The 56,598-nt window shown below is 39.9% G+C and carries 44 protein-coding genes, 2 tRNA genes and 2 other annotated features; of the genes, 8 read left to right on the top strand and 38 right to left on the bottom strand.

All coding sequences use genetic code 11. The features are described from left to right. The 31 genes from PLH43_RS02125 to PLH43_RS01975 form a co-directional block, all read right to left on the bottom strand. Positions 1-490: phosphoadenosine phosphosulfate reductase family protein (locus PLH43_RS02125; protein ID WP_324359587.1), on the bottom strand; the 490-nt coding region annotated here is incomplete at its 3' end. Beyond that, positions 487-1,209 carry a phosphoadenylyl-sulfate reductase gene (locus PLH43_RS02120; RefSeq protein ID WP_324359585.1) on the bottom strand — a complete coding sequence of 241 codons (723 nt, stop codon included), beginning with the start codon at positions 1,207-1,209 and terminating at the stop codon, positions 487-489. The genes PLH43_RS02125 and PLH43_RS02120, both read right to left, overlap by 4 nt. 28 nt (positions 1,210-1,237) lie before the next feature. After that, the gene (locus tag PLH43_RS02115) at positions 1,238-2,302 is read right to left on the bottom strand and encodes a sulfate/molybdate ABC transporter ATP-binding protein (RefSeq protein ID WP_324359583.1); all 1,065 of its coding nucleotides are present in this window, start codon (positions 2,300-2,302) and stop codon (positions 1,238-1,240) included. Positions 2,303-2,340: 38 nt separating this feature from the next. Next, on the bottom strand, positions 2,341-3,225 hold the full coding sequence (cysW, locus tag PLH43_RS02110; RefSeq protein ID WP_324359581.1) for a sulfate ABC transporter permease subunit CysW: 885 nt from the start codon (positions 3,223-3,225) through the stop codon (positions 2,341-2,343). Between the two features lie 76 nt (positions 3,226-3,301). Next, on the bottom strand, positions 3,302-4,150 hold the full coding sequence (gene cysT / locus PLH43_RS02105; protein ID WP_324359579.1) for a sulfate ABC transporter permease subunit CysT: 849 nt from the start codon (positions 4,148-4,150) through the stop codon (positions 3,302-3,304). Positions 4,151-4,174: 24 nt separating this feature from the next. After that, positions 4,175-5,245, bottom strand: a complete 1,071-nt coding sequence (locus tag PLH43_RS02100) for a sulfate ABC transporter substrate-binding protein (protein WP_324359577.1) — start codon at positions 5,243-5,245, stop codon at positions 4,175-4,177. 227 nt (positions 5,246-5,472) lie between these two features. After that, positions 5,473-6,750, bottom strand: coding sequence for a glutamate-1-semialdehyde 2,1-aminomutase (hemL, locus tag PLH43_RS02095; protein WP_324359576.1), 1,278 nt, complete (start codon positions 6,748-6,750; stop codon positions 5,473-5,475). Then, positions 6,750-7,730, bottom strand: coding sequence for a porphobilinogen synthase (gene hemB, locus PLH43_RS02090; protein WP_324359573.1), 981 nt, complete (start codon positions 7,728-7,730; stop codon positions 6,750-6,752). Before hemB ends, hemL begins: the two co-directional genes overlap by 1 nt. Positions 7,731-8,061: 331 nt before the next feature. Further along, positions 8,062-9,543 (bottom strand): uroporphyrinogen-III C-methyltransferase, encoded by a 1,482-nt coding sequence (gene cobA, locus PLH43_RS02085; RefSeq protein ID WP_324359571.1) that lies wholly within the window; start codon positions 9,541-9,543, stop codon positions 8,062-8,064. Beyond that, on the bottom strand, positions 9,536-10,420 hold the full coding sequence (gene hemC / locus PLH43_RS02080; protein ID WP_324359569.1) for a hydroxymethylbilane synthase: 885 nt from the start codon (positions 10,418-10,420) through the stop codon (positions 9,536-9,538). The genes cobA and hemC overlap by 8 nt, the downstream gene beginning before the upstream one ends. Continuing rightward, the gene (locus PLH43_RS02075; protein ID WP_324359567.1) at positions 10,410-10,868 is read right to left on the bottom strand and encodes a bifunctional precorrin-2 dehydrogenase/sirohydrochlorin ferrochelatase; all 459 of its coding nucleotides are present in this window, start codon (positions 10,866-10,868) and stop codon (positions 10,410-10,412) included. Before PLH43_RS02075 ends, hemC begins: the two co-directional genes overlap by 11 nt. Next, entirely contained in the window at positions 10,865-11,860 is a 996-nt protein-coding gene (gene hemA, locus PLH43_RS02070) for a glutamyl-tRNA reductase (protein ID WP_324359565.1), read from the bottom strand. Before hemA ends, PLH43_RS02075 begins: the two co-directional genes overlap by 4 nt. Positions 11,861-12,050: 190 nt before the next feature. Then, positions 12,051-12,494: an Rrf2 family transcriptional regulator gene (locus PLH43_RS02065; protein ID WP_324359563.1), complete on the bottom strand. Its 444-nt coding sequence runs from the start codon at positions 12,492-12,494 to the stop codon at positions 12,051-12,053. A 351-nt stretch (positions 12,495-12,845) separates the two neighbouring features. Beyond that, positions 12,846-14,696 carry a transglutaminase domain-containing protein gene (locus PLH43_RS02060; protein ID WP_324359561.1) on the bottom strand — a complete coding sequence of 617 codons (1,851 nt, stop codon included), beginning with the start codon at positions 14,694-14,696 and terminating at the stop codon, positions 12,846-12,848. A gap of 449 nt (positions 14,697-15,145) precedes the next feature. Beyond that, positions 15,146-16,771, bottom strand: a complete 1,626-nt coding sequence (locus tag PLH43_RS02055) for an anti-sigma factor domain-containing protein (RefSeq protein ID WP_324359560.1) — start codon at positions 16,769-16,771, stop codon at positions 15,146-15,148. Further along, positions 16,771-17,478 (bottom strand): RNA polymerase sigma factor SigI, encoded by a 708-nt coding sequence (gene sigI, locus PLH43_RS02050; RefSeq protein ID WP_324359557.1) that lies wholly within the window; start codon positions 17,476-17,478, stop codon positions 16,771-16,773. Before sigI ends, PLH43_RS02055 begins: the two co-directional genes overlap by 1 nt. A 197-nt stretch (positions 17,479-17,675) precedes the next feature. After that, a complete protein-coding gene (locus PLH43_RS02045) occupies positions 17,676-17,930 on the bottom strand; it encodes a hypothetical protein (protein WP_324359589.1) in 255 nt (84 codons plus the stop codon). 44 nt (positions 17,931-17,974) lie between these two features. Continuing rightward, positions 17,975-19,555 carry a citramalate synthase gene (cimA, locus tag PLH43_RS02040; RefSeq protein WP_324359555.1) on the bottom strand — a complete coding sequence of 527 codons (1,581 nt, stop codon included), beginning with the start codon at positions 19,553-19,555 and terminating at the stop codon, positions 17,975-17,977. Positions 19,556-19,647: 92 nt separating this feature from the next. After that, entirely contained in the window at positions 19,648-20,643 is a 996-nt protein-coding gene (gene ilvC, locus PLH43_RS02035; RefSeq protein ID WP_324359553.1) for a ketol-acid reductoisomerase, read from the bottom strand. 8 nt (positions 20,644-20,651) lie between these two features. After that, entirely contained in the window at positions 20,652-21,164 is a 513-nt protein-coding gene (gene ilvN, locus PLH43_RS02030) for an acetolactate synthase small subunit (RefSeq protein ID WP_324359551.1), read from the bottom strand. 33 nt (positions 21,165-21,197) lie between these two features. Further along, positions 21,198-22,826, bottom strand: a complete 1,629-nt coding sequence (ilvB, locus tag PLH43_RS02025) for a biosynthetic-type acetolactate synthase large subunit (RefSeq protein WP_324359549.1) — start codon at positions 22,824-22,826, stop codon at positions 21,198-21,200. 117 nt (positions 22,827-22,943) lie between these two features. Continuing rightward, positions 22,944-23,184 (bottom strand) — a binding site (T-box leader). Positions 23,185-23,290: 106 nt separating this feature from the next. Next, complete coding sequence (locus tag PLH43_RS02020) at positions 23,291-23,755, bottom strand: nucleoside deaminase (protein ID WP_324359547.1); 465 nt, start codon at positions 23,753-23,755, stop codon at positions 23,291-23,293. A gap of 113 nt (positions 23,756-23,868) precedes the next feature. Beyond that, positions 23,869-24,174: a hypothetical protein gene (locus PLH43_RS02015; protein WP_324359545.1), complete on the bottom strand. Its 306-nt coding sequence runs from the start codon at positions 24,172-24,174 to the stop codon at positions 23,869-23,871. Between the two features lie 115 nt (positions 24,175-24,289). Next, positions 24,290-25,492 carry a trypsin-like peptidase domain-containing protein gene (locus tag PLH43_RS02010; protein ID WP_324359543.1) on the bottom strand — a complete coding sequence of 401 codons (1,203 nt, stop codon included), beginning with the start codon at positions 25,490-25,492 and terminating at the stop codon, positions 24,290-24,292. An 82-nt stretch (positions 25,493-25,574) separates the two neighbouring features. Beyond that, positions 25,575-25,775 (bottom strand): DUF951 domain-containing protein, encoded by a 201-nt coding sequence (locus PLH43_RS02005; RefSeq protein ID WP_324359542.1) that lies wholly within the window; start codon positions 25,773-25,775, stop codon positions 25,575-25,577. Continuing rightward, positions 25,765-26,655 carry a mechanosensitive ion channel family protein gene (locus tag PLH43_RS02000; protein WP_324359539.1) on the bottom strand — a complete coding sequence of 297 codons (891 nt, stop codon included), beginning with the start codon at positions 26,653-26,655 and terminating at the stop codon, positions 25,765-25,767. Before PLH43_RS02000 ends, PLH43_RS02005 begins: the two co-directional genes overlap by 11 nt. Before the next feature lie 404 nt (positions 26,656-27,059). Further along, positions 27,060-27,917 carry a DUF368 domain-containing protein gene (locus PLH43_RS01995; RefSeq protein ID WP_324359538.1) on the bottom strand — a complete coding sequence of 286 codons (858 nt, stop codon included), beginning with the start codon at positions 27,915-27,917 and terminating at the stop codon, positions 27,060-27,062. A 172-nt stretch (positions 27,918-28,089) separates the two neighbouring features. After that, complete coding sequence (locus tag PLH43_RS01990; RefSeq protein WP_324359536.1) at positions 28,090-30,039, bottom strand: DNA topoisomerase 3; 1,950 nt, start codon at positions 30,037-30,039, stop codon at positions 28,090-28,092. A gap of 116 nt (positions 30,040-30,155) precedes the next feature. After that, positions 30,156-30,971, bottom strand: coding sequence for a sporulation peptidase YabG (locus PLH43_RS01985; RefSeq protein ID WP_324359534.1), 816 nt, complete (start codon positions 30,969-30,971; stop codon positions 30,156-30,158). A 157-nt stretch (positions 30,972-31,128) separates the two neighbouring features. Continuing rightward, positions 31,129-34,410, bottom strand: coding sequence for an S-layer homology domain-containing protein (locus PLH43_RS01980; protein ID WP_324359532.1), 3,282 nt, complete (start codon positions 34,408-34,410; stop codon positions 31,129-31,131). A gap of 446 nt (positions 34,411-34,856) precedes the next feature. After that, on the bottom strand, positions 34,857-37,769 hold the full coding sequence (locus PLH43_RS01975; RefSeq protein WP_324359530.1) for a LamG-like jellyroll fold domain-containing protein: 2,913 nt from the start codon (positions 37,767-37,769) through the stop codon (positions 34,857-34,859). Positions 37,770-38,243: 474 nt separating this feature from the next. Between PLH43_RS01975 and PLH43_RS01970 the strand changes: the two genes are divergently transcribed. Then, positions 38,244-39,272 (top strand): LacI family DNA-binding transcriptional regulator, encoded by a 1,029-nt coding sequence (locus PLH43_RS01970; protein ID WP_324359528.1) that lies wholly within the window; start codon positions 38,244-38,246, stop codon positions 39,270-39,272. Here the strand turns inward: PLH43_RS01970 and PLH43_RS01965 are convergent, their stop codons facing one another. Next, positions 39,273-40,085, bottom strand: coding sequence for a hypothetical protein (locus tag PLH43_RS01965; protein WP_324359526.1), 813 nt, complete (start codon positions 40,083-40,085; stop codon positions 39,273-39,275). It lies immediately after the preceding gene. 182 nt (positions 40,086-40,267) lie between these two features. On the opposite strand from PLH43_RS01965, the gene PLH43_RS01960 reads away from it, so the two are divergent. Further along, entirely contained in the window at positions 40,268-41,500 is a 1,233-nt protein-coding gene (locus PLH43_RS01960; protein ID WP_324359524.1) for a 3D domain-containing protein, read from the top strand. Here PLH43_RS01960 and PLH43_RS01955 read toward each other — a convergent pair whose 3' ends face one another. Next, the gene (locus tag PLH43_RS01955; RefSeq protein WP_324359522.1) at positions 41,501-42,097 is read right to left on the bottom strand and encodes a cupin domain-containing protein; all 597 of its coding nucleotides are present in this window, start codon (positions 42,095-42,097) and stop codon (positions 41,501-41,503) included. Positions 42,098-42,365: 268 nt separating this feature from the next. Here PLH43_RS01955 and PLH43_RS01950 point away from each other — a divergent pair, with 268 nt between their 5' ends. Together PLH43_RS01950 and PLH43_RS01945 are read left to right on the top strand one after the other, a co-directional pair. Then, entirely contained in the window at positions 42,366-43,688 is a 1,323-nt protein-coding gene (locus PLH43_RS01950) for an ATP-binding protein (RefSeq protein ID WP_324359520.1), read from the top strand. Between the two features lie 4 nt (positions 43,689-43,692). Next, the gene (locus tag PLH43_RS01945) at positions 43,693-44,346 is read left to right on the top strand and encodes an RloB domain-containing protein (protein WP_324359518.1); all 654 of its coding nucleotides are present in this window, start codon (positions 43,693-43,695) and stop codon (positions 44,344-44,346) included. Between the two features lie 123 nt (positions 44,347-44,469). Continuing rightward, positions 44,470-44,736, bottom strand: a binding site (T-box leader). 211 nt (positions 44,737-44,947) lie between these two features. On the opposite strand, the gene PLH43_RS01940 is transcribed toward PLH43_RS01945, so the two are convergent. From PLH43_RS01940 to PLH43_RS01925, 4 genes are all read right to left on the bottom strand, one after another. Further along, positions 44,948-45,487: a hypothetical protein gene (locus tag PLH43_RS01940; protein WP_324359516.1), complete on the bottom strand. Its 540-nt coding sequence runs from the start codon at positions 45,485-45,487 to the stop codon at positions 44,948-44,950. Positions 45,488-45,556: 69 nt separating this feature from the next. Continuing rightward, a tRNA-Ser gene (locus PLH43_RS01935) sits at positions 45,557-45,647 on the bottom strand. A gap of 84 nt (positions 45,648-45,731) precedes the next feature. Next, on the bottom strand, positions 45,732-46,214 hold the full coding sequence (gene tadA, locus PLH43_RS01930; RefSeq protein WP_324359514.1) for a tRNA adenosine(34) deaminase TadA: 483 nt from the start codon (positions 46,212-46,214) through the stop codon (positions 45,732-45,734). Positions 46,215-46,470: 256 nt separating this feature from the next. Further along, positions 46,471-46,547: transfer RNA gene (locus PLH43_RS01925), tRNA-Arg, on the bottom strand. Between the two features lie 191 nt (positions 46,548-46,738). Here PLH43_RS01925 and PLH43_RS01920 point away from each other — a divergent pair. The 4 genes from PLH43_RS01920 (at position 46,739) to PLH43_RS01905 (ending at position 55,676) form a co-directional block, all read left to right on the top strand. After that, the gene (locus tag PLH43_RS01920) at positions 46,739-49,861 is read left to right on the top strand and encodes a fibronectin type III domain-containing protein (protein ID WP_324359512.1); all 3,123 of its coding nucleotides are present in this window, start codon (positions 46,739-46,741) and stop codon (positions 49,859-49,861) included. A 209-nt stretch (positions 49,862-50,070) separates the two neighbouring features. Next, positions 50,071-50,427: a nucleotide pyrophosphohydrolase gene (locus tag PLH43_RS01915; RefSeq protein ID WP_324359510.1), complete on the top strand. Its 357-nt coding sequence runs from the start codon at positions 50,071-50,073 to the stop codon at positions 50,425-50,427. A 42-nt stretch (positions 50,428-50,469) separates the two neighbouring features. Further along, entirely contained in the window at positions 50,470-52,278 is a 1,809-nt protein-coding gene (gene pepF, locus PLH43_RS01910) for an oligoendopeptidase F (RefSeq protein WP_324359508.1), read from the top strand. A gap of 152 nt (positions 52,279-52,430) precedes the next feature. Next, entirely contained in the window at positions 52,431-55,676 is a 3,246-nt protein-coding gene (locus PLH43_RS01905) for a DEAD/DEAH box helicase (RefSeq protein WP_324359506.1), read from the top strand. 8 nt (positions 55,677-55,684) lie between these two features. On the opposite strand, the gene PLH43_RS01900 is transcribed toward PLH43_RS01905, so the two are convergent. Further along, complete coding sequence (locus PLH43_RS01900; protein ID WP_324359504.1) at positions 55,685-56,059, bottom strand: PH domain-containing protein; 375 nt, start codon at positions 56,057-56,059, stop codon at positions 55,685-55,687. Positions 56,060-56,598 lie beyond the last annotated feature (539 nt).

The raw sequence follows: 56,598 nt of genomic DNA, 5'->3' as shown, positions 1-56,598 counted from the left end.
ATCTTTCCTTTGACCGGCTTCCCTCTTCATCAGCTCTTACGCCCACAATAACTCCTGTGAACTTCTCCCTGTTGGTATCCAAAACGTACTTTCCTGTCTTATGGTCCAGAATATAGCGGTTCCATTCACCGGAAAGGGTATGCTTCAAAGCCTCGGATTTTAACAACTGGCAGCATGCCAAGCGGTCCGCATTACCATCGGGAAAAGTTTTCTTCTGTGCCAGGGCATCGCTGTTTTCCCCGTATATCATGGTCAGCTTCCACTCTAATGCAAGCTCATCCCTGTACTTTATCATTTCAGGAATTTTATAATGGGTGTCTATGTGTACCAAAGGTATCGGCACATGTCCAAAGAAAGCCTTCCTTGCAAGCCACAGAAGTACAGTACTGTCCTTTCCTATGGACCATAGCATGCATATATTTTTAAACTCCCTGTAAGCTTCTCTTAGTATATAAATGCTCTGTGCTTCCAATTTATCCAAGTGATTCATACCGTTCCCCCTATTCTTGCGTGCAACCCGCATTCTTTTTTGTCAGGATCTTCCCACCACCATCTGCCGCTGCGGACATCTTCTCCGGGCTTTACCGCCCTGGTGCACGGCTGGCATCCAATGCTTCGAAAACCTTTGTTGTACAGGTAATTGTACGGAATATTATATTTTTTGATATATTCCCACACCCTGTCTTCAGACCAAAAAGCGATGGGGTTTATTTTATAAATTGAGTGAAGGCCGTCCCATTCAAAAATATTCAATTCCTGGCGGGTCTGAGACTGTTCTCTCCTTAACCCGCAAATCCACGCATCCACTGTGCCCAAGACTCTTTTTAGCGGATTTACCTTTCTTATTTCACAGCACTTTTTTCTAAGTTCAACGCTTTCATAAAAAAAATTGGGACCGTGTTCCGAGACAGCCTGCTCCAATTCTTTACTTTCCGGAGCATAAACTTCATAATGAAACTTATACCTTTGCATGGTTTCGTCCATAAGGTCATAGGTTTGCTGAAAGTGCCTCCCTGTGTCAAGGAAAAACACTCTCGCTTCAGGATTTATTTTAAGCAAAATATCCGTCAGCACTTGATCTTCAATAGAAAGGCTTGATGCCAATGCGACTTTCTCAATACCTACCTGTTCCACAACAAATTCAATGATATCTTCAGGACTTTTGTCCAAATATTCTTTATTTAACTTTTCTAAATCTAGTTGAGCCATTACTTCTTCCCCTTTACATGCATTTCTGTTAAATTACATAATCCTCCGGAATAAAAACTTTAAAGTCCTTGGGTCTTACGTAAACAGTTTGCCTTTCCTTAAGCCCAAGTTTTCTGTAAGTTTCCTTGCTAATCTCTGCTTCAATATACTCCCCGTTGTCCAATCTCACCAATTCAATCTTGACAACAGGCCCCACCGCCCTTATAAAAGTAATCTGGGAGCCGATGAATTCCTTTCCTTCAGGCTCAAGCTTAATCTCTATATCATGGGGACGGGTGTAGCTTACAATATCTTTGCCTTGACCATCCTCCGAATCTACGTTGAATGAACCCAATTCAACCTTTCCGTTATGCACTCTTCCGTGAAATAAGTTCACATTGCCCAGAAAATTGTATACAAAAGGATTGACCGGATTGTCATACACCTCCTCTGGTGTACCTATCTGCTCTATTCTGCCCTGATTTAAAATTACAACCCTGTCGGCCACATCCAGAGCTTCTTCCTGGTCATGGGTCACAAACACACTGGTAATGGGATATTCGTCATGAAGCTTTCTCAGCCATCTCCGCAGGTCTTTTCTTACTTTGGCATCCAAAGCCCCAAAAGGTTCATCCAAAAGCAAAACCTTTGGTTCTACAGCCAAGGCCCTTGCCAGTGCAATTCTCTGGCGCTGTCCACCGGAAAGCTGCGAAGGATAGCGGTTTGCCAGCTCTTCCATCTTTACAAGCTCCAGCAGTTCATATACCTTCTTTTTAACAGCTTCCTTGCCGGGTCTTATTTTTGAGGGCATAACCCTAAGGCCGAAAGCAATATTTTCGAAAACCGTCATGTGTTTAAACAACGCATAATGTTGAAAAACAAATCCAACTTTTCTGTCCTGGGTACTCTTGCCGGTATTATCCTCTCCGTCAAAAATGATGCTTCCCTCATCCGCTGTTTCGAGCCCTGCAATAATTCTTAGCAATGTTGTCTTGCCCGAACCGGACGGGCCCAGCAAGGCAACCAATTCCCCCGTCCGAATGTCAAGGTTTATATCATTTAATGCCTTAAACGAATCAAAGGTCTTTGAAACGTTACGTATCTCAATACTCATAACCAATCCCCCCAAATTTACCACAACATTTTAAGCACCTATACATTGTTCTGCTGCTGTATCTTCCAATGGGCTACGTTCTTTACAATTAAATTTATTAATGCAATGAGAGTTAGCAATGATGCCACCGCGAATGCAGCAGAAAATTTGTACTCGTTGTATAATATTTCAACGTGAAGAGGAACTGTATTGGTAAGACCTCTAATATGTCCCGACACAACAGAAACCGCTCCAAACTCTCCGGCTGCCCTTGCAGTTGTCAGCATAATGCCATACAAAAGCGCCCACTTTATATTGGGAAGTGTAATAAGCCAAAAGGTTTTCCAACCGCTTGCCCCTAAAGTTAGAGCCGCTTCTTCCTCTGTGGTCCCCTGAGCTTCCATCAAAGGTATCAGCTCCCTTGCAACAAAGGGGAGAGTAACAAACAATGTTGCAATAAAAATACCCGGGGGAGCAAAGATAATCTTTATGCCCCATGCATTAAGCAGCGGGGCAAAAAGTCCATGGCTGGTACTAAAGAGCAAAACAAATATCAATCCTGCCACAACCGGCGATATGGAAAAAGGCAAATCAATAAAAGTAATCAATATATTCTTGCCTTTAAATCTAAATTTCGCAATCGCCCAGGCAGCTGCAAGGCCAAATACGGTATTGATCGGAACGGTGATTGCTACGGTTATGAGCGTAAGCTTTATAGCTTTTAATGCTATAGGGTCGGTAATTGAAGCGAAATACAAGCTGGCTCCTTGCTCAAAAGCTTTTACAAATACCGATATTAGTGGAATTATGAGCATTAATACAAAGAACAGTATCGCAATAGTGGTTAAAATCACCGAAACCGCTTTTGAGCCTTTTACTGCCCTCTTTTCCGCATACCCAGCTCTTTTGGCTGTTTTTACTTGAATAGGGACAATCCCCGCCATTTCAAAATCACTCCCAACTTGTCACATGCCTTTAGCTTCAGACTAAGCACTTCTTAAGCTCATTATATTTCAGTGCTCAGTTCGACTTATGCCTACTTGCCCACCACTGAAATGCATTAATCATCAGCAGCAGAATGAAAGAAATAATCAACATAACTGCGGCAACCGCTGTACCGCCTGCATAATCATACTGTTCCAGTTTTGTTCTTATCAAAAGCGGTGTTATTTCTGTTTTCATGGGCATATTTCCCGATATAAAAACCACTGAACCGTATTCGCCCAAGGCCCTTGAAAACGCAAGGGCAAAACCCGTTATCAATGCCGGAAACAGCTCCGGCAAAATGACTCTATAGAAAGTCTGAAATCTGGTAGCTCCAAGACATGCTGCCGCTTCTTCCACCTCAAGGTCAATGCTTTCCAGCACCGGTTGGACAGTTCTTACTACAAAGGGGAAACTTATGAAAACTAATGCAACAACTATACCAACGGGAGTATATGATATTTTAATTCCAAACGGTGCGAAAAGCTTTCCAATCCAACCATTTTGGGAATATAAAGTAGTTAGCGAAATACCTGCAACAGCTGTGGGCAATGCAAAAGGCAAGTCAATCAAGCCATCTATCAGTTTTTTGCCCCAAAAACTGTACCTTTCCAAAACCCATGCCAGAAGGAGGCCAAAAACAACGTTTATTGCCGCCGCCAAAAAGGATGTACCAAAAGATATCTTTAAGGAAGCCAGCACTCTTTCCGAAGAAGCAATTTCCCAAAATTCTTTCAGCCCTATTTTGGCACTGTTTAAGAAAACCATTGACACAGGGATTAAAACCAGCAACGTAAGATATGTAAGAGTAAATCCCATTGTGATGCCAAAGCCCGGTATAACACTTTTCTGTTTTATTTTAAATGGCTTGATTCCAAGATTCATGGCTCCACTCCTAAAACTTAAAGATTATTTATTCTCATATATTTGATCAAAAACACCGCCATCATCGAAATGTTCTTTTTGTGCTTTATCCCATCCGCCAAAGACTTCATCAATGGTAAAAAGTTCAACCTCGGGGAATTGGGAAGCATATTTTTTCTTGATTTCCTCACTTCTAGGCCTGTAATAGTTCTTTGCAGCTATTTCCTGCCCCTCATCACTGTACAGATATTCAAGATAGGCCTCTGCCACCTCACGGGTTCCTTTCTTGTCAACCACCGAATCGACTACAGCCACAGGAGGCTCAGCCAGTATACTTACAGATGGTACAACAATCTCAAACTTATCTTTATCCAGTTCATTCAAAGAAAGGAGCGCTTCATTTTCCCATGCTATAAGTACATCACCCAATCCCCTCTCTACAAAGGTGGTGGTAGAGCCCCTGGCTCCGGAATCAAGAACGGGTACATTGGCAAATATAGCTTTGACAAATTCTTTGGCTTTTTCTTGGTCATTGCCGTACTTTCTTAGGGCATATCCCCATGCCGCAAGGTAATTCCAGCGAGCTCCACCTGAGGTTTTGGGGTTTGGAGTGATAACTTCCACTCCCGGTTTTGCAAGGTCATCCCAGTCTTTTATGTTTTTTGGATTACCTTTTCTCACTAAAAATACAATGGTTGATGTGTATGGAGTTGAATTGTGGGGCAAGCGTTTCTGCCAATCTTTATTCAAAATCTCTTTATTCTTGTTTATTGAATCAATGTCATACGCCAAAGCCAGTGTTACAACATCAGCTTCATTACCGTCAATTACTGTTCTTGCCTGGCTGCCCGAGCCGCCATGGGACTGCTGGACGGTAACATCCTGACCGGTTTTCTCTTTCCAGTATCTTACGAACGCTTCGTTGTATTCCTGATAAAGCTCACGGGTGGGGTCATAGGATACATTAAGAATTGTAATAGGTTCTGTTTTTCCCGAATTTTGCTGATTATTGCTTGTTTCTTTTGCACATCCCGTAAAGGAAAGTAGGTTAGCTATAATTAAAAGCCCGGCTAAACTTATCTTTAGAATATTTCTTCTTTTCTTGATTCTCTCCATAATCATCTCTCCTCACAAATAATATTAAATATAAGTATTCATAGCAATTTAGTGTGCTTTGGGTTAAAATTCAAAGGGTTATCCCCTTCAAACCATATCACACTATTCATATATGAATTGTTGTGTTTATTTTACTACCATTTTTATCTATTGTCAATAGATTGCCAAAAATATTTTAATTATTCCTATATAAATAGTTTGGATTTTATATTTTTCTTCGCTTTTATTTAATGCCCCTCGTGTGTAAAAAACAAGCTTATCTTCCCCAATGTATCATCAATATCCTTGTCTGTATGGGCGTTCGAAACAAACATTGCCTCAAACTGCGAAGGCGCAATATAAATGCCATTATGCAAAAGATGATTAAAATACTTTCCAAACTGTTGGGTATCGCTTTTCATTGCACTATCATAATCGGTTACTTCCCCTTCGGTCATAAACACACAAACCAGAGAGCCAACAGCTTTCACAGTATGTTTAGTGGTTTTCTTAAGGCCTTCACTTAATTTTTGGCCAAGCCTGTTGATATTTTCAAAAATCTGGGGATTTTCCGACAACTCCTTCAATGTGGCAATGCCTGCTGACATTGCTAGGGGATTTCCCGACAGTGTTCCTGCCTGATAAACATCTCCAATCGGTGCCACACATTCCATGATTTCGCGTCTTCCTCCATAGGCACCCACAGGCATTCCCCCGCCGATGATTTTTCCATAGGTCACAAGGTCCGCATTAATTCCAAAATACTGCTGTGCACCGCCAATAGCAAGCCTAAATCCGGTAATTACCTCATCAAAGATTAGCAACGCCCCTTCTTCATCACAAAGCTTGCGAAGCTCCCCAAGAAAATTGCCTTCAGGCGGCACAACCCCCATATTGGCTGCTACAGGTTCAACAATAACGGCCGCTATACTATCCTTGTTTTGCTCAAACAAAAGCTTTACGCTGTCAATATTGTTATATTGAGCTATTAACGTATCCTTTGCGGCACCTTCCGTTACACCCCCGCTATTCGGAATTCCGCTTGTCATCGCTCCTGAACCGGCTTTAACCAGCATACTGTCTGCATGACCGTGATAACAACCCGCAAACTTTATGATTTTTTCCTTTTTCGTATATCCCCTTGCAAGGCGAATTGCACTCATTACCGCTTCAGTTCCGCTGTTTACCATTCTTACCATCTCAATTGACGGTACAAGCTCTGTGATAAGCTCCGCCATTTGAACTTCCAATTCTGTTGCAGCACCAAAGCTTAGTCCGTCCACCATGGTTTTCGATATCGCTTCAAGTACTCTTGGGTGGGCATGGCCTAAAATCATCGGGCCCCATGAACCCACATAGTCAATATATTCATTGCCATCAGCATCATAAATTCTTGCGCCTTTTGCTTTCTTTATAAAAGGCGGATATCCTCCCACAGCACCAAAAGCTCTGACAGGACTGTTTACCCCTCCGGGAATTACCTTTTTCGCTCTCTCAAATAATAGCTTTGATTCTGATATTGTCATTATCCAATGTCCCCCTTGTTGATTGCCTCCGCTATCTCTTTGGCATAGTATGTAATCAAAATATCCGCCCCAGCCCTAAAAATGGATACCGCAGTTTCACACATTACTTTGTATTCATCTATCAGATTCATTTTCGCGGCTGCTTTTATCATGGCATACTCCCCGCTGACACTGTATGCTGCTGTGGGCAAATTGGAGTGTCTGGAAACTTCGCCTATAACATCCAAGTAGGACAAAGCCGGCTTTACCATTAGGATATCAGCTCCCTCATTCATATCGAGCAAAGCTTCTTTTACAGCCTCTTTCTTGTTATGATAATCCATTTGATATGATTTCCGGTCCCCAAAGGATGGAGCAGATTTTGCAGCATCACGGAAGGGCCCGTAAAAAGATGACGAATATTTTACGGCATAGGACATGATGAGCGTATTTATAAAGTTGTGTTTATCCAGCGCCTGTCGAATCGCCGCCACTCTGCCGTCCATCATATCGGACGGTGCTACCATGTCCGCTCCGGCCTTTGCATAAGACAGGGCAATTTGGGTAAGGTACTCCAGGGTCTTGTCGTTGTCAACATACCCATGTTCCAGTATACCGCAATGACCGTGGGAAGTGTATTCACACATGCAGACATCGGTTATGACAAACACTTCATCTCTGTATCGTTCCTTAATCGTCCACACAGCTTTCTGTATGATTCCGTTTTCATCGAAGCTTTGGCTGCCAATCTCATCCTTTTCTGTCGGCACTCCAAAAAGCAAAAACTTATTTACTCCATATTTCAGCGCACTGTCCACCGCTTCAAAAACAGTGTCCGGACTGTAATAAAAATGGCCTTCAAGCGAGTTTATAGGCACTATCACATTTTCGCCTTCCATGATAAAAACAGGCAGTATGAGTGATTTGCAGCTTACCCTCACTTCCCTTGCCATATCTCTTGTATGTTGGTTAAATCGCAACCTGCGCGGTCTAATTAACATAATATACCCCCATTATCAAGCTTTTTAATTATAGGTCGGTGCTTATTATTGATGCTTATCATATTGGTAAAGAAATTTGTAATTATAAGCCATTAGCGAATAAATCTGAAATTATAAAAAATTTGCAATTATAAACCGGCACTCGTTTTTGGTGAAGAAAAATGCGGAAGAAACATTGTGGAGCAAGTCGTAGAGCCTGTTAATACGACGAGGAAAGGGAGAGCATTGTCTGAGCGAAGCGAGTTTTGCTCGACCCCGAGGAGTATTTACAGGCTCTAGACTAGCGGAACTCAAGTTTCTGGAGCATTTTCTTCACCTCTATTTAGCAGGTTTATTTAACACAATATATCTCAACAATCTTTTCAACCATTGAAGAAACTGTTGCGGCATCGGAAATAATTGTGTTCATTCCATAAGCCCTTGCAGCTTTGGCCGTTTGCTCACCAATGCATATTGCATTGATTTTAGAAGAGTTTATGGCGTTATCAAAGGAGTAAGCAAAGCCTTTCACACAACTTTCACTTGTAAAAGTAATATAATCAATGTTGTTTATGTCAACCTTGTCCTGTTTTATGTATTTGGTTGTATAAGCGGGGACATCGGTATAAGATATATTGCTGCTTTCAAAAATCTCTACAAGCTCCTTCGTTCCGTCCTTTGCCCTGAAAACAACCACTTTATCTTTTGAGGTTATTTTGCCGCTCCTTAAAAGCTCATTCGCCAAATGTTTGCCGTCAAATTTACTCGGAACAAAATCAGCACATATTCCATGCTTTAACAGCTCTTCGGCAGTCTGTGAGCCTACTGCTGCAATTTTTTTATTATGCAAGTGCCTGCTGTCAAGCTTCGCTTCATTGAGCTTTTTAAAAAATATTTGCACACCCAAGCTGCTTGTGAAAATTATCCAGCTGTACTCTTTTATATCAATGTCAAAGTCCATTGGCTCGGTATCTATGCATGGATACTCAATTACATACGCCCCAAGTCTGCTTAGCTGACCTACCAGTTTCTCCGATGTTTTCTTAGGGCCTGTTACCAATACATTGCAGCCATAAAGAGGCAATTTTGAAAACCAGTCAAGCTTTCCGGAAAGAGCACATACTTTTCCAACTACGATTATTGCAGGGGATTGGACCTGATTTTCCTCAATAACCTTTGGAATATCGCAAAGCTTTGCGACAAACTTTCTTTGATTTGCCCTTGTTCCGTTTTCTATTACTGCCGCATCCATATCGGGATTCAGACCTGCTTCTATGAGGCCTAATGCTATTTGGGGAAATGACGCCACGGACATCAGAAAGATAAGTGTTCCCTTTAGCTTTACTAAAGAGTCATAGTCAATATCCAGGCTTCCTCCGTCTTTTGCATGTCCGGTTATAATATGCAGTGACGAGCAAAAATCTCTATGGGTGACAGGAATACCTGCATATGCTGCTGCAGCTATTGCCGAAGTAATGCCGGGCACCACCTCAAAAGGTATACCGTTTTCATGTAAAAATTCAAGCTCTTCTCCTCCTCTGCCAAATACAAAGGGGTCGCCGCCTTTAAGTCTGACGACGGTTTTGCCTTCCAATGCTTTGTTGATCAAAATTTTATTTATTTCATGCTGGGGAACCGGATGATTTCCTGCGTTTTTTCCAACGTTGATTTTTTCTGCATTATCGGGAATTCTTGAGAGAATACTGCCGCTTACCAGCCGGTCATAAACAATGACATCCGCTCTTTTTATAATGTCAACTGCCTTAACTGTAAGGAGTTCCTCATCCCCCGGTCCTGCTCCCACCAGATAAACCTTTCCTTTTCTATCAGCCATGCGCACCCATTCCTTTCAATATTTCCATTGCCAGATTATATCCCAAGGCTTCTCCTTGCTTTCTGTGCCCTACTTTTGTGATTTTAAAAATTCTGTTGTTTTTATCTACATGAAATCCTGTAAGAATAATCTGATTATCCTTTATTACTCCAAAAGCTGCAGCCGGAGAGCTGCATCCGCCGTTCAATGCCCTTATAAAGCTTCTTTCTGCCACTGATATATCCCATGAGTCCTTGTCATGAAAATTTGCCAGAAAGGATACGTCAAAACCTTTCCGTGCTTGCACCGCAATAATTCCCTGACATGCTGCCGGGACAATTTCATCCGTGCTGAACACACGCCAAATTCGCTCCTCAAGTCCCAGTCTCTTAAGTCCTGCATACGCCAAGGCTATGGCTGAATATTCTCCTCTGTCCAGTTTTTCAAGGCGGGTTAAAACATTTCCCCTTATTGGCTGGATTGTAGAGTTCGGATAAATTCTCCCTATCTGAATCTTTCTTCTCAGGCTGGAACAGCCGATGGGCTTATCAAAGTTAATCTCATCCACACCTTTGGGCAACACAAGAACATCCCTTGGGTCTTCTCTTTTTGAAACTGCTACAATGGGCAAGCGGTCGTCTACATCCATGGGCATATCCTTAAAGCTGTGAACGGTAATATCCACCTTTCCATCTAGCAAAGCACGGTCGAGTTCTTTTACAAAAAGCCCTTTCCCGCCAATTTTGTCAATGGTTTTATCGAGAATTTTGTCCCCCGTTGTTTTCATTGTTACAAGCTCAATTTCAATATCAGGGTTGTATTTTTTTATAGAATCCATTACTATTTGCGACTGCTTTACAGCAAGCTTGCTTTCACGACTACCCACTCTAATTTTCATGATTTAATACCTTCCTTATGATATTTGATATGTCTTTCACCCTCTTATGGGATTTACCTCCGCTGGTAACACCTATAACAACTTCATCTTTTACGATGACAGCGGGAAAATAAAAGTTGCATTCTTCTTTTACATCAGCCACACTCACATATGCTCCCAATTCTTTTGCCCGCTCTCCTATATACTTGTTCACTTCTCTTTTGTCTGTAGCTGCAACAACCAGGAATTTGCCGTCCAAATCTTCGTCTGTAAATTCGCGCTCAATATATGTAATAATTCCGGCACCTGCAAATTGCCGAATCTCTTTTGTTATACTTGGCGCTACAACTGTTATGTCAAATTCAAAGTCAATGAGCGTTGATATCCTCCTTGCCGCAATCTTTCCACCGCCAATTACCAGCGCCTTTTTACCTTTTGAAGAAACAAACAACGGAAAATATTCTTTCATGTTAAAACCAACCTTTTTCTATATTCATGCCATCTATAATAGTCAAGGATATATTTATCAATAATTTCTTTTACCTGCGCCATCTGCTGTGTATGATTTTTATTTACTTCCCCCGCATAAATACTGTCAACATCATATAGCTTTGCATTGGCTAAAGATTTAACGTCAGGGTCAATATCCCTCGGAACTGCAAGGTCAATAAACAAGTATGGATATTTCATTTTGTCAATTTTGTCTGTTTCCAAAGTATAATGGGGACTTAGAGTAGCGCTGATTACAACATCACAATCTTTAAGCTTTTCATACCGCTCGTCATACCCTATGGTTTTTGCCCCCAATGGCACAATATTGTTGCCGTGGCGGTAGCACCTTAAGGTTATAGTGGTATCATATCCGTTTTCTATCAATATTGATGCCATGAGCCTTCCAATTTCTCCGTTTCCGATAACAAGGGCCTTATTTATGCTGTTCTGTTTTTTTATAATCTTTAAAGCGCTGTAAGCTATAGAACTTTCCGTACTGCTAAGCCGCAACACGGATTTCACCTTTTTCGCAGATGTTATGGCAATTCTGAACATTACTTCAAGAGTGCTGTCGCTGGCCTTCATCTCTCTTGCCAACTCAATGGCGTTTTTAACCTGGGTAATGATTTGGTCTTCACCCCATATTTGGGACTTCACTCCGCAAGCAAGCTCACATAGATGCCTGATAACATCATCCCCCGTTCTTAACGTATGTAAATTCCTGTACTTCTCAAAATCGAAGTTAACAGCATCGCATAAAAGCTCAAAGGGATTTATATACATGCCATTCTCGCAAGAAAGGTATAGTTCCGTCCTGTTGCAAGTTGAAATGATTACCGCACCAAAAATGTTTTCATTTTTTAATAAGTCACTATATACGGCTTGTAAAGTGGATTTTGTAAATGAAAACTTTTCTCTAATATCAATTGGGGCCAAGGTATAATCAATACCTGCCATGATTACGTTCAAAATCCACACCTCACATTCTCTCTTTATCAGAAATATTTTGTTTTATATTATTGTTCCTATATGTTTACTAGGATTTGAAGCATAATTATATTGTTAATTTAGAATCTGTGTCGAAGCACTTTCTGTTTACGTAATATAAGCTGCTTTACCGTCTTATCCATAAGAAAATGCTCTCTACTGCTATTCACGGTTAAATATAATACATAACTGAGGAATTTTCTTTTAACTTATGGTATTCATTCAGCAAATCTTCAAGGGTAATATTGTCAACAACTTTATGAATGCTTTCGTTAATTCTATTCCAAACATATTCGTTTATACATTTTTCTTCTCTGCTAACCCCATTATCCCGGTCATCTATATCAACAATATTAAGGTTCCCTTCCAGAGTGCGTAAAATTTGGCCAACGGTTATGTTGGAAGGAGTGTCTGCAAGAATATATCCCCCTTGCGCACCTTTTATGCTTTTTACTATTGCAGCTTTTCTCAATGTGGAAAAGACTTGCTCAAGATATGACTCTGAGATATTCTGTCTCTCAGCAATGCTCTTTACGCTCACTATATCCCCCCTTGAATTAGCCGCAATGTCCAGCATCGCGCGTAAGCCATACCGTCCTTTTGTTGACATCTTCATAAATTAGCATCACTCCTAATACATAAGTAAACCTATTGTTTTAGTTAGTTATTTTATAATATAATAATTTATAAAATTTGTCAATAATGTTTTTTATATTTTTTCATAATATTGGCATACACCAAATAGTCAAGAAATTTTGATAAGAAATTGAAAATAATTATTTGCAGTAAAAAATGAGTAAAAATATAAAACGGCACATTTCAGGTTGTTATGCAAGCGTAACCTGTTTAATTTGTACCGTTTTATAATATCAGTTTAAGTAGTAAATATCACAACCGATAATAATCAATTTTCGAACTCAATTTATATATCGTTTATATCTATTCATAAGTTATGTAATTGAAAGTTTTAGTTTACCGGAAAACTTGGCAAATAAATCAGGTCTCGTAGTAGCCAATAATCATATCTGTCTATTACTCTGTCATACAATACATCTGCAAGAATATTGTAATACCCTTGCTGTGTGTTAAACTTCTCAATTTCTCTTTCCATAAGCACTAAATCTCCCTCATCAAGTACTCCATTTTGATTAAGGTCTCCAATAAGTATATTTTCATCTTCCAAAACAATTCTGTCACACAGTAAATTATAATCATCCATATCTATTTTTCCATCGAGATTCACATCCGCAAGAACATTATAATATCCTAGATAAGAATACCTGGAATAAGCCTGTATTTCATCCCTGATACAGTACTTATCTGCTTCATTTACTGCCCTGTCTTTGTTTATATCTCCAATTCTTATATTACATTGCGGTAAATTATTATTGTAAATTGACTTATCCACACCAAAACTATATTTTGTAAAGTTTTTATTTATGTTAGATTGAGGTGCTGGGTGCCCTATTTTTTCATACTCACTCGTAGTTTTCAAAAAATATCGCTGTCCTGCATAATCACCTTCATCATCCCAAGTGGCATCAATTTGTAACCATACTCCGCTGATTTTTACCATATTCCAAGCATGACTACTAACTGCAAGGTTTCGTCCCCAAACGACGCAGTTCGGTATTCCAACTTTGTCTAACAATAATGACATAGCCAGTGCATAACCCTCACAAACTGTTTCATCTCCGAGGAACACTGAAGAGAGGCAATGATATTGATCATCCCAAGTATCTCCGCTTGTATAATCCACTTTCTCAATTACATAACTATACAATGCATTAAGTTTTTCATAATCATTCATGCCTTCTTCGATATAATTGTCTACAGCATATTGAACTTCCTGCTCTACCAAAGATATTGCAAAAGGTTGGTCCTCAAAATAATGAAGGTTCTCTTGGAAAACGGATTTAATTGAAGGATCCCAATTAACATATTGTTCTCTTGTTGTAATATTGTTAATAGATGTTAATTTACATCCCGAAAAATTTGCACTTATCCTTTCAATGTTGGATGTTAAGTTGAGATTTCTTAAATATTCCGCATCTTTGAACGCATCCATTGCTATAATTTTTACGCTGTCCGGGATTGTAAAGCTTGATGATATTTTTTTAGGCGGATACCAGCAAAGTTCAGTTTTATTGCGATTGTAAAGAACTCCAGCCTCTGATGAAAAATAAGGACTTTCCGGCGAAACAATAATTGTCGCTAGATTTGGAAAAAACTTTGGTTCCAGTTTGTCCCCGTCAGTTCTGCTCTTACCTGTATAACTTGCAGGAATCTTTAATCCAATTACGTTCTCAGCTTTTTCTATTGCTCCTATCCTACAGTATGTAAAGGTATCCGGAAGTTCTAAAACCGTAGTTGGATTCTTCTGCGGGTATTTAAGCAATATTGTTTTTTCTTTGTTATACAAAATGCCGTTTATATCACAATATTTTGGGTTTTCAGGGCTTACATTAATTTTTTGTAATGATGTCAAATCGGGAAATGCAGAGATTCCAAGACCTGTAATATTTGCTCCAATGTTAATTTCAACTGTTCTGTCATTCCAGCCTATCGCACCCGATTGCATTTTTGATATGTTATAAGAGACACCATTGGCCTTTAGCTTATTCGGCAATGTTATTACAGCTTCATTCCCTAAATATTGCACAAGTTCGCCATCTGTCGTAAATGACCATAAACCGTCATCAGAAGTTAATGTAGTCGATGCATATGCTGTAAGCAAGTTAATGCTTCCAATAACTGCAACCATCACAAACACAAAAGCAACAAGTTTAAACTTTCCAGCTGTGTTTCTCATTTTCATTTCATCCTCCTTAATTTAATTATCATTTGGAATAATCAAATAATAACTTCCGATTTTGAAACCAATTATTTTTAATATTACTTCTTTTTTGCAATGAAATGTTTATCTTCTCTCTACTCTGTAGCATTGAAAAAACACTTGGCTGAAAACCGGGATTTATTATTTTATAAATATAACCATTTGCAAATAGTTAAAGCTCAAATTGTGATATCGATAGAAATCAATTAACTTCATAACTGCTTTTTGTAAAGTTGATTTATATTATATCACTGAATTGAAATGACAAATTGAAAAAACCGTGAATTTATTTGAAAGTTTGATAAATATACTGCTCAAAATCCCCCCGGGCTGGATATTTAAAGCATTAAAAGATATTGCCAGTTCCAATTAGGTTTTTTACATAAACCTTAATTAAAACTGGCAAAAGTTATTGTTACTTGAATTTTCGGTTAGCGTTTTCTGTTTATATCGTCCTTTCTCGGTTCAAAAGGCTTTTCCGGTTTATTCTCCTTTTCGCCGTCTTTAGTACCGTCTTTGATTTCTTTGCCTCTGTTTTCCTCATACATCTTTTTCTGTTCTTCCATCTTTTTATTCCACTCATCATACTGTTTTTTCTGCTCTTCCATCTTTTTATTCCATTCATCATACTGTTTTTTCTGTTCTTCCTGCATCTTTTTAAGCCATTCATTATACTGTTTTTTCTGTTCTTCCCCCATCTTTTCGTACCATTCTCTATAATGCTTTTCCATATCTTTTTCTACTTTTTCCTTATAATCTCCCCAATACGGGTACTGGTTCCAATTGGGCACCCAATAGGGGGTCCAGCCTGGAGTCCAATATGGATTATACTGGAAGCAATTACTCTTATTATTGCCTTCTTTGCTGTCTTGATTATTCGGTTTATCATTATCATTGGTATTATTTTTATTGTCTTTGCTATCTTTATTGCTGTCGTTGTTAAGTTTATTATTGCTTTTGTCTTTGTTATCCTTGTTCACATCGTTGTTTTTATTGTCACTATTGAGTTTAGTGTCTTTGCTATCTTTGCCGGTATTGTTTTCAATTTTTTTATCGTTATTGATTTTGCCTTCCTTGTTATCCTTGTTGATGTCGTTGTCGGCTCTAAGATTGGTATTTGGTTTATTGTCTTTGACATCCTTGTTGACGTCATTATTAATCTTATTACTGCCATTGTCTTTATTCGTTTTTCCGCCTGCATCCGGACTTACAGGGCTTTCCTTCATCCCCGGGCTTGCTCCTGTATCAGGTTTTTTACCGGGCAGAGGTTCTCTAGCCGGCTCACTTCCTGCCTTGTCTTTGCCGCCATCCTTCAGATTATTGTCTTCTTTGCCCTTCTTCATGTCCTTGATGGTTTTCATAATTTCCTTTACAGGCTTATCCTTGTACTCGTCAGTAGTTACCTCGGGCTTGACCTCCTTAAGCTTTTCAATTAAAACCAATTTACCGGGAGATATACCCAGCTCTTTAGCCTCTTCCCTTTTTTCCAACACTACATTCTCAACAATTACCTCCGAAACTACATTATCGTCATTCAAAACCTTGTTTGCAGTATTCTCTACTTCTTCCCTTATTTTGCAAACTTTATCGAAATCCTTTCCTGCAACCGTAAGCATAACAGCATTTTCTTCATTGTTTTTAAGGAAACCTTGTTCTACAGCATTGTCAATAATCTTTTTTACACCTTCATTCAATCGAGAATTCCTGCACGAGCCCTCAATCAGCAGTTCACCTTCCGGATTCAACGCTTTTATATCAATAATCCTGTTGTATATATTAATGATTATTTCCAAACTGGGATTTATATCAACATTCACATAGCTGTAAGGCAAATTGTAGCTGTATACGGCAAAAGAAATGCTTGAAACGAGTAATAAAGCAGCTGCCACAGATACCACTTTTAGCAATGTTTTTTTCTTAAATCCAATCACCTTGGCCGGAACATCAATTTCATATCCAATCCTACATTCTTCTGTCCTCTTAAGCTTGATAAACTGCCCTTCTTTATCTACAGCAACAGCATATTTGCCTTTTATATCAACTATAACCGCCTTCATTATTCCACCTCCCAGTTCACGTAATCCCTAATAAATTCGTAATCTCCGGTAAGTATTATCACTACTGTTATAATATATTTTCGTGCTCTTTCAATTGTTTTCCGAGGTATCTTCAGATTGTGTTCTATTTCCGCAATAGGTAAATATTTCTTTTGCTTTATCTTCTCCATAATATCAGGTCTTGAGAGAAGAAACTTTACTATATTCCCATAAATCTTTTTGGTCTTCTTATGCTTTGGAGATATGTTAACCAGATCGAAAAAAGATATGTCCCATTCCTCAAGCTCCTTTTTCAGCTGCTGAAGCTCAAGCCTTCTGTATTCGCTAATCTCCTCATCCGAATACTTCTCCATGGACATGGCAATACTAAGGTCCGTCTCCTCTTCTTCGTTTTCCGGATACCCGTTAATATTTACAACAGTATTATGCTTTTTTTCTTTTCTATAATAGTCTATAATTCTTCTTTTAATAACATTCTGGGAGAAAGAAAGAAAATTGCCCTTTGAGGCATTATAAGAACGGATAGCCTCTACAAAGGCCATCAACGCAATACTCAATTCGTCATCCTGTCCATAGGCAACATAACGACCAACCACTTTCTGTGTACAGGCTGCTATAAATGGTTTATACTCTTCTACGAAATCATTTATTTTTGCATCGTCATTTTTAATTAGTTCAACTCTTCGGTTTATAGTAACAGAATACATTTGGTTGCCTCCAACAATATGTATAAAATTATAATGCCGGCATATCACACGCAATTACACCAGCATAGTTCGACATAAATTATAAACATTAGTCGAATCTTAGCTGATACCATCTTCTAATGTTACTATAAACCATATTAAAACCAAATTGAAGTAAGTTTTTGTAAAAATATTAGATTTAACAAAAATGTAATTTTCTACTCAATTTTAAGCTCAAATCTGTCGAACTTCACGTTCTCAACAAACTGATCCTTTGCAAAGAAGGTTTTTCGGTATCTGGCAAACTCAGAGGTATTTTTGTTAAGCCAAAGGGGGACAGGAATATCCAGATCCCTGCAAATGCTAATTAGTCCCTCCTCAAGCAAATCTCTGAAATCAGCTTCTTCATTATCTTTATTAAAAATTGACTCTTTAATTGTATGTGTTCCCTTTATCAGCCTGCCAACAAGCACCAATTTCCTCGCCCTCATTTTACTGATTTTTCTTTACTCTCCGGCTAAGACTTCCGCTTTATTTCCTTATCCTTAATAAGCTTGTATTCAATTGAATCCACCAAAGCCTTCCAGCTGGCCTCAATAATGTCCGTTGAAACCCCAATAGTTGTCCAGACTTCCTTTCCGTCGGTCGATTCAATTAAAACTCTTACCTTTGCAGCCGTAGCCGAATTGGAGTCTAAAACCCTAACCTTGTAGTCGGTAAGCTTCATTTTAGCAATCTGGGGATAAAATTTCTCCAATGCCTTTCTTAGAGCTTTGTCCAAAGCGTTTACCGGACCCTGCCCCTCATCTGCGGTTATTTCATTCTGTCCGTCCACATTAATCTTTATCATGGCAGAAGAATTCGCTCCGCTTATAGACGGCTCGTTAACCACAACCTTAAACTCTCCAAGCTCAAAAGAAGGATGATATTTGCCTAAGATTTTGCGGATTACAATCTCAAAAGAGCTCTCCGCACCCTCATACTGGTAACCTTCAAATTCCAGCTCCTTGAGCTTGTCCAGTATCAATTTCGTCTCTGGAGAATCCTTTGTAATAGTACTGTCAACGGTGTTAATCAAATGCAGAACAGCACTTCTTCCTGCAACTTCGGACATGAGGAATAGCCTTTCATTTCCTACAACTTCAGGATTAATATGCTCGTATGCCACAGAATTTTTGCTCACCGCATCCGCGTGCATTCCTGCCTTGTGGGCAAATGCGTATTTTCCCACATATGGAGCCCTTTCATCGTGCAAGACATTGGCAATTTCACTAACGTACCTTGCCGTAGCGGTAAGGTCGGACATATTTTCCTTCGGTATGCAGTCATAGCCCGCTTTAAGCTGCAAATTGGGTATTATTGTACAGAGATTGGCATTACCGCTTCTCTCCCCAAACCCGTTCATTGTGCCCTGAACCTGCACAGCACCGGCCTGCACTGCCATAATAGAATTGGCAACTGCCATGCCCGTATCGTTATGGCAGTGGATTCCTACATCCACGTTAAACTCGTTTACAACCTTGGAAGTAATATCCCAAACTTCGTTGGGGAATGTTCCTCCATTGGTGTCGCAAAGGCAAATGCAGTTTGCTCCGGCCTCAACAGCTGTCCTGAGGGTTTTCATTGCATACTCCGGATTGGCCTTGTAGCCGTCAAAGAAATGCTCTGCATCAAATACAACTTCTTTATTCTTATTTTTAAAGAAGGAAATGGTGTCAAAAATCATTCTAAGATTTTCATCCAATGTTGTCTTTAGAATATCGGTAACATGGAAGTCCCAACTCTTCCCGAATATGGCCACAGCCGGGGTATCCGCCTTTAAAAGCGATTTTACGTTGGCATCATCCCGAACACTTATATTCACTCTTCTCGTACTTCCAAAGGCAATTAATTTCGCATGCCTCAGCCTGATTCGTGCAACCCTCTCAAAAAACTCCAAATCCTTTGGATTGGAGCCCGGGTTGCCTGCTTCAATATAGCTTATACCGAGTCGGTCAAGTCTTTCCACAATTTTCAGCTTGTCCTCGACACTAAACGAAATTCCCTGTGCCTGAGCACCATCTCTTAGGGTAGAGTCATATATCAAAATCTTTTTCATCTTTCCATCCCTCCCAAAAAATCCTTTATAATTCCCAGCCTTCCCCCAAAAGAGGAAGGTTGGGAATTAAGTGCCAATTCTATCTATTCTATCTATTTCTTAAGCCAGCTCATCATCTTTCTTAATTCTGCGCCAACCTTTTCAAGCTGATGTTCCGATTCGTTTCTTCTCATGGCAAGGAGCTGCGCCCTTCCGCCTGACTTGTTCTCAGTAATCCATCTTGAAGCAAAAACTCCGTCCTGAATATCCTTCAATACACCCTTCATTGCTTTTCTAGTCTCTTCAGTAATTATTTTCTTTCCTGTTATGTAATCACCATATTCCGCAGTATCGCTTATGGAATATCTCATATATGAGAATCCGCCTTGGTTTATAAGGTCTACAATGAGTTTCATCTCATGGATACATTCAAAATATGCTATTTCCGGCTGATATCCTGCTTCTACCAAAGTCTCGAATCCGGCCTTCATAAGCTCGGTTACTCCACCGCACAATACGGCCTGCTCACCGAACAAGTCGGTTTCAGTCTCTTCTTTGAAAGTAGTTTCAAGAATTCCTGCTCTTCCTGCACCTATTCCTGCTGCATATGCAAGAGCGTAATCTCTTGCTTTACCGGAAGCATCCTGGTAAACCGCAATCAAAGCCGGTACTCCTTTTCCTTCCTGGTACTGGCTTCTTACAGTATGTCCGGGACCCTTTGGAGCTATCATGATAACATCGTTTTCCGGCGGCGGAACAATGGTTTTAAAGTGAATTGCAAAGCCGTGGGCAAAAGCAAGAATGTTTCCTTCTTCCAAATTCGGCTTAATGCTCTTCTCATAGATGTCCTGCTGAACCTGGTCAGGTACGAGCATCATTATAACATCGGCCATTTTTGCCGCAACGTCGGTATTTTCAACTCTTAGTCCATCATCAATAGCTTTCTGTCTTGATTTTGAACCTTCAGGCAAGCCAACCACAACATCTATTCCACTATCCTTCAGGTTTTGCGCATGGGCATGACCCTGGCTTCCATATCCTATAATTGCTACGGTTTTTCCTTTAAGCAAACCAAGGTTGCAATCACTGTCATAATACATCTTTGCCATTTTAAAAATCACTCCTCATCACTATTCTTATTTTTTATAATTTTATTGCCTCTTTCAATGGCTATTGTACCTGTCCTGACAATTTCCTTTATACCAAACTGCTTGAGCATATCCTCCAAAGCCGCAACTTTGTCCACACTACCGGATATTTCGATAGTGAGCGTACTTTTTGACACATCAACTATCTTTGCTCTGAATATCTCGGCAATCTGAACTATCTCCGACCTTGTGGAGGCATTTGCCCCAACTTTTATAAGGGCAAGCTCCCTGCTTACCGAATCGGATTCTTCAAGTTCTTTTATCTTTATAACATCAACAAGTTTGTTTAACTGTTTGGTAACCTGTTCAACTATGTAGTCATCACCGTCGACAACAATTGTCATTCTTGAGATTTCCGGATTTTCAGTGACCCCCACTGCAAGGCTGTCAATATTAAATCCCCTTCTGCTGAACAAACCCGCTATCCTGGATAATACCCCCGCATGGTTTTCAACCAAAACCGATAAAGTATGCTTCGCCATCTTAAAACCTCCCAATTACTATAATTGAACACTCTATAGTGTTGATTCTTCCGGGTCAATCTTGCATTCGAGAAGGTAAGGTTCATCGTCCGACAGCATCTCTTTTAATGCATTCTCTACCTGGGAATTGTCGTCAATTCTCCTGCCTTTGAAGCCGTAAGCATCAAACAGCTTTATAAAGTCAGGATTGTCTTCCAAAAATACTTGGAAATAACGGCCGCAGTACTTTGTCTTTTGCAGCTCCCTTACCATCCCCAGCCTTGAGTTGTTGAATAAAATCACCTTTATTCCCAGTTTGTTTTGCTTGATGGTACCAAGCTCCTGCATATTCATCTGGAAGCTTCCGTCTCCTCCCACGCATACCACCTTGCGCTCAGGACATCCGATTTTAGCTCCTACTGAGGCAGGAAGCCCATATCCCATGGTACCTAGTCCTCCGGACGAAATAAAGGTTCTGGGCTTTTTCACTCCCAAATAGTTTGCAGCCCATATCTGGTTCTGACCGACTTCTGTCGTAACTATATCATTTTCACCTAAAAGCCCGGTCAAAACAGACAATAAATATTTGGGATTTACAAAACCCGTGCCGGATTTTGAATCCGGTTTTTTCTCGTGCTTTTCTCTTTCCCTTTGAATTGTGTTTATCCAGTCTTGTGTATCTCCCTTTTGGGAAATATCCAAAAGTTCTTTTAATACCTGCTTCACGTCTCCGACCACCGGTATGGAAACATCAATGTTCTTTCCTATCTCTGCAGGATCTATGTCAATATGAACTATCTGCTTTTTCTTTGCAATTTGCTGGGGATTGCTTATAGCCCTGTCCGCAACCCTAGCTCCGATGATAATCAACAGGTCCGCATTATTCACTGCATAATTTGCGGTGTACACCCCGTAAGTTCCCAGCATCCCCAAGTTCATTTCATAATCATACGGTACGGCTCCAATACCCATCATGGTCAAAACAACGGGTATGCCGCACTTTTTGGAAAGCTCCAAAAGCTCATAGGAGGCATTGGAATTAATTACTCCTCCTCCGGCGCATATAACCGGCCTTTTTGCCTTTTCAATGGCTTGAGCTATCTTTCTAATCTGAAGAGAATGGCCTTTCAAATTCGGCTTGTAACCTTTTATGTCCACATTTTCCGGATATTTGAAATTAATTTCTTTTGTCTGCACATCTATGGGCACGTCGATAAGGACAGGTCCCGGCCTTCCTGTCGATGCTATGTAAAATGCTTCTTTTAGCACATTGGGCAAATCCTTTGCGTTTTTCACCAAATAATTGTGCTTGCAAAAAGGATCCGTTGCACCGGTAATATCGGCCTCCTGGAACACATCCCTTCCAATCAGCTCCGAATTAACCTGCCCGGTAATGGCCACCAAAGGTATTGAGTCCATGTATGCATCCGCAATACCTGTAATAAGGTTGGTCGCTCCCGGTCCCGATGTGGCTACACATACACCGACTCTTCCCGTTGCTCTGGCATACCCGCTGGCAGCATGGGCAGCTCCCTGTTCATGTCTGGTAAGTATATGCTTTATGTCGGATTCCATTAGTGCATCGTAGAAGGGACAAATTGCAGCTCCCGGATAACCGAAAACAACTTTAACACCTTCCAATTCCAAAGCCTTTACAATAGCCTGCGCACCTGAAAGTTTCATAATCGCCACCCTCTTATACAGTAACCTATAAAAAAATCGAAACTGATAAACAAATTTATCCATTAAGCGAATTTATAAAATTAAACCCCCTCATCTCCGCAAACACGTTCTATTGTCCGCAGGGACGAAGGGATTGTCCAACGTGGTACCACCCTGTTTCAACATACTTTTATGTATGCCCTCAGTGGGTATATTCCCCATATACCCTGACTGTAACGTGAAGTCAACGTCATTGCCTACTTAAGTTTCAACAATGAAGCTCCGGAACGAGTCATACATGCATGTCATGCACTGATTTGCACCGGCCATCAGCTCTCTTTGGCAATCAAATGCATCTTTATTCCATCACAGCATGTACCTATATAATTGATAAACATTTTATCAACGCAAATACATAAAGTCAACACGTTTTTTATCAAATATCAAGTCCAATTTTAATGTATCTTATCTTATACATTTCCGCATTAATATTGGACTCTATCCTGTTTTTGCTCCCACTCTCTGAAAGCCTCAAGACAAGTATCCCTGTCCATCTGTACCAGGCTTACTTTTTTCTCGTCAGCCTCTCCCTTTATCACATCATATATATAATTGTCATCAAAGCCTATTTTTGCGGCATCTTCCCGCGTGCAACCATAATACACTTTTTTTATCTTCGCCCAATGAATGGCTGCAAAACACATGGGACACGGCTCACAGGAAGTGTATAATTCGCAATCTCCCAGGTCAAATCTGGAAAGCGCTTTAGCTGCCTTTCTGATTGCAATCATTTCTGCATGGTCTGTCGGGTCATTATTCTTTATGACTTCGTTATGTGCCAGGGCAATTATCTCATTGTTCCTGACTATCACCGCGCCAAAGGGACCTCCATGGTTGTCCCTCATTCCTGTCATAGCCTCTTTAACAGCTTCTTTCATAAAGTCGTTCATAGCATCCCTATCCTATCCTGAAAATTTTTCGGTTTTTGTTGTCCGAAACCTTTTCTATACTTAATATTACCATAATTAAAAGCAAATTTGTATATCCTTGTGGTTATTTTTTCTTATATAAATCCCAAATCCAATATTCTGTTTTCATTTTTAGCCTCAATTTTTCCTATGCTGTAACCATAGCAAAAGGATTGGTACATGCCGGATACAATCAATTCCCGCATATACTCCCTTTCTGCCTCGTCAAGACCTACGTCCATAACTTTAATAAATTCCTTTACTTTGTCGGATGCAATATTGCCCATTGCTTCCCTCGTTCCGGTAAACTCATTTAAAAGCTTGTTTTTCCCCTGTCTTAAATATGTTTTTATCATTTTTTCAAAATCACTTTTATCGGGTATTTTTCTCTTTGTGTTCATAAACAGCACCTTCCATGCAAAATGTTCTCTCAATACAAGTCTTTCCATTTTCCCATGGAAGATATACTAAAAATCATATATAGTTTTTTTATAATCTCTAAACAGCCCTGCTCTTTTACCTTGTAACAAGCCCATCCTTTTCTTTTGCAGCAAGCTTGATTTGGACTGTCTGGGGTTTACCCTCGCTAATATGCTTAATAGTCACAACATCTCCGGGTTTCTTTGAATAAATAACACATCTTAGCTGCATCATCGTGCTTATTTCCTCACCGTCAATCTGAGTCATGATGCAGCCCACCCGTATTCCGCTTTTATAAGCCGGTCCGTTTTCGTCCACATTTGCCACATACACTCCGTTTTGCACTTTGACACTCCCGTCAATATAGGGAATAATGTCTTTGTCATAGGCGAAAACCCCCAGGTATGGCTCAATAAACTCTCCGGTACTTGCAAATTTATTAATTATGGGAATTGCCACATTGATTGGCACGGCAAAACCTATTCCCTCCGCACTGGCCACCTTCACCGTATTAATTCCCACCACTTCTCCCTTAGAGTTCAAAAGCGGTCCGCCGCTGTTTCCGGGATTTATGCTCGCATCGGTTTGAATAAGGCCTTCCATATAATTTATTCCCTGTTCGGTATCAACCTCTATGGTTCTGTTGAGCGCGCTGATAATACCCGATGTGACTGTTCTCTGGAATTGAAGCCCCAAAGGATTGCCAATGGCAATTGCGGTCTCTCCCACTTTAAGGCTGTTGGCATCTCCCAACGGTATTGTGGGGAGCCCCTGAGCTTCTATTTTTACCACCGCCAAATCCAGTACAGAATCCGACCATACGGTTACCCCGTCCAGATTTTTTCCGTCAATCAGGGAAACAACAATTCTTTTGCTTTTTCCTCCCGCCACATGATGATTGGTAAGAATGTATCCGTCAGAAGTTACTATCACTCCGGAACCCACGCCCCACCTATCGGCAGCATTCGGATTAAATATCGAGCTGCTGTCAACTTTAAGTACGGAAATGCCTACCACAGCTTTTGATGCACTTTCTGCAACACTCTGTATAGTATTATTGGTTTTGTCGTCGGAATTATTTGATTGTCCTGCATTATTGGATTCTTCTGCTACAATCTGCTGGGGAGTAAGCATTTCAATGCCCGAACCGCCCTGAGGCGTTTGGGGGGGTGTACTTTTTTTCCCTGTTACCAAACCTGCAACGGCAAAAATTAGCAAAAATCCCACAACTAAAGACGTCAGAAGTGATGTTAAAAATACGGTGAAAAAACCATTTTTTCCTCTGTTTCTGTCAAACATAGTACCATCCTTTTAGAGTTTTTATTTCTAGTATTGCATCAAAACTCTAAAAGAATTCAAAAAATAAACCTTTTTTAAAAAATTATGAGTTTTCCTCCATTGAGCGTATAATCTTCTTGACGCTCTTTTCAAATTTTGGCCGAGGAAGCATGACCTGATGCTGACAGCCAAGACACTTTATTTTAAAATCAGCACCCACCCGGGTTATTTCCCACTGCTTGCTGCCGCATGGATGCTGCTTTTTAAGCTCTACAATTTCTCCTATGCTGTATCTATGCTCCATGCTGTTTTCCTCCTTCCACTCCATCCAATATCACTTTATATTTCTCGAAAAATTCTATATTTTCTCTCTCAAATTCTTCTTTTATCATCTTTCTTATTCTTCTCTCCATTTCCCAGTGCTCTCCCGGGACTGTTTTCGCCGTAATCCTAAGCGTGAGATTGTCCTTTCCAAGCTCCGTAATTCCAAGCACTTTAGGTTCTTCGACTATAGTGTCAAAACCTCTCGAAACACTTTTACATACCCTGTCCGCTGCTTCAAAAGCTCTGTTTATATCCACATTATAGGCCAAAGGAATGTCAACAATAACACTTTTGTTACCCCTTGAATGATTTATTACTTTTTTAATCTCCCCATTGGGTATAATGTGCAAATCCCCCCTGGAATCCCTCACCTTTGTTACCCTCAGTTCAATCTCTTCAACAACTCCGGTCCTTCCTTCCAGTGTAACACTTTCTCCCACACTATACTGGTTTTCAAAGACTATAAAGGCACCGGATATAACATCCTTAATCAAACTTTGTGCACCGAATCCTACAGCCAACCCGCCTATGCCAGCAGCAGCCAATATTGACTGAAGCTTTAACGCATTTGTGAGAAGTGTTAAAATTGCCACCCCCGAAAGAATATATACAGTGTATCTGAATACGCTCACCAAAAGCGTAGACATAGTATCAATTCTCTTTTCATCCAATCTATGATTAAATGACTTTTGCTTTTTCATGGCTTTTTTTATCATACTGCTTCCAAACTTCGACAGCAAAATACTAATAGTAAATATAGCAATTACTTTTACTATCAAAACCAACGGGTTGTACAATCCGCCCAGAAGCATTTGAAGATTTTGAGGCATATCCGTTATCCATTGTATAAACCCAGCCATCACTCTCAATCCCCCTTTTGTCATAATAAATTATAGCACAATTATATATTAAATTATATTAGGGAATTTAACGATATATAATATGGGTAACATTTTAATCCATTGTAAGGCATGTTTTAGGGAAATATCCCGCATAATTTTGTCAATACATGTTAAACATTTTTTGAATATGTTCACAAAATAGAACACCCTCTATGCTTGTTTTGCAATATCTATACGATATATAATATAAGTGGAAATGCAAGGGAAAAGTTTTTTCCCTCTCTAATACCAGTTCCCGTAGTTATACGGGTTTTTTTTTTTGCAAAAACATATCTGTATATTAAAAAAGCAGCAACGAAATTCTTTTTCGAAGCTGCTTTCAACTACCTTTTTTCAATAATATGCAATCAATAAATATGTAATCAATCTTCTTGGAATTTGGACAAGTATTTAATAGCCATAAATCCCAAAATAAATGTAGCCACAGACATCAAGCCGAAACCTATCCACCAAGGTGCACCCGCACTTTCAGGAATTGAGGGCAATATCTTGTCCTTAAAAATCTCCGCTGTGGAGCCAACTACAAATCCTATGATTGCACAATAGGTCTGATGAGGAAATTTATTTAAGGTCCACTCAATCGGTTTTGTAATCAGGAAAACTCCGATTAGCGTTGCAATTCCCAATATTCCGATATAGACAATATCAAAGTTAGTTATTGCCGCAAGCATGGCATCATACATACCCAATACCAGCAGCATGTGCGAAGTACTAATCCCCGGAAGCACCAAAGCCAAAGCAATTATAATACCGGTAACCAGTAACATCAAATAATGAGTAATTCCCGAGCCAACACCAACATTGATACTTCCTTCAGGTATAAATCCAATGGATATCACAATAATAAAGCCCAGTAAAAAATAAATAACCGAAGATATTCTTAATGAAGATTCCTTCGTCTTTTTATACAGCGCAGGTATGCCTCCAACTACCGCACCCAAGAAAAACACGGATACAGGCAACGGAAATTTTTCCAAAAGCCATTTTATTAAAAATGAAAGGGAGCAAATACCGGCACCGGCTCCAATACAAACCTTCATTAAAAATATAATATTTCCTTTGATGTCCTTTAAAAAATTGCTTACCGAACTAATCAGCTTGTCATAAATACCCAACAGAATGGCCATAGTACCGCCGCTCACTCCGGGAACGCTCATAGATGAGCCTATGATATATCCTTTTAATATTAAAGCCAAATCATCTTTAAACTTGTTCTTCATTTACATAAACACACCTTTTATTGTGTGTGTGCACCTCCTTTTTATACAAGTCACTGATGAAAATTATAACATCATACGCTTGATATGTAAATATCCATCCTGGTACATCTTGTCATTGCCGCACAGAGTTATTACAGTGCCGAAGGTACACAGATACGCAAGATTACTTATTTTATGCCCCGGTATTAATTATCTTTGAAAGCTCAATATTGCCGCTGCTTTTCTTCACTTTATTTATGGTTTTGTTGATATAAGCATAAAGCTTTTCTTCGAAAATCTCGCAAGAGGTCTCCTTGTTCTCTATCATTGCCAGCCCCTTTTCCCAGCTGGCGGTAAGCGACGGACTCAAAAGCTCTTTGGCAGTCCTTCTTACCACCTCAACTATGGCCTCTCCCTTGAGAGTGGGAGTTACCACCTGGGTCTTGGGATTTATTTTTATATAACCTATATCACTAAGTTTCTTGATTATGCCGGCACGAGTAGCAGAAGTGCCGATTCCACAGGTTTTTATCTGCTCTCTCAGTTCTTCATCCTCAATGAATTTTCCCGCTTTCTCCATGGTAATTATCAGGGAACCGTCGGTATACCGTGAAGGAGGCTTGGTCTCTTTTTCCTCAAGCTCAAATTCCTTAACCTCCGCCATTTCATTTTTGGTTAAAAGATGTATGGGTACCTCCGTCAATTCCTCATCCTGTTTTGCCACACTAACCTCGTAAACCTCTTTCCAGCCTGCTTCCTTAAGGGTCTTGGCATTGGAAACAAAAATTTCGTTGTTCACTGCCGTCTCCACCCGGACTGTATTGTATACCGCCGGGGGAAAGAAGATTGCCAAAAACCTTTTTACGATAAGGTTGTACACATTCTTGGTATTGTCGTCCATGCGTACGGTGTCCGCCGTTACATATGTGGGTATTATCGCATAGTGGTCCGTAACCTTGCTGTCGTCAACATACCTTTTTGTGGACTTTGTAACCTTAAGGTCTCCCATTTCTTTTATTTTCAGCACATAATCCTTGTATTCCGGATTTTTATAAATCCCGTTTAAGACCTTGGGTATCTCATGAAGTACATCGGTTGAAAGTACTCTGCTGTCAGTCCTTGGGTAGGTAATCAGCTTTTTTTCATACAACCACTGGGCAATTTCAAGAGTCTTGTCCACAGGAAGTTTAAACTTCTTGTTTGCCTCCGACTGAAGCTCCGCCAGATTGAATAAAAGGGGAGGCTGCTCTTTCTTTGTCTTAACCTCAACCTTCTTTATTTTCCCGGGATGCCCTTTAAGGTTTTCAATAACCTTTTGCGCTTCCTCACGGCTTATATACTTTTCCTCATCGTCTGCCTCTTTACTGTCCTTTTTATCCTGGGGAGTCCATTTGCCTTTGTATAAAAGATTGCTGTCGGAAGACAAAAACGTTGCAGCGATTCCATAATGCTTTTTGGGCACAAAATTCCTTATCTCCTGCTCCCTGTCCACCACAAGCCCCAGCACGCATGTCATAACTCTTCCGATTGCTACGACAGAACTTTTGCTCTCTTTTAAAAAGCTTGACAGCTTTCTACCGTACATGCAGGTATAAATCCTGCTGAAATTCATACCAAAAAGCCAATCCTCCTTGGCCCTGCTATAGGCAGCTTTGGCCAGGGAATCGTATTCGCTTATATCCTTTGCGCTTCGGATCCCTTCTTTTATAGCCTCTTCAGTCTGTGAGGAAATCCACACCCTTTTTGCACTTTTATTGCTGCCGCTCTGTTCATAAACAAGCCTGTAAATATATTCACCCTCGCGGCCGCTGTCGGTACAGGCATATATAAGGTCTATATCATCCCTGTTCATCAATGTCTTTATGGTTTCAAACTGCTTTTTTACCCCTTCATCGTCAATCACAATATATTTGTATTGCTCAGGGATTATAGGGAGGTCCTCCACCTTCCACTCCCGGTATTTCGCATCATAAGCATCAGGATATGCCATTGTGATAAGATGGCCAAAACACCATGTTACCACTGAGTGCTCCGACTCGGCATATCCCCTGCTTTTATCCTGCTTTGTAATTTTCATGCCCAAGACTTCTGCAAAACTTGCAGCCACCGAAGGCTTCTCCGTAATGTACAGTTTTTTACCCAAATTGTATCTCCTCATGTATCAATTTATCGGCTAATCTCTTCAGTATTATTTATTTTACATTAAATATGCGGTCACTTCAACCGAGCAAAAGGCAGTATACGCCTTTCAAATAGTTATTACACAACCGTCAAGTGCCCTCTTGTCTTGATTCCTCCTATACCTTCTCTTCCCGATACTGTCAATTTGCTAATTTCTTCAGGAGTTACATAATTCTCTTTACTTGTAAGTGCCACTTTTTCCGATACAATGGCAGGGTCTAGAGCGTTGATATTTATCCTTCCCGGCGAGCTTGCAAAATTGGCTCCCGCCTGCATAATAGCCTCAAAATACGACTGGCACGCCCCGGCAAATATACACAATTTATCGTAATCAGGTTGATACTTTCTCGCTTCTTTTACACATTCTATAAAGTACTTTGAGTTTCTGTAGCTGTCAATTGAATTCGGATTGCTGCCTTTCTTCAAGCTGTCGTGACCGGTTACCACAAGTATATCCGGTTTTGATTCCATAAGAGCCCGCCTTATAATATTGGGCTGTTCGCTCTCAGCCGCAAGGTATTCCTTGGATGTGATTCCGGATTCCCTGTAAAGATTTTTGCACATTTTAAGATAACTCTCACTGGAATCGATGTGGAGAACCTTCCCGGGCTTCTGTCGGGGTTTTCCAAACAATAAACATCTGCTAAACGGCATTCCCCTATAAGCATTACTTCTTGCTATTGTTAAATCCATCCTTAAATTCATATGTGCATTTCTGGGATCTTTCTTTATGAGGTCGTCACCATAAGCATCAACAATTATCCTGTAAAACAAGCCCCTTAGAACGTAGATAGGCTTGGCAGAGTCTTTGTTTTGAATATCAGCTACCGTAAAGTAAATATCCTGGCCGTAAGATTTTCTTGTGACTATATCTCCAATATTTAATATTGACATAATAAACCCCCTAAAAAGATATTTGCATATTGCATAATATGCAAATAAATCTTCATAGGAGGCTTGTTGACATAAATTTTATATCTGTTACTTTATATAATTTCTATAACTTTATACAGCTCTTTTACTTTATATAAAAACCGCCATCATACCTTTTCTAATAGTTTAGCAGTTTGCAAATAACCGTTACGGCTTCCGCTCTTGTAGTAAGGCCCTTGGGGTCAAACATATTGCCGGGCTTTCCAACCATCAACCCTTGAGATACCACAGCAGCCACTGAATCCAAAGCATATCCGGAGATATTGCTCCTGTCGGCAAAATCCAAGGTTTCTCCCAGCCCCTTTGCATTTTCACCCTGATTTTTCTCCAAAAACTTCGCAATAACCACTGCCATATCCTGTCTGGTTATGGATTCATTTGGAGCAAAACTTCCGTCAGGCCTTCCAACAATTATGCCAAAGGCTGCAGCAGAAGATACACTCTTATAATACCAGTCTTTTTCAGCCACGTCGCTAAAGTGTACTTCCCCTTCCCTGTATGGAATTTTTAAGGAATTAACAATTATCTGTGTAAATTCCGCTCTGGTAATCGGCCTTCCGGGCATAAAGCTTGATTCATTAAGCCCTTTTACAATTCCTCTGTCAAAAAGCTTGCGAATATATTCTTCCGCCCAGTAGCCCCGGGGCACATCATCAAAAATTTCACCCTTTGTCTCATTTGAAGTAAGCTCATTTTCTTTAAGCAGTTCCCCCAGTGATGAGAAAAACGGATTGCCGCTTTTGTCGGGAGTTGGAGTTGGTGTAGGCAATTGCAATGCCTCAATGTAGATATTTATGCGGTATGCCTTTGCGGTTTTTCCGTCCTTTGCATAAACCTTGACAACCAGTTCGTTTTTACCTTCTTTAAGTCCAACAGTGTGGGATATGCTTCCGTTTTTAATAGAAACACCATTTAAAGTAATTGCAGCGTCATCATCCGATGCATAGGCAATAACACATACAAAGCGGATATCGTTCTCCACCGTTGCTTCGTAATACTGTATATCCGGATTAAATCCCGGTCTAAGCTCTGCTCCTGTCACTATAAGGTCGGAAAGATATGCCTCTCTTTCCTCCTCAGGGGTTGGAGTTGGTGTTGGACTCGGTGTCGGTTCCGGTGTTGGACTTGGCTCTGGTGTTAGTGCCGGTGTCGATATTGGTCCCGGTGCCGGCGGTGGTGCTGGTGCTGGTGTAGATGTCGGTGTCTGACTCGGCTCAGGCGCAGACGTTGGTGTTGGTGTCGAACTCGGTTCGGGTGTCGGTGTCGGGCTCGGCGTCGGGCTTGGGCTCGGACTCGGTGTCGGACTTGGTGTTGGACTTGGTGTTGGGCTTGGCGTCGGACTCGGTGTCGGACTTGGTGTTGGGCTCGGCGTCGGGCTTGGTGTTGGGCTTGGTGTTGGACTTGGTGTTGGGCTCGGTTCCGGTGTTGGTGTCGGCGTCGGGCTTGGTGTTGGACTTGGTGTTGGGCTCGGTGTCGGGCTCGGTTCCGGTGTTGGTGTCGGCGTCGGGCTTGGTGTTGGGCTTGGTGTTGGGCTCGGCGTCGGACTCGGTTCCGGTGTTGGTGTCGGTGTTGGGCTTGGCATCGGACTCGGTTCGGGTGTTGGTGTCGGTGTTGGGCTCGGCGTCGGGCTTGGTGTTGGACTCGGTGTCGGGCTCGGTTCCGGTGTTGGTGTCGGTGTTGGGCTCGGCGTCGGACTCGGTTCGGGTGTTGGTGTCGGTGTTGGGCTCGGTTCCGGTGTTGGCGTCGGTGCAGGCGCTGGTGTCGGCCCCCCTGCAGTGTTTGAAATTATATCCAGGGCATCAATAATTCCCCGCGTACCGTTCTTGAATACAACTTTTATTGTGTGGGTTCCTGGTGCCAGACCAAGTTTACTGTAAACTACGCTCTGAGGGTTATACTCTGAAAACCCTTCCATAGATACCGTCCTCATAAGCACTCCGTCAATATATATCTCTGCATTACCGTTGCCGTTATATTGAGAAGCTATGAAATTTACTCCGACTCCGTTAAATGTATACTCGAAATAATCATCTCCATCCGGTGAATTAAACTCATGAACGTCATCCAAGTAGTCACCTTTACCCCTTCCCGAGCTATAATTCCATCCACCGCTGTAAACTATTCCCGATTCCGAATCGTTTACCCTTGTTACAGTGCCTGTAAGAGCCTTAATTTCATCAACACTCAATGCCCTGTTAAAAATCTGGAAATCATCTATCATCCCGCCAAAGTATGAATTCGACTGACGAGTTTTTCCAATATAGTTACTTGCCATATTACCCAGCAGATTTGAAGGTTTAAGGGTAATGTTGCTGTTTCTGCCAGCCTCGACTCCATCAATATACAAAAATCCTGTACTTCCGGCCAAAACTACCGCCACATGTTTCCAAATACCTACAGGCAATTCTGTATCGGACACAACTTCTTTAGCCTGGCCTTCGCCGGACTCAGTTATTGCAAATTTAATCTTCCCATCATCATTGACAGCAAAACGCATATATTTGTCATTTTCTTTGCTAAAATCAAATATTGTCTGCACATTACCTATAGCATCAACCTTTACCCATGCAGCTATGGTAAAGTTATATAAAGAGCTGGCTATTTCTGCGGGAAGAGTAGCAAAATCATCAACTCCGTCCAAAGACAAGCCATTTCCGTTTCTCCCCGGTGCAATAGCAGCCCCCGAGTTTAGTACCGCATTGCCATAATTTCCTCTATAATCTTTTACAGTGTTATCAAACATATACCACGCGCCGGTTTCCCTGCTTGCATACATGTTCGGTTCAAGTCCTGAAACCAACTGATCACCTATATATACAGTTACTTTATCCCACAGTGCGTAATTCTCGGCAGAACCATTATAAGAATAGTCATTTGTTTGCACATTTTGAGTACTTTTCTGCTTAGTAATGCGTACTCCCACTGTAACCGATTGATTCGGCTGTATAGTCATTGCAGGATCGTTAAATCCAATCTCAAAATAATAATCGGCCGTATCAGTCGGTATACTCATCTTAACAAAAGTACCGGTTGTAATTCCTCTTATATCGCCTACATCGCTCTTTTGCGAAGTATTAAGCTCGTAAGTCTGAACTTCTTCGCTTTCCAAGCTATCCAGCGTATAATAATATCTAATCTTCACATCCTTCAAATTGATTTCAGATGAACCTACGTTGGTAATACGAAAATTTGGTGATATAAAAGTTACATCTTCTCCCCTGTTACTGCTATAGAACTCGACCTTTAGCGGTGATTCCTCCGCATTCACCTTATAGAATGTTCCTCTCCCCACTCCGGTAAAAAGCATTCCTGTATTATAAACGAACAAAATTGTTGTTATTACTATAAAGGAAATTATAGACTTATTTGGTTTTAAAGTCTTTTCACCTGTTTTTATCATATTAATCTGCCTCCATACGGCTTTCTTTCATTATACATTACTTGGAAGTAAAGCATTATTTTGCATTCAATATTCCTAAACCCGATTAATAGCTTCTATTTCTTAAACTATTGAAGGCAGATTTTGCAAATCAGCCCTATCTTTAATTTCCAAGCGTTATATTTTTTACAGTATTCAATTAATATTTCGTTTCTTTTTGTCTGAAATATTACTAAAACCTTTTATACAATTATTGTATTTTTGAGGCATATAAAGAAAAAAAAGTAAGAGTATGCTCTGTCAGTAAAAAGAATTGCTTTGAGATAACTAAAAGAAGTCTATATTTTAATTATACAATAAATAAGTTATGTAAATAAGTCCTTATTAGAAGTTTATTAACATAATTATTCTTTATCTATGACTGTACATTATATCTATGGACTATATAAACCGCAATCGTATATTTTCTAACAGTTTAGCAGTTTGCAAATAACCGTTACGGCTTCCGCTCTCGTGGTAAGGCCCTTGGGGTCAAACATATTGCCGGGCTTTCCAACCATCAACCCTTGAGATACCACAGCAGCCACTGAATCCAAAGCATATCCGGAGATATTGCTCCTGTCGGCAAAATCCAAGGTTTCTCCCAGCCCCTTTGCATTTTCACCCTGATTTTTCTCCAAAAACTTCGCAATAACCACTGCCATATCCTGTCTGGTTATGGATTCATTTGGAGCAAAACTTCCGTCAGGCCTTCCAACAATTATGCCAAAGGCTGCAGCAGAAGATACACTCTTATAATACCAGTCTTTTTCAGCCACGTCGCTAAAGTGTACTTCCCCTTCCCTGTATGGAATTTTTAAGGAATTAACAATTATCTGTGTAAATTCCGCTCTGGTAATCGGCCTTCCGGGCATAAAGCTTGATTCATTAAGCCCTTTTACAATTCCTCTGTCAAAAAGCTTGCGAATATATTCTTCCGCCCAGTAGCCCCGGGGCACATCATCAAAAATTTCACCCTTTGTCTCATTTGAAGTAAGCTCATTTTCTTTAAGCAGGTCCTCCAGTGATGAGAAAAACGGATTGCCGCTTTTGTCGGGAGTTGGTGCAGGCAATTGCAATGACTCAACGTAGATATTTATGCGGTATGTCTTTGATGTTTTTCCGTCCTTTGCATCAACCTTGACAACCAGTTCGTTTTTACCTTCTTTAAGCCCAACAGCGTGGGATATGCTTCCGCTTTTAATAGAAGCACCATTTAAAGTAATTGCAGCGTCATCATCCGATGCATAGGCAATAACGCACACAAAGCGAGTATCGTTCTCCACCGCTGCTTCGTAATATGGTGTATCCGGATTAAATGCAGGTTTAAGCTCTGCTCCTGTCACTATAAGGTCGGAAAGATACGGATCACTTTCCACCTCAGGCGTCGGAGTTGGTGTTGAAATCGGTGTCGGTTCCGGTGTTGGACTCATCTCTGGCGTTGGCGTCGGTGTCAATATTGGTCCCGGTGCCGGCGCCGGTGCTGGTGTAGCTGCAGGTGTAAGCATTGGTGTTGGGCTTGGACTTGGGCTTGGACTTGGACTAGGACTCGGCGTCGGACTCGGTTCCGGTGTAGGGCTCGGACTTGGACTAGGACTCGGCGTCGGACTCGGTTCCGGTGTAGGGCTCGGGCTTGGGCTTGGTTCCGGCGTTGGCGTCGGCACCTCTGTAGCCTCCGAAATTATATCCAGAGCATCAATAATTCCCCATGTACCGCTCTTGAATACAACTTTAATTGTATGGGTTCCCGATACCAGTCCAAGTATACTGCAAACTACACTCTGAGGGTTATAGTCGGAAGACCCTCCCATAGATACCGTCTTTATAAATACCCCGTCAATATATATCTCTGCATCACTGTTGCCATCATATTGAGAAGCTATAAAATTTACTCCTATTCCGGTAAATGTATACTCAAAATAGTCATCTCCATCCGGTGAAATAAACTCATGAACGTCATCCGAGTAGTCACCTTTATCCCTTCCCTGGCTATGATTCCATCCGCTGCTGTAAACTATCCCCGAATCCGAATTATTTACTCTCGTCACACTGCCTGCAAGGGTCTTGATCTCATCAGCACTTAATGCCCTGTCAAAAATCTGAAAATCATCTATCATCCCGCCAAAATATGCATCCGATTCATGGGACTTACCGATATAATTGTCTGCTGTACTACCCAGTAATGTTAAAGGCATAAAGGAAAAGTCATTTTTCCTCCCAACCTCCACCCCATCGATATACAAAATCCCTGTCTTACCGGCTAAGGTCACTGCCACATGCCTCCAAGCACCCGCAAATAGAGCCAAATCTGAGGCAACGCTCTCTTCAAGGTATGGTCCACCCTCTGTCATTGCAAACTCTACTTTTCCATCATTTTTGACAGAAAAACGCATATATTTATCGCTATTTCTGCTAAAATCAAATATTGTCTGCACATTACCCACACTATCAAGCTTCACCCAGGCAGACACGGTAAAATTATATAAAGACCCGGGTATTTCCTCAGGAAGCGTGACAAAATCATCCACACCGTCTAAAGACACACCTTTTCCATATTCATTTCTCCCAGGCGCAATACTAGCTCCCCCGTTTAGTACCGCATTGCCATAATTGCCTCTATAGTCCTTTGATTGGTCGGGCAAACCTTTGACGGTATCATCAAACATATACCACGCACCGGTTTCCCTGCTGGCATACATATTAGGCTCAATTCCCGAAACCAGCAGATCATTTATGTATACAGTTACTTTATCCCATGGCTGAAAACTTGTGGCAGAGTCGTTATAAGAATAGTCATTAGTTTGCATAAACTTTTTGGTTTTAGTCTTCTGGATCTTTGAATGTATTTCGACCTGGGCATTTGGCTCTATAGTTCCGATATCATCTCTAAATCTAATCTCAAGATAATGGTCTGCAGTATCAGTTGGTACACTCATTTTATAAAATGCACCGGTTGTATCTTCAATTGGATTTTCTGTATTATATAAATTTTCATATCCAGGTTTTGAAAAATAATAGCAAAAATAATTCGCGGTTTCTTCGCTGTCCAAACTGTCCAGCGTAAAATAATACCTAATTTTCACATCCTTTAGATCAATTTCAGATGAGCTAACATTTTTAATACGAAAAATTGGTCCTATATATTCTACATTATTTCCCTTTTCATTGTTATAAAACTGAAGTTCTAAGGGAGGTTCCTCCGCATTCACCGTATAGAATGTCCCTCTCCCTATTCCGGTATAAAGCATTGCAATGTTATAAACGAACAAAAATGTTGTTATCATTATAATGGAAATTATAGACTTATTCGGGTTCAAAGTCTTTTCACTTATTCTTTTCATTTTCATCTGCCTCCATACCGTTTTCTTGTAACATGCATTTCATGGCACTAAAACACTTGTTCCTTTAAATACCACTAAATCCAGTCAACAACTTCATTTCCCCAAACTAGCGAAAGCAGATATTCCAAATTAGCTCCATCCTCAATTCATATGTTTTCTACAGTATTTCGTTTTTTCTGTCTGAAATATAACTAAAAATTTTAATGCAGTCATTGCATTCTAAAGACTCTTGAGGAAAAAATATAAAAATATGATCTGTCTGTAAAAAGAATTATTGTGAGATAACCAAAAAAAGCCTACATTTTAATTATACAATAAATACCGTTTCAATACAATAGTTATGAATTCCATGCTACGGTTTACCTTTAATTCTATATACATCCAATCAAAAGCAGATTATTTTAAGGCACAGATTGAAAAAGTGCACTAAAATCTTTATAATATAACTGATTAAAGTGTTTTTTGGAGGATAAAATGGCAAAGAAAGTCACAATGGAATTTATTGCAAAACAGCTGGGCATTACAAAAAATACTGTTTCTCTGGCTCTTAGAAATATGCCCGGGGTAAGTGAAAAAACCAGAAATGAGATTCTTCGGACAGCTGAAAAATATGGCTATAAATATAAAAAATCCAACAAGAAAAATGTCAGCTCCGATTCAAAAACAGAGAGTATTTGTCTTATGCTCTCAAACGATACCAAAAACTCCGTAGGGTTTTTTTCATTTATTCAATACGGTATAGAGTCCGAAGGCAAGAGAAACGGTCTTAATACCATACTCTACTGTTTTGATGACAACAAAGAATTTGAGACTCCGGTTTGCATAAGGGACGGTATTGTCTCCGGAATAGTAACTCTCGGACGTATCTCCAGAAAAACCTTAAATTCCATTGTTGGGCTTAACCTCCCTCTTGTAATAGTAGATGACTTTTTTGACGATATAAGAGCCAGCTATGTGCTTACCGACAATCTTTCGGGCGGTTATATTGCCACCGAATATTTAATCAAATCAGGACACAAGAATATCGGATTTTTTGGAGATGTATTCGTATCTCCAAGTTTTTTCGACAGATACATGGGATACCTTAAAGCCCATGTACGATACAACATTCCGGTAAATAATTCTTTTTCCGTCATCGACAAAAATATGTCAACGCTGCTTCATGACGGAGTTGACAAAGTTGTCGATGAGTTGAAAAAAATTCCTAAGCTCCCTACAGCCATTTTTTGCTGCAATGACTTAGAGGCAATATCTCTCTACAAAGCATTTTCGGCTATGGGTATATCCGTTCCTGACGATATATCAATTATCGGATTTGATGATATAGAATCATCAAAAAGTGTTTCTCCCGAATTGACAACAATGCACATTTACAAAGAAGCAATGGGAGAGCGCGCAGTTAAAAAGCTTATTGAAAGAATGAACGGCAAAGAATGTATGGACGAAAAAATATTGTTGCCCGTCACCCTTATCGAAAGACAGTCGGTAAAACAAATAGGTTGATTAGGACGCTTTCGGTGCCGGAGCCGGAGCCAATGGCTTGGGCGGTTGGGGAGAATTTTTTTCGTTCACATAATCCAAAATATATTTTACAACAGGAACCTTAGCCTGAACTATAGCCTGATTTCCAAACATCACATTAAATTCAAAGAAATAAGGGTGCTCACCCACCATGGCCACATCAAATCCCGCGTAATCAATACCAAGCTTTGAAGCCACATCCTCCACTAAATCAATTGCTTTCCTCGGAACAGGAGAAAAATCAATGCTTCCTCCCTGAGCCACATTATTTTTAAAGCTTCCTTCCTGTCCAACTCTCCAATACGCAAACACCACTTTCTTGCCTATCACAACAAGCCTTATGTCTCTGTCTATAGGCAAATACTCCTGAAAGTATAAAACCTCATTTTTGTCGATGTAATCTTTCAAATCTTTGGAATTCGAAATAAGATGAACACCCTTCCCCATGGAATTTCGCACCTCTTTTGCAACGAAGGGAAAATCGAATTGCTCCATTATGATGTCTGTCTCGGTATCGGAAGGGGCAATAAGCGTATATGGAAGGTGTTCCGGCGCAAATGCCTGCAAGGCTCTTGTCATCTCAACTTTGTCATGTCCTAAGTGATAGGTGTTGATGCTGGGAAAAATATTTTTCTTCCACACATAATGAAGAAGATTTACCTGCCAGTACTCGGGAAAAAGAATCCAATCTGCCTCTTTAATCATGTCTTTTTTTGCGAAAATCAACTCAGGTTTTATATATGTAACACCGGGGATACCCAATGCACGAAAAGGATCAAACGTAACAAACCTCATAAACCTCTCCTAATAGACAAAATATGATTATACATATTAAACGGTTTTTTTTCTCAAGTCAATAATTAAATTTCTATTTATCAAATTTTTATCAAACTTTTTATATATTCAATAAATCTGATAAATTCGATATTATATATGTGTCGGCAATGTTTTAACCTGTTATTCTTGGGGGGCTATTGGTGGAAATTAACATAAATTTAGTGTTGGAAGAGCTGAAAAACCGTGAGATCCTTAGTCAAAAGAATGTATTGGATATAAAGAGCTATATTTCGGCCCATTATCCAAACCATTCCCAGCAAAAAAGAGCTGCAATCTTTGCAGATGCAGTAAATAGAATAATTAATAAAAACATATCCTCATTTAGCTTAGCCTATAGAGATGAAATAACAAAGACCCTCTTTAGAGATACAGTAAAAAAGCTCCCTTTCGCAATTAATGCCAATGACATTTATCAGGCATGCTTGGGCAGCGGTTTTAAAGAAAGTAACTTTATAAACGAGGTCTCCCAATGGTGCGGAAATATACTGGATAAACCTTACATACAGGATGTCGTCAAAGATTACACTCTAAAGTTAATCGGTCCTACAGAAATCCCCTCTGAAGTAAATGAGCCGGTGAATAATTCAATAACCGATGCCAAAGGCGAATCTCAAGAACATGACAATTCCATAGAACCTGTAGCAGAAAATGATCCCGAACCTTGCGCAAAAGCAACCGAAGAAATTTCCGTTTCAAGTGAGCCTACCGCTGAACTTACGGCCGCAAGTGATATACCCGATACACACGAAACCGGCAATATAAAAGTTATTTCCGGCATCAAAAAGGCCGTAATTGCCGCAACAGTGTCGGTATTGATTATTACTTTATCTTGTATTGCACTATTTGGAAAGATGGCAAAAAACACCGGCACCACACAGTCAAGTAACGTTGAGTCAAGCCCTTCCCCTTCCGGCATCAGCATTTTCACTAGCTCCGATGAGCCAGTTGACCTTTACTCAAAAAATGCCATCCTGTCCGGTCTGGGATACTCTCCGGGACTTCACAAGAATGTTCCGAAGCACAAAAAAGTACTGTATCTTACAGCCACAGCCTATGACCTTTCCTATGAAAGTTGCGGCAAAACCCGGGACCATCCGGAATACGGAATTACCTATACCGGTACAAGAGCCAAGGTTGGAAGAACAGTTGCCGTTGACCCCACGGTAATTCCCTTAGGAAGCGAAATGTATATAGTATTTCCTGAAGAATACAGCAATTTAAACGGAGTTTATATCGCGGAAGACACCGGTTCCCTTATAAAGGGCAGCAAAATCGATATATTTTTCGGTGAAGACAAACCTGGCGAATCCATTGTAAATGAATCCGCCATGAAATTTGGAGTACGAAAAGTGTATGTGTACATATTGAATTGACTACTCACCGGCATCTTTTTTAGTGGGATGAACCGTTCCGTGGGGATGATTCGGCGGTGCATAGATGGAATACAATTTTATCGGTTTGTCGCCGGTGTTTATTAGATTGTGCCATTTTCCTGCCGGTATGATAATTATATAGTCCTCATATACCTTTCTCTGGAAATTCAGATTGTTTTTGCTGTCACCCATTTTAACAATTCCCCGGCCCTCTTCAATGCGTAGGAATTGGTCAACATCGGGATGCATTTCCAGACCGATGTCCTCCCCAACATTGATACTCATTAATGTAAGCTGCAAATGGTTTCCGGTCCACAAAGCTGTACGAAAATTATCGTTTTGCTTTGCTGCCTCTTCAATATTGATTACAAAAGGTTCGGGGCCATAGTCCTTCAAATTAAGCGGAACACAGCCCTTGCCCTGTTCCGTATAAGGAATATACTGAGGCGGAAATTGATTGTATGGACTTAAGCCATATATTGGTATACTCGGAAAATAGGGGCACTGGTATACTTTATCGCTATACATATTTTGCGAAGTATACAACGGTGCATTCATAAAGCAAGGATATGGCCACTTACTGTTTGTATTATACATACTACCCATCCCTTTCCGGTTTCATGGTACCATTCTATGATTTAAATTATGAAGATGTGACTTAATTCATAAGAAACAGACCTCCCACAGAAATAATATGTAATAGTAGAGTATATTAAGGGAGGTTGAACATAGATAAATAATCTAATTGCGAATTGATTTTGCACAAATTCCGCAAAATGCGAATAAGCAAATTGACATTTGAGCAGTATATAACATATAATATTAATACGATTTTGCGTATTTTCCGCAGAATGGAGGAAGTTACATGTTATTAGAATTCAGAGCAAAAAATTATAAGTCTTTTAAAGATGAACTTGTATTTTCTCTTGTACCGGCTCCCAAGCAAACGGGACTTGATTACAGTATTCTAAATGAAAAAATAGGTAAAAATGAATATAAAGGATTATGCTCAGCTGTTATTTATGGTCCTAACGCCTCCGGAAAAACTAATATTATTGGCGCAATGGATACCTTCAAGTCCATTGTATTGCGTGGAAACATCCGCAATAACGATGACAAAAGTTACCCCAATGCAGCAGCTTCTGCTTTGGAATTAATTCCGAACAGTACTAATGTGAATTCTGAACCTGTGCTTTTTTCAATTAAATTTACAACAAACGGCATATTGGTGGAATACTCTTTTATGGCTGATTTGGGAAAGTTTTTAGAGACTGATTATCCTCGTAAAATATTATCCGAAACATTGACCGTTAACAATACCGTTATTTTTTCGAGAAATCCCAAATTGGAATTTTATTCTTTAAAGCCTATTCAAGATTTCCTTATTAACGCTTTTGAAGAAAATGCCGAAAGTGCAATTGCTTTAGCAAAAAACAATTTGAACGATGAAGAACTTTTCTTGATGAATGGATTTAAGAATATATTTAGTTCTAAATTAGTTGCGCTAATCAGTGATTGGCTCAGTAATAAATTCATGATAATTTATCAATCAAACTCTATGCGCCTTATAAGAAAGTTTAGCGATCCGAGAAAAAAATCAGTATATATCGAAAAGACTTTGAATGAAGCCGCATCCTGTTTCGGCATCAACTCAAATGCTCTTGGATATTTAGTAAATGACGAAAATAATGAAGCAACGTTATTATCTCTTTTTAATAATGCCGAAAAAAATGCAGCTGTTCCTGCTGAGCTTTTTGAATCTTACGGAACTATACGATTTATAAATTTGTTTCCTCTACTAGCCATTGCGCTCAAAAATGGTTGTACGTTAGTAGTAGATGAATTCGATGCTTCTATCCATCCTATGGCCTTGATGAATATTATTAACATTTTTCATAATAATGAAATTAACATTCATAACGCACAGTTGATTTTTAATACTCACAACCCTATTTTTTTAAATTCTAATTTGTATCGGCGAGATGAAATAAAATTTGTAGAACGCGATGAAGAAACTTATTTTAGCTCTCATTATTCTCTTTCCGATTTTGGAACAGCAGGAAAATCCGGAGTTCGCAAAAACGAAGATTACATGAAGAACTACTTTATAGATCGATACGGTGCAATTAAAGATGTGGATTTCACACCTATTTTCCGAGAATTAATCTCGCATGAAAGTGAGGTGTAATTTCATGCGCAAAGAAAATAGAACTTTTTACTTTACCGTTGAAGGGCAGACGGAACAATTGTATTTAGAATGGCTTCAGCGCATAATTAATGCAGAACCTGCAACAAAATATACCGTTAAATTTAACTGCAAAATTGAGAAAAATCCTCTTAGCCGGATAAAGCAACTAGCTGTGGTAAGTAAAACAGATATAACCCACATATTTGACTACGAAAGTAACGAAGACACTTACCAACGGCAATTTATGGCTACATTGGAGCAAATGAAAGCAGCTGAAAATTCAGGAAAAAATATCAAGTATCACCTAGGTTACAGCAATTTTACATTCGATCTTTGGATAATTCTCCATAAAGCTGATTGCAACTCCACACTGTCTCACCGCGGTCAATATCTTGAACTCATTAACCGAGTCTACGGTGAGCATTTTCAAAATTTAGATCACTATAAAAAAGAAGACAACTTTAAACGCATCCTCGGACAACTAACACTAGAACATGTCCGAAATGCAATCCAAAGAGCAAAAGGTATTATGAAGCGCAATCATGAAAACAGATACATTTTACATTCGTATAAAGGCTATAAGTTTTACAAAGAAAACCCTTCACTTTCCGTCTGGGAGTCTATAGAAAAAATTCTAAAGACATGTAATCTGCTTTGAAACAAAAGCATTACTATATTTTATTTCATAACAAATATATTCTTCCTTTCCTATTGATTGGGATTAAAAATATTCACCTAAGCAAAATGTTCATTAAAAAAGCTCTCATCTCCAGGATACAATCCTGGGGACGAGAGCATAATACTTCGTCGTACCACCCCGGTTCATTGATGCTTCGCAGCACCAACCTCAGCAAGTACATCAGGATAAATGAACCCTGATTATACTCCGGCACTATAACGGGCGCACCCGTCGCAGTCTAAACCCTGAAAGGATTCGGTGCGAAAGCTCCGAGACCATCTTCAGTTATCTATTCTTTACTCCTTCTCAGCTTACCGGAGTTCTCTGTAAAAGACATCAATAACCTACTCTTCTCTTCATTGCATCAGTATTTTGTTGTACATATTCCCGTTTAATAGGATATGGGATAAATCCGGCTTTTTTATTCATATTTTTGTACAAATGCGACTTTCCGCAAGTCATATGTATATTTTATCATAATATATACTTACAATCAATGGTTTACGATAATAGTATACAATATTAATACTCAGCGATAACAACCGGTAAAGTTGGTTCTAACCAAAAGCAATTGTACACTTTATAATTTTTTCACAATAATACAGTACTGAGTAGGGGGCTCGGATAATATATCCGCTTCCTCCAACCACATCAGTTCATTGGGGGTAAGTGCATCTATGAAAACAGTGCGTTTTTTGATGAGAGGCTTCTCTCCGCTTCCCATCCAAATGCGCCAAATTTCTATCTCATCTGTATATTCTAGCTGTTCTCTGATATAATCAATTACTTTTTGGGAACGTCCTCTTGTTAAGTTCCATTCAAGATAAGCACAGTATTTTTTCTCAGTATAGACATCTTCTGCGGTATTGCTAAGCTTTAGAATGGCAAAATCATCATCAAACCCGCCATCGTCCACGGTTCCAGTCTCTGTATCAATCTTAATTTCGATATCCGACCACAATATAACATCAGGTTTATCCCTATCACAGCCCGAATCCAGCAAAAAATCGGGAACCTCAATCCCCATGGATAAAGCTTCATTTATGGATAGTGTCTTATAATGCGGGTTTTTCACCTCCGGAAGAGGATTATTGGAAGCAATGTACGTAAATGCGCTCATTTTTACCTCCCGCGACAATACATGCAAAATGAAGAACCTGTCTACGGATATTTACCGCAAACAGGCTCGTGGCGGAGACGGTGAGATTCGAACTCACGTGCCGCTTGCGCGACAACCTGATTTCGAGTCAGGCTCGTTATGACCACTTCGATACGTCTCCATATATTTTCATTTAAATATTATTCACTCAGATTTTAATAATACCCGAAAAACTGTATAAAATCAACTGAAAAATGTTATTTTTCTATTTTTTATTTAACTTTCTCTTTCTAAGCTCCTTGAAAAAATCCCTCAAAATCTTGGAGCATTCTTCCTGCAATATTCCGTAGGTCACTTCAACCTTATGATTAAAAGCGTCAACTCTCATCACATCTATTACCGAGCCGACTGCTCCCGCTTTAGGGTCGACAGTCCCTATAAAAAGCCTGCCAATTCTGGCCTGTATAATCGCACCGGCACACATTGTACAAGGCTCCAATGTAACATACAAATCACAGTCGTTGAGTCTCCAAGTACCAAGCTTTGCGCATGCTTCCTTAATTACGGCTATCTCAGCATGATTGGTGGGGTCATTGGTGAGTTCCTTTTCATTATGTCCCCGGGCAATTATTTTGCCGTCTCTGACTATCACCGCCCCAATGGGAGTCTCGTCCTTGCCGTATGCCTTATAAGCTTCCTTCAAGGCCTCCATCATAAACCAATGCTGTGAGCCTTCTTCAAACTCCAACTTGCGTCCAAGCCTCCAATTATCAAATCAAAAATAAAACAAAATATCAACCAAACGTTGCGAATAAAATTATAACTAATAAAACGCATAATGTCAAACCCATTGTTTGTTAGGCCATCCATCCAGATTTAATAAAACCTGAATTTATGCACATATAATTTTCTTGACCTGTCCTAAGGCCAATCAGCCACAGATTTTGGCCTTATTTGGAAGAATTACAACAAAAGCCGCCAACCTAAAAGGTTAACGGCTTTTCTGGTGTGCCCAAAGGGATTCGAACCCCCGGCCTGCGGTTTAGGAAACCGACGCTCTATCCTGCTGAGCTATGGGCACATATAACATAATTATATCCAAAATGGACGATTAATAGTATACTAAAAAAGCACAAATATTTCAAGAGTATTTTTTCCCAAAATCAATTTAAATATAATGCCATTAAAAACTCGTTAACTTTGTTTCAAAATTATTCGATACAAACTTTGATAGTCTATCTATCTTCTTTTATCTCACAAGGGAGGGTAACCATGAAATTGATTATAGATTCCTTCAAAAAATCAATCATTTTCGTCCTTATTATTTTAATAACAACTTTTTGCCTAAGAGACGTTGCATTGGCTGATTTCAATCTTAATGCCGCTCCTGCAGATTTTAACTCCGATACTCAGATAAATCTCAACTGGACTTCTGTAACAAATGCCGTTTATTACAGCATTGCCAGAAATGATGCACATATTACCAATATAGATGTTGACATTGCAAGAAACTATTTGAGCTTTCAGGACACGGGACTAAAGCCCCAAACCTCGTACAACTATACCGTAACCGCTGTGGCCCCCGACGGGAAGGCTATCAAATCAGCCAACAGCACGGTTACCACATTGCAAATGAAAGCTCCTTCCATTGTTTCCTCGTATTTGGATATTAATACCAATGAAGTTACGCTGACATGGGTAAACAATTCCCTTGCAACCGACGCCACCATAGTAGAGAAGTCCGGATACGGGCAAATTGCCGAAGTTTCCGGCAAAAATACTTCTGTAAGTTTCGTTGACCCAAACCTGACTTACGGCGTCGAGTCACAATACACGATTATGTCAACAGACGGAAACGGGCACTTTTCCACACCTTCCGCTCCTGTTACAATAAAGCCCATAGCTCCTCCAGTTATAGAGGCGTCAATAAAAAACAGTACAGTAACTATTTCCTGGCAGCCGCATTCCAACATTCATGAATTCAAACTTGAAAGAGCAAAATACCTCGAAGATAAAAAGAGATGGGATTCGTGGACAACAATAAAAACCGGTTTGCCGCAAAACAGCACCAGTACCACCGACACCATCAGCAGCGACGGAACATACAGGTACAGGCTGAGTATTGACAATGAAAAATATAAAGGTTTCAGTAATATATCAAAGCCCGTGGCAAGGCTTTTGGCACCTTCAAATCTTCAATGCGTGCCGGTCGATTCGGGAAGAATTGACATAAGCTGGAGCCTTCCTTCAAAAGGTATCTATAGTCTTAAAGTAGAAAAAAGAATTGATTCGGGAAGCTACTATACAATAGCCGTTCTTGACAGCAATATAACAACTTATTCGGATACAGAGGGAATCTTGCCAAACAAGTACTATTATTATAGAGTAACCGCTTACGACCAAAACGGCAACTCGGCTTCATCTCCCGTGTATTCCATATACACAGGGCGGCCGTCTGCGGCATCAAACCTAAGACTGGAGATTACATCCACTACCCGAATAACTTTGAACTGGAAGGATTCCTCCAGCAATGAATCGGGCTTTAGAGTTGAAAGAAAAACAGACTCAGGTGGGTTCGTTCCGATTGCAACTTTGCCGGCAAATACCACTTCTTATTCCGACAGCAGTGTAAATGCCCAATCTACTTATACCTACAGGGTCATGTCCTTTAACTCGGCAGGGGATGCTTCGGCATACAGCAATGAAGTTACCTGTACAACATCCGCTTTGAAGGCTCCTCCCGGGGCTCTAAGCGTTACATCGGTATCTTCCACTGAGATTGAGCTTGGCTGGGAATATGCAGACTCAGGAAGCTACAGTACCGTCATTGAAAGGAAAGCCGGAGACAAAGGCACCTGGGAAATGATAACCACTCTGCCGGCAGGTTACACAAGTTACAGAGATACGGACCTTTATCCCAATACTCAGTATTTTTACAGGGTAAGAACAAATCTTGACACCAGAATCTACTCCAAACCCTACCCTGAAAACGGCATCGGTGCCTACACTTATTTGGAAACTCCGAACAATTTGACATCGGCATGGACTACCTCAGGATTTGTGAAACTTTCGTGGAAAAATGAGTATTGGTATGATGCGGAAATTATAATTGAGCGAAAAACAGGAAACGGTAAATTTATAGAAATCGGAAAGCAGGATGGAGATAAGACCGTATGGTATGATTACGACACAGACACGGAAACGGGATACACATACAGAATCAAAGCTGTAAACAGCTACAATTCATCGGAGTATTCAAATGAATCCTTTGTCGACGGTATAAGCTTCAAACCGCCCGAAAACCTAAAGGCTTCCATTATATCAAATACCGAAATAATCTTAAGCTGGACCGATATGACTGAAGATGAGTCCGGATTCAGGGTGGAAATGAAAGAAGCAACCAGCGAAAGTTGGAAAAAAGTTACTTCACTCTCAAAAAACACTACCAGCTGCACAATTAAAGAATTAAAACCGGATACCATTTACTATTTTAGAGTAGTCGCAGAAAAGTCAGCTTACCGTTTTGAAGTATACAGCGAGGAAATCCAAGTGCATATGAAATCCCTGTCCGCACCGGCAAACCTGGTGGTAAAGGCTACTTCTTCAAATCAAGTTGTACTGGAGTGGAAGGATAACTCCGACAATGAAGAAGGCTTCGCTATTGAGAGAAAATCAAACAATGGGGATTTCGCCGAAATTGCACGAGTAGGCAGGAATGTGAGCAAATTTACAGATAATCAGCTCTATGCCAACACCACTTATTACTATAGAGTAAGAGCCTATGATAAAAACATATATACCGATTACACCAATATTGGAACGGTTAAAACACCATCTTCCAAGACCTTTAACGATTTGGATTCCGTTCCTTGGGCAAAAGGAGCCATAGAGAATCTTGCAGCAAGAGGCATTATACACGGAAAATCGGAAAAACAGGGAATATTCGCACCCAATGACCGTATAACCCGTGCAGAGTTTATAACCCTTGTAGTAAATGCCTTTCAATTGGACAAAACACCTACAGGTACTTTCGCCGATGTAAAGCCCAACCACTGGTATTACAGAAATGTGATGATTGCGCAAAACATGGGCATTGTTTCGGGAATGGGCAACAACTACTTTTATCCCGATGACACCATAAAAAGGGAGGACATGGCGGTAATTTTGGCAAAAACCTTTAAAATCATAGGAAAGCCACTGCCAAACCACAACGACTCTCTTTTGGACAAATATTCCGATAAAAATCAGATATCCCTCTATGCTGTTCAGAGTATGGCCATATTAAACGGTGAAGGAATTATTGCCGGCAAAAGCAGCTCCATGCTTTGTCCGAAGGATTATGCCACAAGGGCTGAAGCCGCAGTAATGCTATATAAAGCTCTAAGCAAATTATGATACTTTCATACACTCTCCTATATATAAATGAACCCATTTTTTTGCACCTTTCTTCCGGGAAAGGCGCTTTTTTTGTAATAAAACTCTGCTTTTTCGTAAATATTAACCTTGGAAAATACAAACTGTTGGGTTATAATGGTATAGTAATCCAAAGTAAAAAATATACAAATCCAATTCCTTTTCTTGCAGAAGGGGGACTTTTTGGTATAATGGACAGCTTAAATCTTAATGCCGCCATGGATGCACTGCTAAAATTCAGAGCAGAACGCGATTGGAGCAAGTTTCATACTCCGAAAAACCTGGCCGTTTCCATCGCAATAGAAGCGGCAGAGCTTATGGAGCATTTCCAATGGAAAACCGATGATGAAGCAAAAGAGTATCTTTCTTCATCAAAATTTGAGGATGTAAAAGACGAAATTGCCGATATTGCATCATACCTGTTGCTTTTATCCCACGACCTTGGTATTGACCTCAACAAAGCAATTCTTGACAAAGTAAAAAAGAACGGGCTAAAGTATCCTGTCGGCAAGTGCCGGGGAAAAAGCAACAAATACAATGATTTGTAAGCATAACATTATAATATATAAAGCTAAAGGAGGCTGTTTTGTATGCCGGAATTGAAAAAAGCACTTCCCAAAAGAGATGAAATAGACAGTAAATACAAATGGAAGCTTGAAGATATATATCAGAGTATTGACGATTGGGAGAAAGATTTTGACAAGGTTAAAAAATATATATCCCAAATAGTTAAATTCAAAGGTACTTTGAGCAAGGATTCAAACACTCTCTTAGAATGTTTGAAGCTCAGCAACGAACTAATGTCCGTAAATGACAGAGTCTTTGTATATGCCAGGATGAAGAAAGACGAAGACAACGCAGATTCTACATATCAGAGCCTGTCGGACAGAGCATCTGCCCTTACCACCGAAGCCTATGCCGCCATATCTTTTATTGTACCTGAAATAATCTCCATCCCTGAGGAGAAATTAAACAGCTATATTGAAGAAAACAAGGGTCTTCAGCTGTACCGCCAGTTCTTTCGCGAGATTTTAAGGCAAAAAGAGCACGTTTTATCGGAAAAGGAAGAGGAATTGCTGGCCCTTGCCTCGGAAATGGCCGGCTCTCCAAGGGAAATCTTCACCATGTTCAACAACGCAGACATAAAATTTCCTTTTATAAAGGATGAAGACGGAGAAGAAGTGGAGCTTACCAAGGGCAGGTATGTCAAATTCCTTGAAAGCAAGGACAGGAGAGTCCGCAAAGATGCATTCCATGCACTTTACAGTACTTACGGCAAATTCAAAAACACCCTTGCATCTTCACTTGTCGGAAATATCAAGGCCTCCAAATTTTATGCAACAGCCGCCAAATACAATTCATCCCTTGAGGCTTCCCTGGATGCCGACAACATAAATGTGGATGTATATGACAACTTAATTGAAACGGTTAATAAAAACCTTCATCTTCTGCAAAGGTATTTGAAACTTAGAAAAAAAGCTTTAAAGCTTGATGAACTTCATATGTACGACCTGTATGTTCCAATCGTTGAAGAAACTCAAAAAAACATTCCTTATGAAGAAGCCGTAAAAATGGTGGAGTCCGGGCTTAAGCCTTTAGGGGAAGAATATATCTCATACCTTAAGGAAGGCTTTTCAAAGGGCTGGATAGATGTGTACGAAAACCAGGGTAAAACCAGCGGCGCATATTCATGGGGAGCTTATACAACACACCCGTATGTCCTTTTAAACTACCAGGGTACGATAAACGACGTGTTTACCATAGCTCACGAAATGGGGCATGCACTCCACTCTTATTACACCAATAAAACGCAGCCCTATGTTTATTCGGAATACAAAATCTTCGTTGCGGAAGTGGCATCAACGGTGAACGAGTCCCTGCTTATGAATTATCTTCTTGACAAAACGGAAGACAGAAGGGAAAAAGCCTATCTTTTAAATCATTACCTCGAGCAGTTCCGGGGTACCATCTACAGGCAGGTTATGTTTGCCGAATTTGAAAAAATAGTACACTTAAAGCATAAAAACGGAGAACCGTTGACATCGGAAATATTGTGCAGTATTTATCGCGACCTCAATAAAAAGTATTTTGAACCCGAAGTAAATGTGGATGAGGAAATATCCATAGAATGGGCAAGAATTCCCCATTTTTACACCAGTTTCTACGTTTACAAATACGCCACCGGCTTTTCATCCGCAACCGCCATATCCAATATGATACTGAAAGAAGGAAAGCCTGCGGTGGATAGATACATCCAGTTCTTAAAAAGCGGAAGCTCCGATTATCCTCTAGAGCTTCTCAAAATTGCCGGAGTTGACCTTTCCACACCGAAACCGGTGCAAGATGCGTTGGATGTATTTGGGAAAATCCTTACAGAGCTTGAAGCACTGATAGAGTAGTGTATCGCGAGTTGTCCCTTTGTTTTGAGTTCGTAATATTTCTATTTGCCAGGCTTTGTTAATTTTTATTTGTTTTTGTATTTTATTTGTCCACAAATTGTTATATACTAGAATTAACCTAAGCCACAGCTGTTTTCCAGAGGTGTTTGCACATGGACATGCTACAGATTCAGGACAAAACAATATTTTACCATGCATCCAGCAGTGAAGCCTATAAAAAAGGCTTGTTATACAATCTCAATCACCGGGTGAGGCATTTCGAATTCGACAGTGATAAACTGATAATCAATGCCATTGTAAGAGGCTCCGAGGACTATGATGTCTCAATATATTTTGATAATAAAGGCGATATACAAGACTATGAATGTACATGTCCGGCCTACTACAATTATTCGGGTGCATGCAAGCATATTGTGGCAGTAATGAAAATGGCTCAGGGTGAACTTCTCAAATATAAATATATAAATCCCGCAAGGCAGCGCAATAATACCTATGAAGATGTTTTTGCCTTCTTTGAAAGCTTTTTGGATGAAAATCCGAAGCAAGAAGTCCATCTTGAGATAACTTACGAATTTAACCGGGACTATTTTAACAGCCACATGTCCTCCCTTGAGCTTAGACTCGGCACCGATAGATTGTACATTGTAAAGAATATGAAGGAATTTTTAGCCCATATATCCGCAAACACACCTTTAGAGTTTGGCAAAAATTTCACCTTCGACCCTGAAAAGCATACATTCTCTAAAGAGGACCAAAAAATTATCGATATCCTTATGGAAATATACGAAAACGAGCGGCTTTTAGAACAAAGATTCAAATATACTTACCAGACAACCTCCAGTGTGTTTGTGGGTAAAAAGGTGCTTCTGTCGACGCCATACTTGCTAAGAGTATTTGAGGCTTTAAAAAACAGAAATTTTATCGCAAAAGTACTAAATAACGGAGAAAAGCTTGTGTCAATAACTGAGGAGGACCTGCCCCTGAATTTTTCTCTGTCCCACAGAAACAATAGACTTCTGCTTAATTTAAAATCATCCTGGGAGTTTGTATCTCTCACAGAAAAAGGTATTTACTTTTATTATAACGGCAAAATATACCGCCCCTCCGAAAAACAGCAAAAATGCTATATTCCTTTAATTTCCAAATTTTTGGGCGGCAAAACAGACACCCTGCCTTTTCCGGCGAATCAGACAGAAAGATTTATTTCCGAAGTCCTTCCCCATGTCCATAAAATCGGCAAGGTTTCCATGGACAAGGGAATAGAAGAGAAGCTTGTTAAAGAAAAGCTTGTCTCAAAGATATATTTTGACAAGTACAAGGAAGGAATTTCAGCCGTTATCAATTTCCACTACGGCCAATCCGTTGTAAATCCCTTCTCCGGTCAAAATTATATTAACGACCCGGACAAAATAGTTGTAAGGGACATGGAATCAGAGAGGAAAATTATAGAAATTTTTGAAACAGCAGAGTTTATTGTGGATAAGAACACAATCTACCTGACGGATGAAAGCAAATTATTTGAGTTTTTGAGAAATGGTCTAACCCGGCTTCAGGAATTGGCGGAAGTGTATTATTCCGATGCCTTTAAAAGCATCAGCGTAAGATTTCCCCCCGGCTTTTCCGGTGGAATCCGGCTTAGTCAAGATTCAAACATGCTGGAATTCTCTTTTGATTATGAAGATATTGACAGCAGTGAGCTTGAGCATATCTTTTCTTCCATAAAAGAAAAAAAGAAATATTACAGGCTAAAGGATGGGTCTTTCCTGCCCCTTGACTTGCCGGAACTTATAAGCATGAGTAATTTGGTTGAGCAGCTCGATATTAAAGAGAAGGATCTCTCCAAAAAGATTATAGAGCTTCCCAAGTATAGGGCAATATATATTGACAGTCTTTTGCGCGAATCCAATATGAACGGAATTGAGCGAAGCCTGGATTTTAAACACATGGTTCAAAACATAAAGGAACCCGGGGATATGGATTTTGAGATCCCTGAAAAACTAAAAAACATCCTAAGGGATTATCAGAAAGTCGGTTACAAATGGTTAAAGACCCTTGCGTATTACGGATTGTCCGGGATTTTGGCCGATGACATGGGATTGGGCAAGACCCTTCAGGTTATAGCATTTATACTGTCGGAAAAGGACAAGGCAGAAGCTCCTTCCCTTGTTGTCGCACCCACTTCCCTTGTATACAACTGGCAGGAAGAAGTCAAAAAATTCGCCCCGGAGCTCAAAACCCTGGTTATTTCCGGGTCTATTTCCGAGCGGCATGAGAAGTTTGAGAAAATAAAAGATGTGGATATTGTGGTAACTTCATATCCTCTACTTAGAAGGGATATTGACCTTTACAAGGAAATTAAATTCCAATACTGCTTTCTTGATGAGGCCCAGCACATTAAAAATCCAAATACCCTCAACGCCAAAACTGCAAAGCAAATAAATTCGGGAATGAACTTTGCCCTGACAGGCACGCCTATTGAAAACTCCATCACGGAGCTTTGGTCGATTTTTGACTTTGTTATGCCGGGGTATCTTTTATCCCACAGCAAATTTTTAAAAAAGTTTGAGACCCCAATTACAAAATATTCCGACCAAAACGCTTTGAATGAGCTCGGAAGGCATATACGTCCTTTTATTCTCCGAAGGCTTAAAAAAGATGTGTTAAAGGACCTGCCCGAGAAAATCGAAACTAAAATAGTCTGTGAAATGACCGAGAATCAAAAGAAAATTTACCTGGCATATCTTAAAAAAGCAAAGTCAGAAGTCGCTATAGAGCTTCAAACCAACGGGTTCGAAAAAAGTCAAATAAAAATTCTAGCCCTTTTGACAAGGCTTCGCCAAATATGCTGCCATCCGTCCCTTTTTATTGAAAATTACAGCGGAGAAAGCGGTAAAATCCAAGTGCTAGAGGAAATAATGACAGATGCCTTTGACAGCGGCCACAGAATTTTGCTCTTCTCGCAGTTTACAAGTATGCTGGAAATTATAAAGCAGTTTCTTGACCAAAAAAGTGTTGAGTATTTCTATTTGGACGGCTCAACCAAGGCCGAAGACCGTGTGGAAATGGTCAAGTCCTTTAACCAGGGTGCAAGAAAACTGTTTCTCATCTCATTAAAGGCGGGAGGAACAGGCTTAAATCTCACCGGCGCCGACATGGTAATCCATTTTGACCCATGGTGGAATCCCGCTGTTGAGGACCAAGCCTCCGACCGTGCCCACAGAATAGGTCAAAAGAATGTTGTCCAGGTAATGAAGCTCATTACCCAGGGAACGATAGAGGATAAAATATTTGAGCTTCAGCAAAAGAAAAAGGAAATGATTGATTCTGTTATACAGCCGGGTGAAACCCTTCTTTCCAAAATGTCCGAAAGCGAAATCTTAGAGCTGTTTGAGCTGTAAATCCTCTTTTAATCTTTTAAAAGTGCGTTGGCAATTAATCGGTCAAACTTTCTAATGTCCACACCTCTCTGTAAGTTTATTTTGATATGACCGGCTTTGGTCCACAATTCAACCTCGGCATTAAAATCTAAGAAATTGCCTGCATTTTCAGTAGACCACATGACAATGGACGAATAGGGCAAGGAATATATTTCCACCTTTTTCCCTGTAAGCCCTTGAGCATCCCTTACAATAAGTCTTCTGTCAGTAAAAATCGCACTGTCGCGGAAGGTTTTATACGCCGCTACCGGCACTTCCCCTTCAACCAACAACTCGCTGACATCCTTTGGAATAGGGCATTCCGATACCAACGTCCATGTTAAAATGTTGCTCATATCCGCCATTTTTCCAAACTCCTTTTCTTTTGTTATTTTGAAATTATATTCATTATTGTACCAAAATATACTTTGAATATCATTACAGCATAGATAAATCTCTGTATTTGGTAAACAGCTTTAAGTTCAGGTTGTCTACTATTAAAAATTTATACCACAACTTATAAATATTTGATTTTCTTTGGTAATCTACATATAATTATATTATTTACTTTAAAAAGGGGGGGTCTGTTTATGATAAAAAATTTTCTTAATGTTTTTGCTAAAATCGGGTTGGTACTTGGTATTATTTTTACCATACTTTGTTTTTTCTTAATAGATTGGTTCTCTGCCGTTTTTATACTTTTCTGGACAATAGTCTATTATGTAATTTTATACTCGTTATATACAATAATCGATAATCAGGAAAAAATTCTTTTTAAACTCTCTGACAGCAATCTAAAAATACTGTCAGGCAGTAACGAAAGTAAAAAGCTGAAGGAAGACCAATGGTGTTGTATAATGCCCCCCATTGTCAAGACAATTTTTCAGCTTTTCTAAGTTAGATT

It is taken from the genome of Acetivibrio sp. (genome assembly GCF_035371925.1).
Classification (GTDB): domain Bacteria; phylum Bacillota; class Clostridia; order Acetivibrionales; family Acetivibrionaceae; genus Hungateiclostridium.
The sequence above is the reverse complement of the archived record's forward strand: the minus strand, read 5'-3'. Positions and strand labels throughout refer to the sequence as shown.

Coding starts and splice junctions, on each gene's coding strand:
- PLH43_RS02120 (WP_324359585.1), bottom strand. CDS start 1,209: ATGGCTCAACTAGATTTAGAAAAGTTAAATAAAGAATATTTGGACAAA.
- PLH43_RS02115 (WP_324359583.1), bottom strand. CDS start 2,302: ATGAGTATTGAGATACGTAACGTTTCAAAGACCTTTGATTCGTTTAAG.
- cysW (WP_324359581.1), bottom strand. CDS start 3,225: ATGGCGGGGATTGTCCCTATTCAAGTAAAAACAGCCAAAAGAGCTGGG.
- cysT (WP_324359579.1), bottom strand. CDS start 4,150: ATGAATCTTGGAATCAAGCCATTTAAAATAAAACAGAAAAGTGTTATA.
- PLH43_RS02100 (WP_324359577.1), bottom strand. CDS start 5,245: ATGGAGAGAATCAAGAAAAGAAGAAATATTCTAAAGATAAGTTTAGCC.
- hemL (WP_324359576.1), bottom strand. CDS start 6,750: ATGACAATATCAGAATCAAAGCTATTATTTGAGAGAGCGAAAAAGGTA.
- hemB (WP_324359573.1), bottom strand. CDS start 7,730: ATGTTAATTAGACCGCGCAGGTTGCGATTTAACCAACATACAAGAGAT.
- cobA (WP_324359571.1), bottom strand. CDS start 9,543: ATGGCTGATAGAAAAGGAAAGGTTTATCTGGTGGGAGCAGGACCGGGG.
- hemC (WP_324359569.1), bottom strand. CDS start 10,420: ATGAAAATTAGAGTGGGTAGTCGTGAAAGCAAGCTTGCTGTAAAGCAG.
- PLH43_RS02075 (WP_324359567.1), bottom strand. CDS start 10,868: ATGAAAGAATATTTTCCGTTGTTTGTTTCTTCAAAAGGTAAAAAGGCG.
- PLH43_RS02065 (WP_324359563.1), bottom strand. CDS start 12,494: ATGAAGATGTCAACAAAAGGACGGTATGGCTTACGCGCGATGCTGGAC.
- PLH43_RS02060 (WP_324359561.1), bottom strand. CDS start 14,696: ATGAAAATGAGAAACACAGCTGGAAAGTTTAAACTTGTTGCTTTTGTG.
- PLH43_RS02055 (WP_324359560.1), bottom strand. CDS start 16,771: ATGAAGGCGGTTATAGTTGATATAAAAGGCAAATATGCTGTTGCTGTA.
- sigI (WP_324359557.1), bottom strand. CDS start 17,478: ATGTATTCTGTTACTATAAACCGAAGAGTTGAACTAATTAAAAATGAC.
- cimA (WP_324359555.1), bottom strand. CDS start 19,555: ATGAAAAAGATTTTGATATATGACTCTACCCTAAGAGATGGTGCTCAG.
- ilvC (WP_324359553.1), bottom strand. CDS start 20,643: ATGGCAAAGATGTATTATGACAGTGATTGCAACCTTGGTTTGCTTAAA.
- ilvN (WP_324359551.1), bottom strand. CDS start 21,164: ATGGCGAAGCATACTTTATCGGTTTTGGTTGAAAACCATGCGGGGGTA.
- ilvB (WP_324359549.1), bottom strand. CDS start 22,826: ATGAAACTTTCAGGTGCGCAGGCTATTGTAAAGGCTTTGGAATTGGAA.
- PLH43_RS02020 (WP_324359547.1), bottom strand. CDS start 23,755: ATGAACGACTTTATGAAAGAAGCTGTTAAAGAGGCTATGACAGGAATG.
- PLH43_RS02015 (WP_324359545.1), bottom strand. CDS start 24,174: ATGAACACAAAGAGAAAAATACCCGATAAAAGTGATTTTGAAAAAATG.
- PLH43_RS02010 (WP_324359543.1), bottom strand. CDS start 25,492: ATGTTTGACAGAAACAGAGGAAAAAATGGTTTTTTCACCGTATTTTTA.
- PLH43_RS02005 (WP_324359542.1), bottom strand. CDS start 25,775: ATGGAGCATAGATACAGCATAGGAGAAATTGTAGAGCTTAAAAAGCAG.
- PLH43_RS02000 (WP_324359539.1), bottom strand. CDS start 26,655: ATGGCTGGGTTTATACAATGGATAACGGATATGCCTCAAAATCTTCAA.
- PLH43_RS01995 (WP_324359538.1), bottom strand. CDS start 27,917: ATGAAGAACAAGTTTAAAGATGATTTGGCTTTAATATTAAAAGGATAT.
- PLH43_RS01985 (WP_324359534.1), bottom strand. CDS start 30,971: ATGTCAATATTAAATATTGGAGATATAGTCACAAGAAAATCTTACGGC.
- PLH43_RS01980 (WP_324359532.1), bottom strand. CDS start 34,410: ATGATAAAAACAGGTGAAAAGACTTTAAAACCAAATAAGTCTATAATT.
- PLH43_RS01975 (WP_324359530.1), bottom strand. CDS start 37,769: ATGAAAAGAATAAGTGAAAAGACTTTGAACCCGAATAAGTCTATAATT.
- PLH43_RS01970 (WP_324359528.1), top strand. CDS start 38,244: ATGGCAAAGAAAGTCACAATGGAATTTATTGCAAAACAGCTGGGCATT.
- PLH43_RS01965 (WP_324359526.1), bottom strand. CDS start 40,085: ATGAGGTTTGTTACGTTTGATCCTTTTCGTGCATTGGGTATCCCCGGT.
- PLH43_RS01955 (WP_324359522.1), bottom strand. CDS start 42,097: ATGTATAATACAAACAGTAAGTGGCCATATCCTTGCTTTATGAATGCA.
- PLH43_RS01950 (WP_324359520.1), top strand. CDS start 42,366: ATGTTATTAGAATTCAGAGCAAAAAATTATAAGTCTTTTAAAGATGAA.
- PLH43_RS01945 (WP_324359518.1), top strand. CDS start 43,693: ATGCGCAAAGAAAATAGAACTTTTTACTTTACCGTTGAAGGGCAGACG.
- PLH43_RS01940 (WP_324359516.1), bottom strand. CDS start 45,487: ATGAGCGCATTTACGTACATTGCTTCCAATAATCCTCTTCCGGAGGTG.
- PLH43_RS01920 (WP_324359512.1), top strand. CDS start 46,739: ATGAAATTGATTATAGATTCCTTCAAAAAATCAATCATTTTCGTCCTT.
- PLH43_RS01915 (WP_324359510.1), top strand. CDS start 50,071: ATGGACAGCTTAAATCTTAATGCCGCCATGGATGCACTGCTAAAATTC.
- pepF (WP_324359508.1), top strand. CDS start 50,470: ATGCCGGAATTGAAAAAAGCACTTCCCAAAAGAGATGAAATAGACAGT.
- PLH43_RS01905 (WP_324359506.1), top strand. CDS start 52,431: ATGGACATGCTACAGATTCAGGACAAAACAATATTTTACCATGCATCC.
- PLH43_RS01900 (WP_324359504.1), bottom strand. CDS start 56,059: ATGGCGGATATGAGCAACATTTTAACATGGACGTTGGTATCGGAATGC.